The sequence below is a fragment of the Adhaeretor mobilis genome (assembly GCF_007741515.1).
Lineage (GTDB): Bacteria > Planctomycetota > Planctomycetia > Pirellulales > Lacipirellulaceae > Adhaeretor > Adhaeretor mobilis.
Genome location: NZ_CP036263.1, coordinates 57672 through 115342 on the forward strand (window position 1 = coordinate 57672; position 57671 = coordinate 115342).

General features: G+C 56.2%; 47 protein-coding genes (2 of these 47 cut by a window edge). 16 read left to right on the top strand and 31 right to left on the bottom strand.

Annotation, left to right across the window (positions count from 1 at the left end):
• The 5 genes from HG15A2_RS00225 to HG15A2_RS00245 form a co-directional block, all read right to left on the bottom strand.
• Positions 1–282 carry the start of a nucleoside monophosphate kinase gene (locus HG15A2_RS00225; RefSeq protein ID WP_145056680.1) on the bottom strand. It extends 765 nt beyond the left edge of the window, so only the first 282 of its 1047 coding nucleotides appear in the window; it begins with the start codon at positions 280–282; its stop codon lies beyond the left edge, outside the window.
• Positions 283–302: 20 nt separating this feature from the next.
• Complete coding sequence (locus HG15A2_RS00230; protein WP_145056682.1) at positions 303–677, bottom strand: hypothetical protein; 375 nt, start codon at positions 675–677, stop codon at positions 303–305.
• A gap of 394 nt (positions 678–1071) precedes the next feature.
• Complete coding sequence (locus tag HG15A2_RS00235; RefSeq protein ID WP_145056684.1) at positions 1072–3333, bottom strand: penicillin acylase family protein; 2262 nt, start codon at positions 3331–3333, stop codon at positions 1072–1074.
• Complete coding sequence (locus tag HG15A2_RS00240; protein ID WP_145056686.1) at positions 3330–4334, bottom strand: YhdH/YhfP family quinone oxidoreductase; 1005 nt, start codon at positions 4332–4334, stop codon at positions 3330–3332. The genes HG15A2_RS00235 and HG15A2_RS00240 overlap by 4 nt, the downstream gene beginning before the upstream one ends.
• A 99-nt stretch (positions 4335–4433) precedes the next feature.
• Positions 4434–4811, bottom strand: coding sequence for a 4a-hydroxytetrahydrobiopterin dehydratase (locus HG15A2_RS00245; RefSeq protein WP_145056688.1), 378 nt, complete (start codon positions 4809–4811; stop codon positions 4434–4436).
• Positions 4812–4963: 152 nt separating this feature from the next.
• Here HG15A2_RS00245 and HG15A2_RS00250 point away from each other — a divergent pair, with 152 nt between their 5' ends.
• A complete protein-coding gene (locus HG15A2_RS00250) occupies positions 4964–5179 on the top strand; it encodes a SlyX family protein (RefSeq protein ID WP_145056690.1) in 216 nt (71 codons plus the stop codon).
• 21 nt (positions 5180–5200) lie between these two features.
• On the opposite strand, the gene HG15A2_RS00255 is transcribed toward HG15A2_RS00250, so the two are convergent.
• The 7 genes from HG15A2_RS00255 to gluQRS all read right to left on the bottom strand — a co-directional run bounded on the left by HG15A2_RS00255 (position 5201) and on the right by gluQRS (position 14217).
• Positions 5201–5764 carry a hypothetical protein gene (locus HG15A2_RS00255; protein WP_145056692.1) on the bottom strand — a complete coding sequence of 188 codons (564 nt, stop codon included), beginning with the start codon at positions 5762–5764 and terminating at the stop codon, positions 5201–5203.
• A 112-nt stretch (positions 5765–5876) separates the two neighbouring features.
• Entirely contained in the window at positions 5877–6524 is a 648-nt protein-coding gene (locus HG15A2_RS00260) for a hypothetical protein (RefSeq protein WP_218932211.1), read from the bottom strand.
• A 134-nt stretch (positions 6525–6658) separates the two neighbouring features.
• Positions 6659–7207, bottom strand: coding sequence for a cysteine hydrolase family protein (locus tag HG15A2_RS00265; protein ID WP_145056696.1), 549 nt, complete (start codon positions 7205–7207; stop codon positions 6659–6661).
• Positions 7208–7255: 48 nt separating this feature from the next.
• The gene (locus HG15A2_RS00270; protein WP_145056698.1) at positions 7256–8281 is read right to left on the bottom strand and encodes a matrixin family metalloprotease; all 1026 of its coding nucleotides are present in this window, start codon (positions 8279–8281) and stop codon (positions 7256–7258) included.
• A 226-nt stretch (positions 8282–8507) separates the two neighbouring features.
• Positions 8508–10196, bottom strand: a complete 1689-nt coding sequence (locus HG15A2_RS00275; RefSeq protein WP_145056700.1) for a hypothetical protein — start codon at positions 10194–10196, stop codon at positions 8508–8510.
• A 435-nt stretch (positions 10197–10631) separates the two neighbouring features.
• Positions 10632–13157: a DUF2339 domain-containing protein gene (locus tag HG15A2_RS00280; protein WP_145056702.1), complete on the bottom strand. Its 2526-nt coding sequence runs from the start codon at positions 13155–13157 to the stop codon at positions 10632–10634.
• A gap of 115 nt (positions 13158–13272) precedes the next feature.
• Positions 13273–14217, bottom strand: coding sequence for a tRNA glutamyl-Q(34) synthetase GluQRS (gluQRS, locus tag HG15A2_RS00285; RefSeq protein ID WP_145056704.1), 945 nt, complete (start codon positions 14215–14217; stop codon positions 13273–13275).
• A gap of 497 nt (positions 14218–14714) precedes the next feature.
• Between gluQRS and HG15A2_RS00290 the strand changes: the two genes are divergently transcribed.
• The 6 genes from HG15A2_RS00290 to HG15A2_RS00315 all read left to right on the top strand — a co-directional run bounded on the left by HG15A2_RS00290 (position 14715) and on the right by HG15A2_RS00315 (position 21187).
• The gene (locus HG15A2_RS00290) at positions 14715–15569 is read left to right on the top strand and encodes a hypothetical protein (protein WP_145056706.1); all 855 of its coding nucleotides are present in this window, start codon (positions 14715–14717) and stop codon (positions 15567–15569) included.
• A gap of 133 nt (positions 15570–15702) precedes the next feature.
• Positions 15703–16431, top strand: a complete 729-nt coding sequence (locus tag HG15A2_RS00295; RefSeq protein ID WP_145056708.1) for a dioxygenase family protein — start codon at positions 15703–15705, stop codon at positions 16429–16431.
• A gap of 204 nt (positions 16432–16635) precedes the next feature.
• Positions 16636–17100 carry an RNA polymerase sigma factor gene (locus tag HG15A2_RS00300; protein ID WP_145056709.1) on the top strand — a complete coding sequence of 155 codons (465 nt, stop codon included), beginning with the start codon at positions 16636–16638 and terminating at the stop codon, positions 17098–17100.
• Between the two features lie 96 nt (positions 17101–17196).
• On the top strand, positions 17197–17916 hold the full coding sequence (locus tag HG15A2_RS00305) for a hypothetical protein (RefSeq protein WP_145056711.1): 720 nt from the start codon (positions 17197–17199) through the stop codon (positions 17914–17916).
• Positions 17917–18050: 134 nt separating this feature from the next.
• Complete coding sequence (locus tag HG15A2_RS00310; protein WP_145056713.1) at positions 18051–19487, top strand: hypothetical protein; 1437 nt, start codon at positions 18051–18053, stop codon at positions 19485–19487.
• An 89-nt stretch (positions 19488–19576) separates the two neighbouring features.
• Complete coding sequence (locus HG15A2_RS00315) at positions 19577–21187, top strand: DUF1559 family PulG-like putative transporter (protein ID WP_145056715.1); 1611 nt, start codon at positions 19577–19579, stop codon at positions 21185–21187.
• Positions 21188–21352: 165 nt separating this feature from the next.
• Here HG15A2_RS00315 and HG15A2_RS00320 read toward each other — a convergent pair whose 3' ends face one another.
• The 7 genes from HG15A2_RS00320 to HG15A2_RS24990 form a co-directional block, all read right to left on the bottom strand.
• Positions 21353–21838 carry a GNAT family N-acetyltransferase gene (locus HG15A2_RS00320; protein ID WP_145056716.1) on the bottom strand — a complete coding sequence of 162 codons (486 nt, stop codon included), beginning with the start codon at positions 21836–21838 and terminating at the stop codon, positions 21353–21355.
• Between the two features lie 9 nt (positions 21839–21847).
• Positions 21848–22618 carry an SHD1 domain-containing protein gene (locus HG15A2_RS00325; protein WP_145056718.1) on the bottom strand — a complete coding sequence of 257 codons (771 nt, stop codon included), beginning with the start codon at positions 22616–22618 and terminating at the stop codon, positions 21848–21850.
• Positions 22619–22667: 49 nt separating this feature from the next.
• Entirely contained in the window at positions 22668–24257 is a 1590-nt protein-coding gene (locus HG15A2_RS00330; protein ID WP_145056720.1) for a glutamate synthase subunit beta, read from the bottom strand.
• 182 nt (positions 24258–24439) lie between these two features.
• Complete coding sequence (gene tnpA / locus HG15A2_RS00335) at positions 24440–24892, bottom strand: IS200/IS605 family transposase (RefSeq protein WP_145056722.1); 453 nt, start codon at positions 24890–24892, stop codon at positions 24440–24442.
• A gap of 171 nt (positions 24893–25063) precedes the next feature.
• Positions 25064–29749 carry a glutamate synthase-related protein gene (locus tag HG15A2_RS00340; protein ID WP_145056724.1) on the bottom strand — a complete coding sequence of 1562 codons (4686 nt, stop codon included), beginning with the start codon at positions 29747–29749 and terminating at the stop codon, positions 25064–25066.
• 149 nt (positions 29750–29898) lie between these two features.
• The gene (locus HG15A2_RS00345) at positions 29899–30831 is read right to left on the bottom strand and encodes a LysR family transcriptional regulator (RefSeq protein ID WP_145056726.1); all 933 of its coding nucleotides are present in this window, start codon (positions 30829–30831) and stop codon (positions 29899–29901) included.
• Positions 30832–31322: 491 nt separating this feature from the next.
• Positions 31323–32606: a peptidylprolyl isomerase gene (locus tag HG15A2_RS24990; RefSeq protein ID WP_391483911.1), complete on the bottom strand. Its 1284-nt coding sequence runs from the start codon at positions 32604–32606 to the stop codon at positions 31323–31325.
• A 632-nt stretch (positions 32607–33238) separates the two neighbouring features.
• On the opposite strand from HG15A2_RS24990, the gene HG15A2_RS00355 reads away from it, so the two are divergent.
• Positions 33239–33928, top strand: a complete 690-nt coding sequence (locus tag HG15A2_RS00355) for an RsmD family RNA methyltransferase (protein WP_145056728.1) — start codon at positions 33239–33241, stop codon at positions 33926–33928.
• A gap of 99 nt (positions 33929–34027) precedes the next feature.
• Entirely contained in the window at positions 34028–34948 is a 921-nt protein-coding gene (locus tag HG15A2_RS00360; protein WP_145056730.1) for an alpha/beta hydrolase, read from the top strand.
• Positions 34949–35090: 142 nt separating this feature from the next.
• Here HG15A2_RS00360 and HG15A2_RS00365 read toward each other — a convergent pair whose 3' ends face one another.
• From HG15A2_RS00365 to HG15A2_RS00375, 3 genes are all read right to left on the bottom strand, one after another.
• Positions 35091–36875 (bottom strand): ABC-F family ATP-binding cassette domain-containing protein, encoded by a 1785-nt coding sequence (locus tag HG15A2_RS00365; RefSeq protein ID WP_145056732.1) that lies wholly within the window; start codon positions 36873–36875, stop codon positions 35091–35093.
• 112 nt (positions 36876–36987) lie between these two features.
• Positions 36988–38715, bottom strand: a complete 1728-nt coding sequence (gene lnt, locus HG15A2_RS00370; RefSeq protein WP_145056734.1) for an apolipoprotein N-acyltransferase — start codon at positions 38713–38715, stop codon at positions 36988–36990.
• On the bottom strand, positions 38712–39713 hold the full coding sequence (locus HG15A2_RS00375) for a metallophosphoesterase (RefSeq protein WP_145056736.1): 1002 nt from the start codon (positions 39711–39713) through the stop codon (positions 38712–38714). Before HG15A2_RS00375 ends, lnt begins: the two co-directional genes overlap by 4 nt.
• Before the next feature lie 118 nt (positions 39714–39831).
• Between HG15A2_RS00375 and HG15A2_RS00380 the strand changes: the two genes are divergently transcribed.
• The 6 genes from HG15A2_RS00380 to HG15A2_RS00400 all read left to right on the top strand — a co-directional run bounded on the left by HG15A2_RS00380 (position 39832) and on the right by HG15A2_RS00400 (position 44825).
• The gene (locus HG15A2_RS00380) at positions 39832–41598 is read left to right on the top strand and encodes a hypothetical protein (RefSeq protein WP_145056738.1); all 1767 of its coding nucleotides are present in this window, start codon (positions 39832–39834) and stop codon (positions 41596–41598) included.
• A gap of 42 nt (positions 41599–41640) precedes the next feature.
• Positions 41641–41781, top strand: a complete 141-nt coding sequence (locus tag HG15A2_RS23695) for a hypothetical protein (RefSeq protein WP_218932212.1) — start codon at positions 41641–41643, stop codon at positions 41779–41781.
• 261 nt (positions 41782–42042) lie between these two features.
• A complete protein-coding gene (locus tag HG15A2_RS00385; RefSeq protein ID WP_145056740.1) occupies positions 42043–42522 on the top strand; it encodes a hypothetical protein in 480 nt (159 codons plus the stop codon).
• Between the two features lie 87 nt (positions 42523–42609).
• The gene (locus HG15A2_RS00390) at positions 42610–43020 is read left to right on the top strand and encodes a TadE family protein (protein ID WP_145056742.1); all 411 of its coding nucleotides are present in this window, start codon (positions 42610–42612) and stop codon (positions 43018–43020) included.
• A gap of 99 nt (positions 43021–43119) precedes the next feature.
• On the top strand, positions 43120–44250 hold the full coding sequence (locus tag HG15A2_RS00395) for a vWA domain-containing protein (RefSeq protein ID WP_145056744.1): 1131 nt from the start codon (positions 43120–43122) through the stop codon (positions 44248–44250).
• 134 nt (positions 44251–44384) lie between these two features.
• Positions 44385–44825 carry a TadE/TadG family type IV pilus assembly protein gene (locus HG15A2_RS00400; protein WP_145056746.1) on the top strand — a complete coding sequence of 147 codons (441 nt, stop codon included), beginning with the start codon at positions 44385–44387 and terminating at the stop codon, positions 44823–44825.
• Between the two features lie 103 nt (positions 44826–44928).
• On the opposite strand, the gene HG15A2_RS00405 is transcribed toward HG15A2_RS00400, so the two are convergent.
• The 4 genes from HG15A2_RS00405 to HG15A2_RS00420 all read right to left on the bottom strand — a co-directional run bounded on the left by HG15A2_RS00405 (position 44929) and on the right by HG15A2_RS00420 (position 52238).
• Positions 44929–47118 (bottom strand): aspartyl protease family protein, encoded by a 2190-nt coding sequence (locus HG15A2_RS00405; RefSeq protein WP_145063862.1) that lies wholly within the window; start codon positions 47116–47118, stop codon positions 44929–44931.
• Between the two features lie 363 nt (positions 47119–47481).
• A complete protein-coding gene (locus tag HG15A2_RS00410; RefSeq protein WP_145056748.1) occupies positions 47482–48582 on the bottom strand; it encodes a hypothetical protein in 1101 nt (366 codons plus the stop codon).
• Between the two features lie 58 nt (positions 48583–48640).
• The gene (locus tag HG15A2_RS00415; protein ID WP_145056750.1) at positions 48641–49960 is read right to left on the bottom strand and encodes a UDP-glucose dehydrogenase family protein; all 1320 of its coding nucleotides are present in this window, start codon (positions 49958–49960) and stop codon (positions 48641–48643) included.
• 283 nt (positions 49961–50243) lie between these two features.
• Entirely contained in the window at positions 50244–52238 is a 1995-nt protein-coding gene (locus HG15A2_RS00420) for an ABC transporter ATP-binding protein (protein ID WP_145056752.1), read from the bottom strand.
• 485 nt (positions 52239–52723) lie between these two features.
• On the opposite strand from HG15A2_RS00420, the gene HG15A2_RS00425 reads away from it, so the two are divergent.
• A complete protein-coding gene (locus tag HG15A2_RS00425) occupies positions 52724–53302 on the top strand; it encodes a hypothetical protein (RefSeq protein WP_145056754.1) in 579 nt (192 codons plus the stop codon).
• Between the two features lie 301 nt (positions 53303–53603).
• Here the strand turns inward: HG15A2_RS00425 and HG15A2_RS00430 are convergent, their stop codons facing one another.
• The 5 genes from HG15A2_RS00430 to HG15A2_RS00450 all read right to left on the bottom strand — a co-directional run.
• The gene (locus tag HG15A2_RS00430; RefSeq protein ID WP_145056756.1) at positions 53604–54896 is read right to left on the bottom strand and encodes a beta-ketoacyl-[acyl-carrier-protein] synthase family protein; all 1293 of its coding nucleotides are present in this window, start codon (positions 54894–54896) and stop codon (positions 53604–53606) included.
• 216 nt (positions 54897–55112) lie between these two features.
• Complete coding sequence (locus HG15A2_RS00435; protein WP_145056758.1) at positions 55113–55631, bottom strand: 3-hydroxyacyl-ACP dehydratase FabZ family protein; 519 nt, start codon at positions 55629–55631, stop codon at positions 55113–55115.
• A gap of 170 nt (positions 55632–55801) precedes the next feature.
• Positions 55802–56191, bottom strand: coding sequence for an acyl carrier protein (locus tag HG15A2_RS00440; RefSeq protein ID WP_145056760.1), 390 nt, complete (start codon positions 56189–56191; stop codon positions 55802–55804).
• A 135-nt stretch (positions 56192–56326) separates the two neighbouring features.
• Positions 56327–56827 carry a 3-hydroxyacyl-ACP dehydratase FabZ family protein gene (locus tag HG15A2_RS00445; protein ID WP_145056762.1) on the bottom strand — a complete coding sequence of 167 codons (501 nt, stop codon included), beginning with the start codon at positions 56825–56827 and terminating at the stop codon, positions 56327–56329.
• Between the two features lie 474 nt (positions 56828–57301).
• Positions 57302–57671 carry the end of a serine/threonine-protein kinase gene (locus HG15A2_RS00450; protein ID WP_145056764.1) on the bottom strand. 1301 nt of this gene lie beyond the right edge of the window, so only the last 370 of its 1671 coding nucleotides appear in the window; the start codon falls outside the window, past its right edge — the gene reads right to left on this strand; its stop codon occupies positions 57302–57304.

Consider the following 57671-nt stretch of genomic DNA (forward strand, 5'->3'; position numbering starts at 1 on the left):
CTCATCACAGGTTGCGTCGTAGGCTAGGTGACCGTCAAGCCGACATATGCGCCACGACTTGTAGGTATTGGAGTAGGACAACGCGGGGCTGCGTGCAGACTTACCATCGGCCCGATCCCACGCCAGCTTGCCGTTCCAATAGCCAAGAGTCGAGACGGTCCCTGATTCCGATTCCGCGGGCGGGGCCGTGGAGGGAACGAATAGACCATCCACTTCGGGAAGGCCCGCGCCCGAGACTTCGATGTAGAGCGTGTTCGGCACGAGTTCGAATGATTCGGTCATAGGATCCTTAATTCATACTTTCATTCAGCGGAAGAAACGGTCCACTCCATTGTAAGGTCTTCAAGCCGGCTGAAGGTGGTGAACATCGCCCCAAGTCGATCAAAGTCGGCAAGAGGAGCCTTGATGCAAAACTCAACTATTTTTTGATCCGGCGGTTTCTGGTTGTTATTGAAGCGCAGTTCGATGGCGCAACAGCCCTTTGGCGACAACTGGAACACGCGTAGACGGAAATAAAACGCAAAACGGTCACGTGGATTCTCGGATCCAAGTTCCCATGTGAATGAATGATTGTCCGTCCCAGGGAACCCAGTAAGGGATACTGCAGCATGGTTTAAGTCAGTTGCGTTCGCGTAGATTTCGAATTCGACTTGTGTATTTGGTTTGCCGGCCGACACTACTAAATTGACATGGTGGGGCTCTTCGTATGGGAGTCGAGTGATATTCAAGAAGGATTGCATTTAGTATCCATCGGAAGAAACGAATAGCCCATCCACTTCGGGAAGGCCCGCGCCCGAGACTTCGATGTAGAGCGTGTTGGGCGGAAGCTGGTTGGTATCGGTCATGCTGTTTTCTAAAGGCTCGCTGGAGACACTTACAATAGACGCAATTCAATCGCTTTAATCAATGCGGTGGGGCTGACTAGTGGAGCGAGGCATACCTCGCACAGGGATTTGCGATCAAATTTTGGACCGCTAATGATCACTAAACTACGCTAATAAACATTAGCATACTTTAGCGTGAATTAGTGGTCCTTAAGTTTCACGTGCGCAGTAACGATGCACACCTATGTTACTCCCCCGGATGATAGCTTCGCACGGCACTGCTGCGCACATCTTTCAACGTAAAGCGCTCAGGTTTCATCTTCTGATCGGAAAGTAGCTTCGCCTGATCGAAATAGTGTGGCGAATTTGCTTTGCCGCTCGTGCCATAGTTTACAACGCTTGCTCCCCGAACGGGCTCTTGCGAGAAGTCGTAGGCCGCGAGATAGGAGCTGCCGACTAGCGAGTAGCGCCGTCGTTGCGAGATCACCAGCGGAATATCGACGCTTGGCGTGTAATATTGCGTCAGCGCAACGCCCATCGGCCCGTGCCCGCCGATGCAGGGCAGGCTGTCGGCCGTATCGTCGAAACGCGCGTCGGTCAGATCTGCAACATGAGACTCTCGCTGAGTCCGATAGAGCTCGCCGTAGGGAATCTGCCAGGTGCCGTGCATAGCTTGAAGTCGCTCAGCGGTGCGTACCAGCGCGAGCAGCTGCAGATCTGGGTGATCCTGGAACTTCTTGCGCAGCGTTTCGCCGGGGTACTTCTGGCCGTAGAGTTCCTCGTACCAGGCATGGCACAAAGTCGCAGCCGTCGAGTCGTGCGTGATGCGTGCATCCCAAGCGAGGAGATGTGCCAGATAGGGACGTACTTTCTGGGCTTGCTCTGGTTGGGTCTGTTTCAACGCTTCCAAATGGTCCGCATATTTCGGCAACTCATGCTTTGCCCAGTAAACCTGCGTGTCGAACGCAGCGGCTTGCCACTGGTCGAACGTGGTGGACTGCATGCCGCGCAGGATTTCCAGTGAGCGCAGCGCACGGCGATTGCGTACTCCGACATCGCGAATCATATAGGACGGGAAATCCTCGGCCGCGGGGTTGTCGCCATCGGTAGTGATTAGCGGCGATGAATTGCAGTTTTGCACAAATCCGGCCGCCGGATTGAGTACGGTGGGCAGTTCTTCCAGGGAGTGAATGCCTAGCCACGCGGTCGCCGGATTCGAGCCATCAACCGGCTTACTCCAATCGAAATCAGGGTTGCGCCGCGGAATGCGCCCGTTATAGAGCGCCATGATGTTACCATCCACATCGGCGTAGATGACATTCATATAGAGAATCTGCATGGGCGCAAGCGCCGTGCGAAACTCATCGAGGTTCTGCGCACGCATCATTTGCAGGCTTTGTCGCATCGGCACGGATTCATACAGCCCAGAGATCCGCGCTGCGAGACTACTGTTTCCGTCCTTGGCAACAATCGGCCCGTAGTGTGTCTTGCGAAAAGTGAACTCGCGGTCTTCCCATCCGCGCGATTTCCGTACGCGGATCGTTTCTTTCCACTCGGTTGCGTTTCGCACTCCCTGATCGTACAGGTATTCCAGCGGCTTGCTCTCACTGGGGAACTTGACCCGCCAAAGGTCGGCGATGTCTGGATTGTTGCTCACAAGTGTCCAACCGAGGCGTTCATTATGCCCCAGTGCCAAGACCGGGCTGCCGTAGAAATGGGCGCCGATAAAGTTCCAACGCTTGCCTTCTGGACCACCGAGGCTCGTGAGATGCGCCTCGGCCAGTTGAGCAAAACCGTGCCATGGCATGTGCGGGGCGGCCAGCAGCATCGGCTTGCCGCTGTCGGTGCGCTGGCCGGAAATCGCCCAGCCGTTGCTACCCGTGGCGGTCCAAATGTGGGGATTCCTCCGCGGCAGGTAGTCATTGCCTAAGCCGGTGAAGCGAAACGCCAACTCCAATGCCATCTGCCGGTGATGCGCCAGCGCGTGCCATGGTTCGAACTGCTTCAGCAATCGCAACTTCGCATCTGGGTGAGTCTGCACGTAGTGATTGATGCCCGCGGTGAATGCTGTGAGCAGTTGCCTCGTTTGTTCGTCGAGCGCTGCGAAGTCGCGTTGACTACGGGGCGCTATCTCGAAGGCCCGATTCAGCAGATCGGAATTCAAACCTTGCGGCCCATGCGCTTCGCAGTAGCGACCGAGCGCAAGCAAGTAGGAATCTTCTACTTGCCAGAGGAAGTCCTCTGCCTGGGCGTAACCAAAACCGAAGATGGTGCTCTCATCGGTTTTGCCGACGATATGAGGCACGCCGTACTCGTCGCGGTAGATAGTGACTTGCGGTGCGAGGCTTTCGGCAACTGATTGCGATAGAGCTTCCTTCGCTTGAGCCTGTGCGTGTGGCAGCACTGTTAGAAACGCAACTGCGGAGAGGCAAGCCAGGGGCAAGAGCAACCAGAACCCCAATAGCCCCCCCCGCAAGCGGTGAGGTCTTAGCATAGCGAGTTGCGTCATCCCTCTCCCATCCGCAGAATCACGCGACCGCGGGAATTACCGTCCAACATTGCTTCGACTTCCTTCTGCAAGTCCTCTAGCGTAATCTCTCTGGCGAGCGAGTCCAGTACGTCTAGTTTCCACTCCGTTGATAGTTTTTGCCAGATATCTAATCGCGGCTCTCGCGGGCACTTGGCGGAGTCGATGCCTGCGAGCGTGACGCCTCGCAGAATGAAAGGGTAGACCGTCAGTGGTAGCTGATCGCCGCCGACCAAACCACAAGCGGCCACACAACCACGGTGCTTGGTGCTGCGTAGCAAGGTTGCCAGGGTATTTCCGCCCACCGTGTCGACAGCTCCGGCCCACTTTGCAGGAAGCAGCGGACCTTTGGAGTCGTCATTCACATCATCTCGTCCCAAGATACGAGACGCGCCAAGACCCAGCAGTTCGTCGGCCAGTTCCTGTTTGCCAGTTACGGCGGCGACGTTGTACCCTAGTTTTGCGAGCAGCGCGACGGCAAGCGAACCCACGCCGCCACTAGCCCCGGTGACTACGATTTCGCTGTCGTCGGGCTTCACTCCTTGGTTGATGATTGCCATGACACACTGGGCGGCCGTGAATCCGGCTGTACCATAAGTCATCGCTTCGCGTGTTGAGAGTCCAGGTGACAGAGGGACGACCCATTCGCCGGGAACTCGCACATACTGAGCAAAGCCGCCCCAGTGAGAAGCTCCCAGACCATAGCCAGTCACCAGCACACGGTCGCCGGGGGAGAAGTCAGCCGCATCGCTGGCCGCGACTTCTCCTGCACAATCGATGCCCGGTACGTGGGGTAATTTCTCGACAATGCCCCTGGTGGCGCGTGTAGCGAGCGCATCCTTGTAGTTGAGCGAAGAGTACTCCACGCGGATCAAAACTTCGCCTGGTGGTAGATCGTCGACAGTGATGCTTTCGATCTTGCAACGCACCTCATCATCTTCGCGCCGCACCATCAAACAGGAAAAAGGTTCAGTAGGGATCATGATTCAAAATCGCCAAGTGAATGCCAAAAAAAGGAACACCAACACTAGCCTCCGGCGCATGCCGTAGGGTTTGTGGGGATTGCAAATAGGAAGTCGCACTCACTCTTTCGTTTCAATCGGCAGTTGGTCGATCTTCGCTGCGAGGATAAAGTCGTTCTCGCTAAGACCACCGATGGCGTGCGTCCACAGTTCGACCGACGCGTTGCGATAGCCTTCGATATGCAGGTCTGGATGGTGCCCATCTGCTTCGGCCACCTCCGCACACTTATTGAAAAAGTCCATGCCCGCCATGAAGTCTTTGACGGTCCACTGCTTGCGAATTCGCTGGCCGTCGTCGGTGAGTTTCCACCCCGGCAGATTCTTCAGCTGCGCTTCGGACTGTTCGCGCGTGTAAGGATCAACGCCCCCTTCGCAGGGCTCACACTTCTTCTTGGTTAATGTTTCCGGGGACTGGGGCTCAGGGGTTTGGGTTGCCATGCTAAACTCCTTTCGCTAGTTCTACCGCAATCTGCTGAACACGGTATGAGAAACTGCTATTATCAGGGTTTCGAGTCACTAGTCCAGCGAATAGTCTAGCGATTTTGCAGCCGATTCGGGTGAAGCCGATCCCAAGCCGAGAGCAATTATCGATGTCAAAGAACGACGCCGAGGCACGTTTAATCCTCGTAGAGGAGCGACTAGCGTTTCTCGAGCAGCAGGTCGAGCAACTCAACGAGGTGATCTTGAGTCAACAGCAAGATCTCACGAACTTGCGACGCAAGCTAGCCACCAGCGAGCAGACGGTCGAACGGCTAAGCAACTCGCTAGGCGAAGACCTACCGCACGAGCCTCCACCGCACTACTAGCTTTAAGGGTATCGGCTGCAGTTATTCGATGAGGTTCTGCGCGATCGTCTGAATAGCCATGGCGGATTCTTCGCCATCAGATGTAGAGAGACTCATGGTGCGACCGTCGGGTAGCTGTAGTGATGCCTCTACATGTTTCTGACCATCGTGCTGAGTATCGGTGAGCTGAAGCCGTTTCAAAACCCGCCAGGGCAGCGACACCTGTCGCATTCCTGTGTTGAGCGTGAAGAGCTGTCCGTAAGGCACCATGTAGAGCACTTTCTCATTGAGGTGCACGCCGCCCTCAAACACGAAAAGAGCATCTTTTTGTGCGTCCATGAGTGCCGTGCGTGCTGCGTACCAGAGGGCGATCGCTACGACGACGCAAATCGCACCGAATGCGATTTGAACATTGATATTCTCTGGAAACGCTTTGACACCTATTCGGATGCCAACCGATGTGCAAAGCAAAGCGACAAACCCGATCCCGCACTCAACCAAAGTACCGGCAGATTGGGGCAGTCGGGCAAAACAGCAAGTCACTTGGTTGCCGTATTGCGGCAAATCGGGGCATTCAATAAAGCGATCGTCGTTTGTATTTAACATAGTTCTACCGGCATTGCCGCGATATCGGTGGTTCGATCTCAACTTGATCGACGGTTGGGTACTTGGCAGTATTGCGGGATGCCTTGGAGCGAATCCCAGTCAGTTTGTACGACTATTGGTTTCGTTTGGTATACCCACTTGGGTTGCGAACGACGTAGTCGCAGCAAGTGGTTAGATAGTGAATCACTTTTTCAGGATCGCCACCGAAGTTTGTATCGAACTTGATTTCACGACCCTTGCTTGGCTCGACGCGAACCACCAGAACCATCCCAGCGTCGCGGTGCGGAAAGAACTCCAAGGTTAGTACCTTGTTGATTTCGTTCCAGAGTAGCGTTTGCGAGGAGTTTCTCCGGATAATCTCGATACCCTCAGCAAACACCGCGATTCCCCAGCGAGCCCCAAAAGTCTTGTGGAACAGGACATAGAGACCCCCCATCAGTAACAATCCACCGAAGGCACCCATCACAAGTCCGCCAGCGAGATGCGACCCTTCCGGCTTTAGTAGCAATAGCAACGACCAGAAGAGGGTCAGCGCTCCAAAGACAGCCATGCCGCCCCCCACAAGAGAATCGGACCCTGAAGGCGAGCTTTCTGCAACGCAGGCGGCCAACGGCTCGCCAGCAAAGGGATGGGCGTATGAAGGCTCGACCGGCGGAGTCACTTCGGTCGAGCAGTCGTCGAGGTCATCAGCGAGCGTAGAGTCGAGAATCGAAGGGCTAGCAGTCGTCATTCCGAAGGTCCCGCCTTGCGTGAGTGGCATATCCGCAAGACTAGGTCGTAGAGGCTCCCTGTCAAATTCTTCGGAAAATAAATGTCTAAGATATCTCCACTACCAGCGGCCACCACACTACTATTGCCGCTTGTGGCTTAGCCGTTCCCGCGAACCCGGACGAATCATGTAAGTCTCGCAAGCCAATCTTGCGTCCCGATCACTTCGCTGATGAACATCTGCTGTGCGACCAGTGTGGAGGTTTGCAACTGCTCGCCGGTGGCGGCGCCCGCCTCGTTCTCTACATCCAGAGTTCCCGTAGCATCGCTGAGGAACTCGACTTTCAAACCTCGATGAGCTCCCTGTCGGGCTGTCGTGTCGCAACAGATGTGCGTCATGTAACCGGCAATGCTAATCGTGTCCGCGCCGACGCTCTCCAGCCACTCAGCCAAGCTGGTATTGGTAAACGAGCCCGGTAGCTGTTTGTCGATGACGACATCCTTGGGGCGTTGCTCCACCTCGGGATGAAGCTGCCACATGTCGGAATTCAGTTGAAAGATTGGTGACTCAGGATCGGCTTGATGGTGTCGCACCACTGCCGTCGGCACGCCCGCCTTGGCGGCTTCGTCCATTACCCGCAGAATGGTCTCCAGATGCCCCGCTGGATGTGTGATTGGCAGCGCACCATCAAAATACTCGCGCTGTACGTCGATGACCAAGAGTGCTCGTGACATGTTGGGATTGCCTTCGTTCGATGAATTGTGATTGAAAGGGACTGGGAACTACGCTAGCCGGGAGAAACGATATACCGCCTGACGGCGCCGAGTAAGAGCAAAGCAGATCATCCATCCCAGGTGGCCAATGAGCCGCGCTGGTTCGGGTACTGCCAACACTCCTTTGAGAGCTGTACTGCTGAGGACACCCGACTCGCCTTGCCAGATCAAGAGGTCTTTCCCTGTAACTGCGCCGTCACCATTGGCGTCGCCATCTTGATCCATCGCGCCAGTGGCCGCTCCGTAGCCAGTTTGCCATAGCCCAAGGTCACTAACGTCAACCAAATTATTATGGTCGAAATCCGCTTGTAGAGCCGGCCCGTAGAGAAACTGAATTCCCGCGATGTCGTCGGGGTCCAACTCGCGATTCACAAATTGAAAGCAATCGAAATGAGCCGACATGACCGAGCAGACATCTGAGTGCGCCAACCCCAAGGCGTGTCCGACTTCATGCAGCAAGAGGCTCTCGAAGTCGTTAAAGATTTGAATCGGGTCGCCCTCTTCGCCGGGGTCGAAGAAGAACGTGTTGTTGGAATTCAGAAGCACGTCTCCCTCCAGCGATCCACCATTGGGAGGTGGCGCGTATCCGACGCCTCCGGCAGAGCCAGCGATTTCAAAAGCACCGATGCGAATGTGCCCGGTGTTTGACGGCTGGGCATCGATGCCGGCGAAAGGCTCGCCCGAGTCGGAAACGTGCTCGAAATAAATGTTTGCCGCCGACGACCACTTGTCAAAGACTTGCTCGATGGTTGCCAGGGCTGCGCTTTGTCCCAAACCATTGAGGATACTAGAGAGGTCGCTCGTTCCCGTAATGTTGGGATCAGTAAAGGAGGGATCAATCGTCGTGCCATCAGGCATAAGGCTCCAAGTAATGGTCCCGCCGGGCGAACCTGGCGCGAAGATGGCGCCCCACTTGAGGTAATACTCATCCTCTTCTCCCCAAGGGTAGGGGCCAAAGACGTTATAGGCTGACGATGCGTGAACAAGCAGCAACCATAAAGCCATTGAAAAGAAACCGACAAGCAAAGTACGCATTGCGAAGCTCCTTACAGAAATCACGCGTTCAAACAATCTTGGTTCGGGCCTCCGTCCGCAGGGCGGGAGGACGAAATTCTAGCGCATTGTAGACTGTACGCAGGCAGAACTCACCCTTCTACTTAGGGGGCTCCCAGCTGTGCAAGCGGGCCAAGGCGATGACTGCTAGGGGAATTTGGGCTGCTTGCAAAAAAGAGCATGGCAAGGACCCCAAAGCACTCGTTCACTAGAAGCGGTCACGATTCTTTTGCCACCATGCTTTTGCCTCGTCGGAAAAATTGCGCGGTTGGTGGTCGCTTCCTTCGGGAATCCATTGCTGGCCACTAATTCGCTGGGCGGCTAATATCGCTTCGTTGGCGATTGCGGCATAGTGATGGTCTAATCCTGCGGACATGAGCAGGTCCATGCCAGGCTTGCCCTCGAAGCGCTCAATCGCTCGGATGGCTGCCAAGCAGATGTGGTGCGAATCTAGCCCCAAGCTTTGCTTCTTTAAGTACGTGGGGTCACCCAGCAGTGCCAGGGCGACTTCCAAGGCGACTTGGTTCTGTTTCATGCTTGCCTCTGGCAAAGCCTGGGTGATTTCGTCGCGCACAGATTCAACTTCCCTCATTGCTAGAACGAGATACGTGGTCTCTCTCAATCCGGGTTCTTCATCTTTTTGCCATGGGTCCGACGGGTCAGGCAAGACTGGCTCCACACCTATTTCACCACGAGCGATTTTACGCAACAACGGTAGAGCACCAGGGTGCTTGGCGTTGGTGATGATCCTCACCACCCGTGCCTTGTTGTCGTCGGCCCCTTTCTCCAGGAGGACTTTCGCCAGAACGGGTGCCCAGCGTTCCCACATGGCAGCTTCAAGCTTGCTGCCATAACGATGATAGAAGAAGATTCTGCCGGCACCCAACATTGCCTGCTCGTTAGCGGCAATCTTCGTCAACGCTTCTAAGTACTGTTCGGGGGTTACGGTGAGCATCGCCTGGACAGCGATTCGGTCTCTCAGAATCGTGTGGGTCCAGTCCTCATTAAGCGTACCGAGTGCACGGCAAGAGATTTCGGCCAATTCGATGGGGTCCCCGACCGCTTCAGCTAGTCGCCTTCCCTGCTGGACGACGTCCTCGTCTTCTGAATTCGCGTTCGCACCTTCCGGCTCAACCTGAGCCCAGCCTTCTTTGGCAGCTAGTGTAAGCAGATCACGAGCCTGTTCCGGATAAAAGCTCTTGAAGAGTGTATCTGCATCCTTGGTGCGCTGCTCTTCGGCAAGTTGCTCGCGTCGATACGCATCATATTTTGAGTACCACTCCGGTATCACGGAATCTGCCTTATTGAGAATCGAGAAGTCAGATTTCGACTTCAGTCGCTGGTAGGCACCGAAGGCATTCTCCGTGATCCACTCCTTCTCCCCCCATTGTTCTACTTCCGACTTGTTAGAACGCTCACGCCAGAAGTGCTCAAGCGGCTCCCCCTGGTTCTGGTATTTCTTGCGTTGCTCGTCTGGAAGCGTTGATGTCAGGGCAGATTCTAAGGTGAGAACTACTTTGGTTGCTTCTTCCTTACTTTCCGGCAATCTTGCGCCAGCTACCCACGCATTTGTCGCATCCAGAAATAGCGTATCTCCAGGGACAAGGTATTCGAACCCATTCTCGCTCACACAAAGCATCAGTTCTTGCTTTGCAGCGTCCTTTAGATGAACGAACGTCGTACCTCCGTCACCGTACGTACCAGATTGAACGATTTCTACTGGCGGCGTTAGCGCGAGAGCCTGAGGAGTGCTCACAAGGACCGGCGGAGGGTTCTCCTCATCACCGTCTGCAATTGCAGAGTTCGGCTGCTGATTGGATTGATCTCCCGTGCAGGAACTCAGCAGCAGAATCGTTGAGATCGAACAAGCAGCACATGTGTATTGTTGTAACTTCATCTAAAGTCTCTCCTCGGAGGGAACAGGCTGGAGGAGATTATACTGTTTCTATTGAAGACCATCTGTCTTCTATTTCTGTGCCCGCTTTTGGCCACTCTCCATGATAGAATAGTGGCACGGCGTGTTCTGCTTCCGCACGCGAGCGTCGAGTATTCCTGAAGCTCAGCGCTCCGTCGGCGACTCTTGCTCTGAGTTATGCAAAGCAAAACTCGTCTGACGTTACAGGGTCGTTTTCGACGGAAAGCATTTACCGACAACATGTTAGGAGTAGGATTCTAGGAAACGCGACGGGACTTTTGCTCCTAAAAACACGCATTCTGTGCAAAAGTCGGAGCAAGTGTCCCAACCTGCCGCTTGCGGCTTAGCTGCTATTCTCAGAATGCGTTCTCAACCTGAATAATCTACCGATGGCACAGTCACTGTCGACACGGTTTCCTACGTATCTCCCCCGTCAATCCGCGCCGCGAATTTCTGATACCAGTACGAAGTCACCAGCAGTAAACCACCCAGTACGCCGAGCGCTAACACGCGCAGGATGAGTGGCAGGCTGCTCAGGTCGATCAGGAACACTTTCGCGGCAACAGCTAGTAGTCCAGCCAGACCCACTAGCCGAGCAAGACGATACCTCAACACGAAACCGGCTGCCACCACCGCGGCAGCGTAGACGGCCCACGCAACGGAGTACGCCACGTGTTCTTCGACCGTGCGCGAGCGAAAGTTAATGAGTTGGAACGAGCTGCCCGGGTTCCAGAAGCGATGTACTTCAAAGGTGATGAGAGAAAGCAGAGTGAAATGGCCGAGGATGTGTAGCAGCGAATCCATCTCGAAGCCTTGCTTAATGTCTCCATGGGCAGTCTCGTCGGTCGCTCGCAGCTTACGCTCCACCCAACCGGCCCCAAAGTACAAAGCGGCAACCAGCAGTAGCGACACGCAGCGCACGTTTGCGATCGACCCGGCAGCTTGGTCGAGCCTTGCTCCTTCGCGAATCGCATAACCGCCTACCATGAGCAGGCTCACCAGTAAGGCATAGTGGCGAACCGAATTAATGCGTGTGCGATAGGCTGCCACCCACAATAGCGCTGCGTCGAGAGTCCACAGAATAAGAATCGTGCGCCCGTCCCACTGGCAACACATCGAAAGCAGCGCGAGGATGTTGCCTACCGCCAACAGCAATCCGCCCGTTTCAGTGCCGACCGTCAGACCCAACAGGCTGCCTCCCACGACATCAGGGTCGGCATCATTAGGCCGGTCAGCAGAAAACTTCGGCACCCACCAGTAACAAGTTCCCGCAGCCATTGTGCCTAGTGCGACCACCAAACCGGTGAGGAAGCGGCGATCGAGATTCATGCCGTGGAGCATTTCCGCGGGAGCATTGAAGTCGAACATCACCACTCGGAATATCGCCAGGCCAAGCACTAGTGCGCCGGTCGCTTTCATCTGATCGTCGCGGAAGTACAAACCGATGGCTGTGAAGACGAGCCCCTCCGCAGCCCAGGCGTAGGCGAGATAGTTCGTCGCGTTCTCCAGTTGCAATGGAATCGCGAGCGTAAAGAACACAGCAGCCATCGCGAGCTGCACACGCGGCATGCGATCGGAATTGGTTAGGCGTCGGTAACTCACTGCAAACAAGGCGAAGTGCAGCGCAGACATGCCCCAACAAACGAGCGCCATTTGTTGGTCGGGCCGCTGACGGAATAACAGCCAGGTGGTTCCCACAAACCACAGGGAGTTGGCCGCGAGGGTTGCCAACTCGAAGCCTCTAGACCGATGCTTCCAAACTAGCGCTGGCAGTGTCGTGGCCAGTAAGAACAGCACCGCGTGAACGATCACCATTTGCTCAAACGGCCACACGGCAGACTGTGCAGTTCGAGACCAGAGTAGAAACATCAGCATCGTGGCGCCCAGTGCCAACGGTTTCAAGAACCGCCAGGGGCGAATCGTGGCCACAACCAGCAGCGCCAAATTCAAGAAGAATAGGTAGCTGAATGTGAGTTGAAAGTCTTCGACCGATTGAAGCCGCTTTTGTTGCAAGAGCGGAATTACATACCCGCCCAGCGCGCCCATCACAGCTACGGGCAAGCTGTTGTAGCGCACGGCAATCGCTACCGCGCCAGCGGTGATAAGCGTGCAGTCGAGCAGCGTCATTAGCCGACTCGAGTCGCCCCATAATTTGTAATGGTGTTCCATCGCGAACGCGCTGGCATAAAGAATGAAAATGCCCAGCCCGGCCACGCTGCGGGCGAGCAGCGGAAGATTTCGCTTTCGCAAGAACAACGCTGCACCCAACACAGCAAGGCCAGAGAGGTGGAACGTTAGCACTCGAATCCAAGCCGGCAACTCGAAGTGAATCCACGCCCACGGAATGAAGAACGCTACGGCCAAAGCCAGCGATGCCACACCCAACCAAGTCATACCTTGGCCACCGATGAACTTTTCCCAATAGTTCGCGTCGCTCTCGCGAACCCCAGCCGAGCTGAGTCCCAAGCCGTCGGCAACTTGCTGCTTGATCCGGGCAACTTCAATCTCAAACTTACTCGGCTTGTACGTGGTAGAAGTAGTTGAATATGGGGCACTACTGCCAACACTTGGCTGCTTGTCACCGAACATGGTCCATTGCGACTTCACCGCGTCGATCTTCTGCTGGAAAGGACTTTGCTCGGCGGTAGATGCGGGCTCGGCTTCATTCGATAGATCAGACACTTCCGTAAGTACAACAGGTACATTCGAAGGCTCAGCGCGTTCAGCCAGCGGAGGCGGGATGCTAATAATGGGCTGCTTGGGCACAGCGAAATCTGGCGCAGCAGGTTTCGAGGGGGGAGCCTCGCCCGATTGAGATGCGCCGGATGGCTGAGAACCTTGCTCCAACCGCCCCTGCTCCAAGAGCTCGACGCGGCTTTCTAGTTTTTCGAGAGCGGCTTGCAATTTGTGCCAAGGAGGCAACGGTTCCGGCGTTTCAGGCATCACACTTCCTGCCGCGTTGAACTAGTAAATTGGAATTGGCAAAATCAGAAATGGAAAAGTAAAAATAATCGAAGGACTCTCAAAGTTTAGCTCAGCAATCGGGCCGCGTGCCGGCTTAGCAATCACGCAGGTACTCGTCGTCCGTTGCCCTAAACACCGCAGACTCCCGTGGAAGTGATTGGAGCCGGAAACAGTCAGCGAATTCCGCAGCGATCATCTCTTGCTGTTCACCTACTCCGCACCATTTTGCGAGCAAGCCAACAACTCGTTCCGGCGAGACGCCTGCCTCACGGTAGTAGTCCAGGCGCGTATCGCCGTGGCGTTTGGCAAGCCTACGGCCATCTTCGCCAACGACCAAAGGCAAATGTGTATAGCGTGGCGTGTTATCTATTTCAAGCAGGCGCTGTACCAACAACTGACGATGCGTGGAACGCAATAGGTCGTCGCCGCGGACGACTTCGTCAATGCCCTGCCGCGAGTCATCGACCACAACGGCTAGCTGATACGCAGGGAGTCCTACTTTGGTCGCTACGAGGAAGTCACCCACGCTTTGCTCCACGCTGGCGACTTGTGTTCCTGCGAAGGCGTCCTCGAATTGTGTGTCGCCCGGTTCCACGCGCAGCCGCCACGCAGTTCCTTCGCTCTGGTTGGCAAGCCAACTCGTGGGAGTTGGTTCGGCAGGACGGCACGTGCCTGGGTAGCGTGTTTCATGTGAGCTGCCATGCGGCGCAGAGAGCGCGGCTGCTTCGATTTGCTTACGAGTACAACGACACGGATAGATATGCCCTGCTTGAGCGAGTTGCTCAAGCGCTTGCTCGTAAGGCGTATGAACAGCCAGTTGATAGAGCGGCCCTTCGTCCCAATCGAGTCCCAACCATTGCAAGTCATCAATTGCCTGCTGAGCGGCGCCCTCCTTCACACGCGGGCCGTCGAGATCTTCAATGCGTAGCACGATCTTCCAGCCTTGCTGTCGAGCGAGCGCCCAATTCACCAGGAACGTACGCGCATTGCCCAGGTGCAGAGCTCCAGTAGGCGACGGTGCAAGACGAGTACGAGACATGTGAGTGAGATTAAAAAATAGATCGTCTTCAAATCTGGTGTGGCGCTGCCCTTCCACATTAAGCCACGGTGCTTAGACCGCGATGTGATTGACTCGCCGCACCGGCTCCAAAGACGCACTGAGGTTTTATAGACAGGATCGACAAGGTTCACAGGATACGATTGTACCGCTAAAGACTCTGGGAATAGGGCCTCATTATCCCGTCTATCCTATAAATCCGGTCAAATACTGCTCACATGGAGCAAATTACTTGGTCCCGGAGTCCAGTCCGAGTAGACTGGAAAGCAGTGAAGACAATTTCACACTATTGGTAATTCTACACCCCTTATCTGAGTCGCTCGTGCCCCTGCTCTAGGACGGTCCTCTTCACCTTCCCCGGCATGAGTTAGCAGCGCCCAGCATGTATTGCAGTGGGCGACTTATCGCATAACGTCGACTCTAGTTGAGGACTCACCGCTCTCGAACAGGCACCTTGCGGCGTTATTCCGAGTTTCCGAATGCGTCTCCTTCGTAGTATGACTCTAGCCCTCTTCGCTCTTCTCGCGGGCGGAGCTTCCCAAGCTTTTGCGGTTTGGGATCTCCAGTTCACGATTACCAATCGCTCGTCGTTTAGCTCGAGTCAAATCAGCATACTCGATCAGGCACTCCTCGATGCCGAGGCGCTATGGGAGAACAATGTACTCGGCACGCACGACGATGCGGTCGAGACCTTCAGCGTTTCCGTCACTGGGACTTCGAGTGCTTCGGTATTCGCCAATGCGAACAGCACAGGAAATACCATCAGTGGCCCGTTTACGATCAGCACGGGCGGGAGTATGCGGATCAATTTCGGAGTCATCGACGAGTTCTCCGACTTCATGGGCGTCAACGTGATCGACGAGCTCGTCGCCCACGAAGTGGGCCACGCGATGGGCATTGGTACCCTGTGGGGTTCCAACGGTGTCTATGCACCTGGATCGGGAGAGTACACCGGCGAGCACGGCTTGCGTGCCTACAAGGAAGACTTCGATCAGGATGCCACCTTCATCCCTGTTGAGCTAGGCGGTGCCGGTGCCGGCACGAACAATGCCCATTGGGATCAACTGATGCGTTCCGGAGGTGAGGCGGGCACGTTCGACCCGAACAATCCGTTCGCACTTGATCCCACGATTGGCATTACCGACCAACAGGGGCGTGACCTGAGTTTCGAACTCATGACCGGGGCGATCGACCCCGACTACGGCGAACCCTTTCTCGCTAGATTCACTGTGCAATCGCTGCGCGACATCGGTTACCAAGTCGTGCCAGAGCCAACGGCTCTGTTGCTAGCCCTTAGCGGGCTGGCTTTGTTGGGTCGCCGCCGCGGTCTCTGAGCCGCAGTGTTGCAGTCACGTACTTGTGACATTGCTGTTACAATTTGCGGAAACATTTCCGGCTGTGCGGGGTGTAGAATACACCGACGGGTATTTCTACCGGCCTTGGCGACCCACCTCGGGAGACAAATCGATGAACCGCAACCAGTTAGACATTGCTCACTCGAATAGTCCCCGCTTGGATCACGCGACGACAGCCGGAGTGAGCCGTCGTCGCTTCCTGAACCTTTCTGCCGCGGGACTAGCAACATTGCCGGCCGGTGCGTTTGCGCAGCTTGTTGCCGATGGCCAGCAGCTTGCCACCACGCCTCGCGCGACTGAGGGGCCGTTTTACCCCGATCACTTGCCGCTGGACACAGACAACGATCTGCTCATCATCAACGACAAGCTCACCCCCGCTGTGGGAGAGATCACGCACCTGGGTGGACGAGTACTCGATCAGTCGGGTGCACCCATGCGGAATGTCGTCGTCGAAATCTGGCAAGTCGATGGCAACGGCGTGTATCTCCATAGTCGCAGTGGCGGACGTGCGAAACGCGACACCAATTTCCAAGGCTTCGGTCGTTTTCTCACCAACCGCAAGGGCGAATATTACTTTCGCACTGTCAAGCCGGTGACGTACCCGGGCCGCACGCCGCACATTCATTTTGCGATCAACCGTGGTGATCGTCGTTTACTCACCACGCAAATGTACGTGAAGGGCGCAAAGCAAAACGAGCGAGACGGAATACTTTCACGGATCCACGATGCCGGGCAGCGAAAGAACATTCTCGTCGATTTCAAGCCGCTCCCCGAGTCGAAAACGGGTGAACTGGTCGCCAACTTCGACATTGTGTTGGGGAAGACGCCTGAAGACGGATAGCTCCACTCGCCGATAGCCGGCGAGCTACGCCTCGCCCGGCCCCGTCCTAGTCCCCAGCCGAGCGGCACCGGTCGAGGCGTAGCTCGACGGCTATTACGTGAGCTTTCTGAATGAATTCTGGGTAAACTGCCACACAAGCGGTGTCTTATCTACAAACCGCCGGATTCTTCTGAACAAAGATCGCCTGACTAGGAACCTGCTCCCTTGGACGCCGCAACGCTGGCACAGCTGCTGGACCAACATGCCGCCGCGCTCGAGTTGTACGCTGCCCAGTGGGCACCTACGCCCGAAGATTGTGTGCAGGAAGCGTTCGTGGAACTTGCGCAGCAGAGGCAAGCACCGAAAAATCCTGCGGCATGGCTCTATCGCGTGGTGAGGAACCGAGCACTCAACGCGGCCCGCGCACAGCGCCGTCGAGTTGGTTACGAGCAAATTGCAGCGAGATTACGCAGCGAACAACAAGCAGGTGCGACTCACCAGGAATCAACAGTCGCCGAAGCGTTAGCTGAATTGGAAGAAGAGTCGCGCGAGATTGTTATGCTCCGTCTGTGGAGTGGACTCACGTGGCGCGAGATCGCTGAAGTGAGCGGCGTGCCCGCCAGTTCCGCCCAGCGCTGTTATGCAGAAGCCCTCTTACAACTACAAAAACTTTTTGAAGTAAAAGTGTAGCACGACACTCCGTGTCGTGGATTGTTGGCAGCCTACGACACGGAGTGTCGTGCCACACTGCTGCCGCATTAGACCGACTTTGGTTGGAGAAGAATCATGCCTGATGAACATCCACTACCCGCTGAACTTTCTGCGTTGGAAGCCCAGCTCGCAGCATTCACTCCTGCTGATAGTCGGCTTGATCGCGATGCGCTGATGTATGAGTTGGGTTATACCACGGCGCTGCGTGAAAGTGGCGCGAACCCCCAGCTTACGCTGGGGGCTAGGGGTTTGACTGACGACGTTTCCGATGCAACCCTGGCCCCTGGCGCAAGCCAGGGGTTCACCCCGCGAATCGCGATCTCCTCACTCGCCAGCGCCGCCGTGGCGGCTTGTGTTGCTGTGCTTGTGACGCGTGCCGTGATGACTCCCACGATTGTTGATCCGGCCCCTCAGATTGCCGACGTTGCCAACGAGTCAGGCGACATAGAGATTGTTGAGCTTGTTGAAGCTACCGAACCCCCAGCTCGCGCTGGGGGCTATGGTGGCGCAGGCTATCTTCCTGAGAGTTTTACTTCTGAGAGTTACGAAAGCCCCCGACGTTTCTCGCAACAATACAGGATGCTCGCCCTTCGAGATTCCATTCTCCGCGGCGAGGAGATCATACCTTCTCGAAACGAATCGCTAACCAACGTCAGTTACGATCCCCCCAAGACCGCCCGTGAGCTTCGCGCAGAGTTTCTACCAGCACGCGAGGTCGCGCCTACAAACATTGATTGGCGATCTAGCGGCTGGAAGTGGTTCAAGCAGTTCAGCCCTCAGGGAGAAACCATATGAGTATGAATGTAAGCAGTAGGCAGGCGGCAGTGGGCAGTGGGAAAAGTCGAAAAAGTTGGAGCACGTGCTTTACTGCCCCCTGCCGACTTCAGACTGCCCACTGTTTCCGCGTCTTAGCCGTGGCATTTTCAATAATGTCTGCCCCATCACAAGCGGAACTCATCGTCGTCGAAGAAGACACCGACGGGGGCCACCTCACCACCTTCAAAATGACCATCAGCCCCGCCGCGGAACCTGTCCCCGCGCTCAAGCATCGGTTGGTCGCTCGCGAGATTGATATGAAGCAGGGCAACGCGGTGCCGTACTATTACCGCGCACTCATGGGCGTTTCGCGTGATGACAAAGTCTTGCGGAAGAAATATGGCGATGCTTACGACGAATGGCGTCGCCCTGCTGATGTACCACTTAGTGACCTGCCACTCGATAAAGTTCGGCAAGCTGCCAATGCTTGGCAGGGCAGCGTGATGGAGAATCTACGCGAAGCCACACTCCGAAGAGAATGCAACTGGGAGTGGGATGTGCAAGCGATGCGTGGCCCTGATTTGATTGCATTCCTGCTCGAAGAGATTCAAGAAAGCCGCATCGTTTCGCGAGTTCTCAGCCTACGGACACGACTAGCCATGGCGGAGAGGGATTATCAACGTGCCATCGACGAGTTGCGGATGAACTACCGCCTCGGTCGTGACGTAGCCAAAGAGCCGCTCTTAATCTGTGACCTCGTTGGTATCGCGATTTGCAGTACCGGCAATCATTCACTGATCGAACTCATCGCCCAACCTAATTCCCCCAACCTTTACTGGGCGATCGCCGAACTCCCCAAACCAATGGTCAGCGTACGAGAATCGATGCGCACGGAGATGTCGCTCGGGCTGCGCACCTTTCCCTTCATCCTCGATGCGGAAACCGCCGAGCATTCGCCCGAAGAGTGGGCTCGGCTGTTGGCTAATGCAGTCATCGAGCAGCAGCAACTTACTACCGGCGGGCTGCGGGACGACGAGCAAGGCCGTCTGATGGCCCGTTTTGGAATGACCGCCATGTCTGCGGTTGCTTACCCTGCGGCAAAGCAGCGATTGATTGATAGCGGCATGGATCCGCAGCGCGTTGAAGGAATGCCGGTCGGTAAGGTCGTGTCCGTCGATGCTCTTCGCGTCTACCGCCGGATTGCTGACGATATCGAAAAATGGTCTTACGTTCCTTACCGTGAATCAAGGAAGCACAGTATGTCTGATGCATTCAAAAGCTCCTCAACGGTCGCTTCCTACAACGGGTTTGGGTACGTCCTAGCCAATTCGCTTTTGCCTGCCGTCCAAGCGGCTCGTCAAGCCGAGCAACGACTACTCTGGAACACCCTCGGAATTCAGACGGTCGAGGCCATTCGAATGCACGCCGCAGAGACAGGCAAGCTGCCGGAAAAGCTTTCCGAAATCGAAATCGTTCCCGTGCCGCGCAATCCTGTTACCGATGAGTTTTACGAATATGAACTACGAGGCGAGACCGCGACGGTTGACTTGCCCTTTAGCGATGGGTTCGCCGGCATCGCGTGGCGGTTTGAGATTACGTTGGCACCGTAGGGTCCGCTGCGCGGACCGAATAAACAGTATGAAGTTCCTTACCTCACTTTTGAACCTCTAACTTGGTCCGCACAGCGGACCCTACAATCATGAACCGCCGCATTGCAATATTCTCTTGCCTGTTTGTCGCGCTACTCACGCCTGCTGAAGCAGCCGAGCCGGGGTTGGAATCTCAGGGTTCCCACGCTGCGATTCACCCCTTCCTGGGTGACGACGTTGTTGCGATGGCATTCGTCGATGTGCGGGCCGTGGACATCGAAGCCGCGCTCCAGCTCTCCGAAAAGTCGGGCTGGCTCTACCCCGAGGATGTCAAAGAGTTTCGCCAGAGTAGCGACCATGTTGAGCAAGTGATGAAAAGCCTCACCGATGCTGGGCTGGAAAGAATTTATGCCGTCGCGCGCATGAGCGACGTGCAATACACCGCACCGCTGTTCATCATCCCAGTAGCCGAAGGGGGCGATCCGGAAGCATTGAGGAAACAGCTGCGCGATTTGCCTGACATGCCTTTTCAGTGGGAGCGCACAGAAACCGAGAATATTCTCCTAGGAGCACTGAGCGATAAGCAAGGAGCGCTCGCTCACTTAGCGGCTCTTTCCGACGAGCCACCTCGTCAAGCCGTTCTCGACGCCCTCACGGCACTCGGTAACGACAATGCGGGAGTAATGATTTTCGGCGACTCAGACACTCGTCGCGTCGTGCGCGAGATGTTGCCCGCCCTTCCCGCACCGTTTACGGACATCGATGGCAAGCTCATTGCCGATGGACTTGCCTGGGGTGGCGCGTCACTCAATCTGCCTCCTCACTTGAATGCCGCAGTCAGTATTCAAGCCAACACGTCTGAAGCTAGAACGAAGATCGAAGGGGCAATCAATCGCGCGCTGGCACTCGGCAATGGTTTTCTGCTCGCTCAATCCAAGCAAGCTGAGGACGGCGACGCGTTTAGAAAACTGGCCGACGCTGCAGGGAGGCTGAAAGCGGTAACTACTGACAACCGCGTGACGCTGTCGCTTGGTGATGACGATGCGGAGGTCGCCGCGCTAGTAGAGCTCCTGGGCAAACCAGTTCGCGAAGCCCGGAAGGCAGCGTATCACTCGCAACGCATGAACAACTTCAAACAGATGGCCTTGGCTATTCTCAACTACGAATCAGCCAACGGAATGTGCCCGCCCCGAGCGATCTACAGCGAAGAGGGCAAGCCGCTGTTGAGTTGGCGTGTAGCCGTCCTGCCGTACATGGACCAGCAAGCACTCTATAACCAGTTCCACCTCGACGAACCCTGGAATAGTGAGCACAATCTGAAATTCGCTGAGACCGTCGTGCCTGTCTATCGAGATCCTGACCCGTCGATTCGTCGGGAGCTCAAAGAACATTTCTATACGACTTACCTTGGCGTTGCCGGCCCAGGAACCGTTTTTCAAGGTGCCGAGGGCGTGAAATACAAAGAGATCACCGATGGCACTTCCAATACGGCGCTCATTGTCGAGGTCACGCCTGATCGTGCCGTACCCTGGACGAAGCCTGCCGATTGGGAGGTTGATAGGAAAAAGCCATTTCAGGGCGTTCAGCGCAAGGACCGCGACGGATTTGTCACCGTGTTTTGCGACGGCGCTGCATACTACTATTCGACGAAGGATGAAGTACAACGCAAGAACTGGCCAAAGATTCTCACGATTGCCGACGGCTCGGTATTGGAACGGTAGTCGCACCCTTCCAGATTTCGCCGCCTAGCTTGCTCCGCGCTGAGTGTCCAGGCCGGCAATTTTTTCTAACCACGAATCTGACGAATAACACGAATGGAATTTAGTTGGAATTAGCCAACGGAGATTCGTGAGATTCGTGCTATTCGTGGTTCAATAAGACTTCGGCTACAGTTGCTTGCTCATCCGTGTATGCTCAACCGGCCCAGTCGGCGAATCCTCGAACATCGCCACGCCCTGGGCGACGACGGTATAGCCCAATCGCTCATAAAAGCCAGTGACGGTGCTACGGGCATTGAGAATGATGGAAGTCGCGCCCTGCTCGCGAGCGATCTGTTCTAGCCGGCGGACAAGAGCCTGTCCCACGCCCTGGCGCTGGCAATCTTCCTCCACAGCCATGAAGCGGATCTGGGCTTCGCTGCGAGTATTCAACTGCAACCGCCCAACGCCAAGCAGCCTTCCCGACTCGTCCCACGCTGCCATGTGAGAAACATCGGCGTCATCTAGCTCATCCCGCTCGGAGCCCCGCGGCTGAGCCCACGGGGCACGCAACATACGCCAGCGGAGATCGTAGTAGGCGGTAAACTGCTCGGGGGTGGTGGGGGCGGCGAAGTGCAATGCGGCTGCAGGACTGACTAGTAAGTGAGTAAACATGTGATTCACTCACTTCTTAGCTGCCTTTTCCTTCTTAGCAAGTTCCTCTTGTAACTTCCTCTTTTTGAGTTCCTCTCGTATCCATTTCACGTCTTCCTTGGAGAGCTTCGTAGACCTAACTTTGACCAACTTCTTGTCTTTTTTCAACTCCAAGCTCACGTAGCCTTTCTCGAAATCGATGAATTTTGCCTCGAGCTTCGTCTTGCCAGTCTTAGACGTCCAGGTCCGAAACAGTGCAGCCTCCGTAGCGGCTTTCGCTTCCATTTCAAATTTCAGAGCTTCCTTCTCGCTTAGCAGTTTCACAACTCTCACTGTGACATTGGAGCCGGTTACGCTCTCATAAGATTCCGTACCCTCTACGCGAGCCAAGCCGATTAATCGAATCTTATCGCCATCAACAATCCCTTTGGTGGGATAGTCTTTTAGCCATAGCGATTGGGCATCGCCCTTGATCGGACTAATCAAGAGCTCGGTTTCGCTTAATACTTGAGTTACTTCAAGATGCCAACATTCTAAATAGCCCAAGGACCTTTCTTTGAGCTCTCGTATTGATAGGCAATCGTCATACTTGCGTGGTGATTTAGGAATAATTTTGGTGAGCGACAATTTTTTTGATTGCTCCCAATTTTCCCGTTCCTCATACTTTCGTAGGCTGGCGGCTCGTTCGGCGCGCGCCCGCGCCTTATATGATTCGGCAGTACCTGCCTCAATGCCGAAACAAGGCTGTGGCAATAAGGGCAATAGGAAACAGGCGGTAGCTAAAAACATGAGGTTTTTCATTGCTAACTCCAATGTGCGATATCAAAGTACTTTCCCAATCTCCGAGTCTCTACACCACTTGCTGAGGCAAATTCAGCCCCGGCGCAGGCATGCTTGTCACGCCCATCAGGTATTCATCTACAGCACGCGCAGCGCCGCGGCCTTCGTTGATGGCCCACACCACGAGGCTTTGCCCGCGTCGACAGTCGCCGGCGGCGAAGATGCCCTCCTGATTGGTGGTAAACTCACTGTGCTCCGCTTTGAAGGTTTGCCAATTGCCGCGCGGGTTCTGGGTCTCCAATTCCAGCATGTCGCCGATGCCCAGCTCGGGGCCGACGAATCCTGTGGCGAGTAACACTAGCTCGGCAGGCCACACTTTTTCGCTATCGTCGATCTCGGTGAATGGAGCTTGGCCCTGCGGTTTCGACCAATCGACTTGCACGGTTCGCACACCGACCACGTTGCCCTTACCATCGTCGACGAACTCTTTGGTGAGCAAGTTGTAATTGCGCGGGTCATTGCCTGTTTTGGCTTCGACTTCCGCGTGCGAGTAATCCACGCGGTACACGCGGGGCCATTCTGGCCAGGGGTTGCCTTCGGCGCGCTCTGCGGGCGGCTTGTTGAGCAGCTCGAAGTTCACAATGCTCGTTGCCCCGTGGCGTAGCGAAGTGCCGATGCAGTCGGCCCCGGTGTCGCCACCACCGATCACGACGACGTTTTTCCCGGCGGCGCTCAAGAACTTGTCGTCGACGTGCTTGGCAGCGTGCAAATCGCCATCCATCAGGCTCTTGGTATTGCGCGTGAGGAAGTCCATCGCAAAGTGAATTCCCGCCAAATCACGCCCCGCAGCCCGACCTGTAGGATCGAACGGCTTGGTGGCGCCTGTACACAGCAGTACTGCGTCGAATTCGTCAACGAGATGTTGCGGATCAACAAATTTAATCTTGATGCCGCGTTCGAGCATGATTTGCGTCATGTGACCGGGGGCAAAATTTTCCTCTTGGCCGATGTGCGTGTTCGTCACAAAGTTCACGCCCTCGTCACGCATTTGCTGCACACGGCGCTCGACCACGTACTTGTCCAGCTTCATGTTAGGAATGCCGTACATCAGTAACCCACCAATGCGGTCGGCCCGCTCGTACACGGTCACGTCGTGCCCTGCGCGACAAAGTTGCTGTGCGGCGGCGAGTCCCGATGGCCCACTGCCCACGATGGCCACTGTTTTGCCAGTTGGCTCCTCAGCTGGTTGGGGCAGGATCCAACCTTCTTCCCAGCCACGATCGACGATTGCGTTTTCGATGTTCTTGATTGTCACCGGCGGGTTGGTAATTCCGAGTACGCAGGCCCCTTCGCAAGGAGCGGGGCAGGTTCGACCCGTAAACTCCGGAAAGTTGTTCGTCTTGTGCAGCCGATTCAGCGCATCACGCCAACGTCCGCGGTAGACGAGATCGTTCCACTCGGGGATCAAGTTATCGATCGGGCAGCCGTTATTCGACTGGCAGAACGGTACGCCACAATCCATGCACCGCGCACCTTGGGTGGTCAACTGATCGACCGGTGCCTCGGTGAAGATTTCCAGGAAGTCATTCGCACGATCCAGCGGATCGCGATACGGCACGACCTCGCGTTGAAACTCTTTAAATCCGGTAGGTTTTCCCATCTTATGCCTGCATATCGTTTGAAAATGTTAAATCTGTTCGGTGGAATGACCAATGACCAAGTCTAAATGACCAACTGATTGTTGGTTTGTTTTGCCCCGGAGGGGCTTGTGATAATAGCCCAGCAATTTATTGCTGGGAAAGTTTGAAAAATAAATCTTCGTCCCGTAGGGACGATCGATACTCATCCCCAAACGTACCGCGGGTCGTACTCAATCTCGTGCTTCTTCAATATTGCTAAGAATTCGTCCTGAAATGTTGTCTTCTGATGGTGTGCCGCTTGCTTTGCAATGTATTTCCTTGTCGGCTCAATTTGCGAAATGCCAATCGTGAACGCCCCAAAACCTTCTTGCCAAGCGAAATCACGATGCTCGGGAAACTCGTCGTGAATCCACTTCGAGGAACCACCCTTCACTAATTGCATCGCTTTGGAAATCGTCATGGTAGTTGGGAGCGAAAGCAGTATGTGGACGTGATCTTCAACGCCTCCAACGGATAGTGCCTTGAATTTGTTATCTCTTGCTATTCCCCCCAGGTAGGGCCAGAGTCGTTCTTGTAGTTCGGGGGGGATTGTCTTGCGGCGATCTTTTGTGCTGAAAACGCAATGGTACAGAGCATTGCAGTACGTGTGTGCCATTGTTATCCCCAGGTTGTTTCGTTCAGTTGTCCCTCCGGGACTAGTTGCTGTTTTGTCCTACTTCCCAGCGATAAATCGCTGGGCTATTGTCAAAAGTCCCTCCGGGACATCTCCATTTGAGCCCCAGCTCTGCTGTTAGATCGCCGTGCGCCTTAGCGTCTTTGCGAGAACCTAGACCACAGCTGGTACCTCCCTTTCTGCGGCTTTTCTCTCTTCCAATACACGCTTGTAATCCGTTGGCATTACCTTTGTGAATTCGCCCAGGCACTCGTCCCAGCGGTCGAGTAGGCGAGCTGCTACGGGGCTTTCGGTTTCGTTTTGGTGGCGCTCGATCAGGCCGCGTAGTTCGGCGATGTCTTCCTCGTCGACCACGTCTTCGAGGGCAACTAATCCGAGATTGCAATTGATGCGGAATGCATCGCGATCAGGCGCGTGGACATAAGCCACGCCACCACTCATGCCGGCGGCAAAGTTGCGGCCTGTAGGGCCGAGGATCACTACGCGACCGCCGGTCATGTACTCGCAACCGTGGTCACCCACGCCTTCGATCACGGCATGCGCACCGGAATTCCGTACGCAGAATCGCTCGGCTGCGCGACCGCGGATGTAAGCTTCTCCACTGGTGGCACCGTACAGGCAGACGTTGCCGACGATGATTTGCTCTTCCGCCACGAAGGTTGCCGACTTGGGCGGGTAAATGACAACGCGCCCGCCGGAGAGACCCTTGCCGACATAATCATTAGCGTCCCCTTCGAGCTCAAGCGTGACGCCCTTCGCGAGAAAAGCGCCGAAGCTTTGCCCAGCCGGGCCGTTGAGTTTGAAATGGATCGTGCCGTCCGGTAGCAAGTCGCGACCGTACTTCTTGGCGATCTCGTTGCTGAGAATCGTACCCACGGTGCGATTCGTGTTGATGATCTCTAGCTCTTCGCGCACCTTCTCGCCACGCTGTAGTGCCGGTTCGGCGAGCTTCAGGAGTTTTGTCATGTCGAGCGATTTTTCCAAACCGTGATCCTGCCCTTGCGTGCAGTAGACGCCCGCTTCGGGGTACGGCTTCGCGGCAGGCGTCAATAGGCCAGTGAGGTCCAGTCCGTCTGCTTTCCAGTGTTGGATGGCGGCTTCCGGGTTCAAGCAATCCACGCGGCCGACCATTTCATCGATCGTGCGGAAGCCTAACTCTGCCATCAGCGTGCGCGCCTCCTCTGCGACCATGAACAGGTAGTTCACCACATGCTCGGGCTTGCCAGAGAACTTCTTGCGCAGCTCGGGGTCTTGAGTCGCGATGCCCACCGGGCAGGTGTTCAAGTGACACTTTCGCATCATGATGCAACCGAGCGTGATGAGCGGCGCAGTCGAGAAGCCAAACTCCTCGGCCCCCAGCATGGCAGCCATTACGACGTCGCGACCTGTTTTCAAGCCGCCATCGGTTTGCAGCACGACACGACTACGCAGGTCGTTCATCACCAGCGTCTGGTGCGTCTCGGCTATGCCCAATTCCCAGGGCAAACCAGCATGCTTGATGCTCGTCAACGGCGAAGCACCCGTGCCGCCTCCGTCGCCGGAGATTAGGATGTGATCTGCGTAGCCCTTGGCCACGCCTGAAGCGACGGTGCCCACGCCGACTTCGGAGACGAGCTTCACACTAATGCGTGCCGCGCGGTTGGCGTTCTTCAGATCGTGGATCAGTTGCTTGAGATCCTCGATGGAATAGATGTCGTGATGCGGCGGCGGACTGATGAGTCCCACGCCGGGCGTGCTGTAGCGGATGCGCGCGATCGTGTCGTCCACCTTGCGACCCGGCAACTCGCCCCCTTCGCCTGGCTTGGCACCTTGGCTGATCTTGATTTGCAGCTCTTCTGCATTGGCGAGGTAGTTGATCGTTACCCCGAAACGCCCTGACGCGACCTGCTTAATGGCCGAACGACGCGAATCGCCGTTTTCATCGGGCGTCCAGCGTTTGGGGTCCTCGCCACCCTCGCCAGTGTTGCTCTTGCCGCCGAGACGGTTCATGGCAATGGCCAGCGTTTCATGTGACTCGGCAGAGATCGAGCCGAACGACATGGCCCCGGTGCAGAATCGCTTGACGATTTCTTCAACCGGTTGGACCTCGCTGATGTCGATGGGACCGCCGTTCGCTTTTTCCTTGAAAGTAAGCAGTCCGCGCAGTTGGCATCGCGTGCGTGAGTCGGCGTTGATATGTTTGGAGAACCGTGCGTAGGCATCCTTGTTGCCTGCGCGAGCAGCAATCTGAATGTCGGCAATCGACTGCGGGTCCCACATGTGACGTTCCCCTTCGGCACGCCAGTGGAATTCGCCCGGGTTGGGCAGTACAGTTAGCTTGTGGTTCTTCTTCTCGGGATAGCCGAGTGCGTGCCGACGCATCGCTTCCTCGGCAAGTACGCTGAAGCTCACGCCCTGCACGCGGCTTGCAGTACCGGTGAAGCAGCGATCGACGATCTCGTCTTTCAGTCCGAGTGCCTCGAAAATCTGAGCGCCCTTGTAGCTTTGCAGCGTGCTGATGCCGATTTTTGCCATCACCTTGAGCATGCCTTTGGCTACGGCCTTGCGATACTTGGCGACCAGCTCGTGATCCGCAGCTGTGACGGGGTCGTGCGTCTCGCCATCAGCGGCCGCTTCGAGCGTTGGATGCTCGTCCCCTTCGCCGGTTTCTTCATCCGGGATATTGGCCTCACCAGCGTCGAGCAAACCTTCGCGTCGTCCAAACCACAGAGCTTCAAAAGCTAGGTAAGGATTGATCGCGTCGGCACCGTAACCAATCAGCAAGCAGTGATGATGCACCTCGCGCGCTTCGCCCGTTTCGACGAGAATGCCCACGCGTGTGCGCTTCGTCTCGCGGACCAAGTGATGATGCACGGCGCCGGTGGCGAGTAGCGCACTCAAAGGCACTCGATTGTGACCGGTTTCGCGATCCGAAAGCACAATCAGCGAGAAACCGTCGTCGACTGCCTGTTCTGCTTCCGCGCAGATACGCTCGATAGCCTTCTGCATGCCGAGCGTACCTTCTTCTCGGGGCCAGGTGGTATCAATCGTCTGCGTTCGCCAGCCGCGGCCCGTTTCTTTGTTTTGCTCGATATGCTTAAGCGCTGCGAGCTGTTCGTTCGAGAGAATTGGATGCGGCAGGCGCAAGCGGTGGGCGTGCACTTCGGTCGTTTCCAACAAGTTTTGTTCGGGACCGATGAAGCATTCCAGCGACATAATCACTTCTTCGCGGATCGAATCGATTGCCGGGTTGGTGACCTGCGCGAACAGTTGCTTGAAGTAGTCGTAGAGCAGTCGCGGCTTGTCGCTTAGTACCGCTAGGCAACTATCGTTGCCCATCGAGCCGATTGGGTCTTTGAGGACCTTGATCATCGGTAGCAGCATGAAGGTCATTGTTTCGATGGTGAACCCGAACGCCTGCATGCGTTCCAGCAGCGAGTCGCCATCGTAGCCGTGCGGTTCTTCCTCTGGGTGCAAGTCGTTGAGATCGATGCGCTGGTCCTTGAGCCATTTGCCGTAGGGGCGTTGCTCCGCGATGGCGCCTTTGAGCTCTTCATCAGGAATGAGACGTCCTTGCTCGAAGTCCACGAGGAACATTCTGCCTGGCTGTAGGCGGCCTTTGGCTTTCACGTTCTCCGGCGCCACATCCACTACGCCCACTTCGCTGGCCATAATGACGCGGTCGTCATGGGTGATGTAATATCGCGAAGGACGCAGACCGTTGCGATCGAGCGTGGCACCGATGTAGTGTCCGTCAGTGAACACAATCGAGGCGGGCCCATCCCACGGTTCCATGAGAGCCGAGTTGTATTCGTAGAACGCCCGTTTGCTCTCGGGCATCGTGGCATGGTTTTGCCACGCCTCGGGTACCATCATCATGACGGATTCTTGCAGCGTGCGGCCGTTCATGAGGAGGAACTCCAGCACGTTGTCGAATGTGCCTGAGTCGCTACAATCCGGCTCGACCACTGGGAACAGCTTCGGCAGTTCTTCTTTGAACAGCTCACTCTCGGCTACGCCCTGGCGAGCTCGCATCCAGTTGCTGTTGCCGCGCAGCGTGTTGATCTCGCCATTGTGACTCATGAAGCGCAAGGGTTGTGCGCGATCCCAGGAAGGGAACGTATTGGTCGCAAACCGCGAGTGGACCATTGCCAAGTGACTCTTGTAGTCCGGGTCTTTGAGATCCGGATAGTAGAGGTACAGCTGGTCGGTCGTGAGCATGCCCTTATAGATGATCACCTTGGTAGAAAGCGAACAGATATAGAACATCTTGCTTTGTGTAAGCGACACGTCGGTGCGCAGCTGATTGCTGGCCCGTTTGCGAATCATGTAAACCTGACGCTCGAAAGCTTCGCCTTCGATTCCCTTGGCTGAGGCGACCACGAGTTGCTCAACGACCGGCTCGGCAGCTTTCGCCGTGGGGCCGATGTCCGCTTTCTTCACCTCGGTGGGGACCTTCCTCCAGCCGAGGAAGCGTTGCCCCTCTTCGGCAACAATTTTCTCGACCGCCGCTTTGCACTTCTTGCGTTCTTCTTCAATTTGCGGCAGGAAGACATTGCCGACGGCAAATTTGCCCGGCTCGGGCAGCTCGACACCGAGGTCGGCTTTCACGACTTTCTGTAGAAACTCATGCGGCAACGCCGTCATGATGCCAGAGCCGTCGCCCGTGTTCTCTTCGCAGCCACACGCACCGCGATGATCCATGCGGCGCAGTAGGTCTTCCGAATCAACGACGATTTGGTGGCTGCGCTCGCCCTTGATGTGCGCAATGAAGCCCACGCCACAGGCGTCGTGCTCATTGGCCGGATCGTACAGGCCGTGCTTTTCGGGAAGCGAGGTGAGTCGTTTTCGTTTATCCATTGCTTTACTCGTTGCTAAAGGCTTACTTGCCATGACTTTCTAGATTCTGTTATTTCGGGTGCCACTGTTGGCTTGCCCAGCAGTGCATCTCGCTTACGGGCGCTCAGTGCTGGACAAGCCAGCGGTGGCACCGATCGGAGATCGTTTCCTTAGTCTTGTAGGCTCGCTTGAGGTTTTGTGCTGACATCAGTACTCAACCGCTGGACATTCTCTCTGAGAAGCGCCACAAATTGTCCGGCCAGTTCACTGCGCGGCCGATCGCGGCGGAATACAAAACCCAATGGCCGCACGAGCGGTTCACCCGCAATGCGCGCCATAGCGAGCGTGCCCATGGCGATCTCCGCCCGCACAGTCAGTTCGGGCAGCAGGCTCACACCGGCACCGTGCTCGATGTCCTTCTTTACGTTCTCAATATTGTCAAACTCGTGAGTAATCTCGACTTTCACGCCTTCCTGTTTTAGGCGGCGGTCTATCGAGCCTCGCAGCGCCAGTTTGCGATCGAAAGCGATGAACGGCTCGTCAGCAATGTCACTCAGCTGAATCTCCTCACGCCCTGCCAGAGGTGAATTCGGCGGCAATACGGCCACCATTGGCTCGTCGTACCAGAGTTCCACTCCAAGCGTGTCGCTCGACTTCGGGAAACTCATCAAGCCAAGTTCCGACTTTCCTGACTCGACACAGTCGTAAACTTCTTGCGGATGCAGCGGCTTGAGCCGCAGCGATGCTCGTGGGTTGGCCGCTGTGAACTGCGGCCACAGTTCGTTGAGGTGATGTAGACCCACTGAGTAAATCGCAGCAACTGTTAGGCTACGCGCCTTCGCGTCGGCCAGCGTGCGAACTTCCTCTTCCAGGTCCTCGTAGTGCTTCACCAGTTGCTGGCAGCCCTCGTAGTAGCATTCCCCCTCAGGTGTCAGCTCGAATGGCCGCCGCGAGCGATCCAGCAAGCGCACGCCCAGGCGCTCCTCAAGCTGTTGCACCATGTTGCTGGCAGTCGATTGCGAAATATGGTTGTCTTCGGCCGCTTGCGAGAAGCTACGCCGATCCACCACATCGCAGAAGACTTTGAGGTTTTTAATATGCATGTTGATTGGGCGTTTATTAGTCGTCGCCGGATGTTGGTGTTGGTCTCGTGATTGTTGCGCAGGGCGAACGCGGGGGTCTCGCTAGCGCACCTATACTATTGAGGCCGCGACTTGAAACCGTGGCCGAATATGTCGAATCGACGATCCAAGCGATCGGCGAGAATTCAAAAAGTCGTGTGACTATCGCCTGGCAGCAGAAAGCGATTGCGAGAAAACGAATTACGTCGCCCGGCTCAATCTGAAACCGTCGCCTCGCGTGAGCATCCTTGGCTCGGATCTGCAATCTTAATAGAAGAGTCCGCCAGCATCGAAAATCAGAATACCAGGATACGTTGGGAGAAGTCTGGGGTCAAGCGGGTGTAGAAACCCGCTATCTCGCCTGATTGAGGCAATATTGCCGGCGGGCTTCGTCTCGCCCGGAAATTTGGGGGAGAACCCAGAATCCCGGGCGAGGCGTAGCCCGCCGGCTAGAGGCAGAAGCCTAGTGGCCTCTAATCAGGCAATTTATCAAACTGATAGTCGTGCCCGCGATCTCGTAGCACTTCGGCCTTGATAATGCGATCTGGTTTTGGTGCGCTTCGGTCGCCCGGGTCGCGGCGTTTGAGGCTCGCGGCTACGTCCATGCCTTCGGCGACGCGGCCGAAGACCGTGTGGCGGCCATCCAAAAACGAAGTTGGTACAAACGTCAGAAAGAATTGTGAGCCGCCCGTGTTGGGTTGGCCCGTGTTGGCCATACTCAGGCTACCGCGGAAGTGCTTGCGGGCACCCGGTTTGTTGAACTCGCTACGAATGTTGTAGCCTGGGCCGCCCGTACCAGTGCCGTCCGGGTCGCCCCCCTGAGCCATGAAGCCGGGCAGCACGCGATGGAACGTCACCCCGTCGTAGTAGCCCTTCTTCACAAGCGTAATGATATTCGCCACGGCTTGCGGAGCTTCGTTTTCAAAGAGCTCGATCACGATATCCCCCCGATTGGTCGTGAACTTCACGCGCGGCAGGTCGTCCGCCTTGGCCTCTGCGGCGCGAATCTCCTGCTCTTTTTCCCAGGAATTGCGAAGCCCTGCGATTGCAGCCTGATTCTCGCGTGCCTTGCCCCACAGCACGGTGTTGGGATCGCGCGAATTACGATTGGGCGGCGTATTGCCCATGAGCCCCGCCTCGCCGGCGGCGGCAAAGTACTTCTCTGCTGCGTCGAACTCATTGATATGAAAAGCTGCCACGCCCCCCCACGCATTTAGTTGGGGCCAATCATCGGCGGCACCTGCGTCGAGCATCTTCTTTATCAACTCGTAAGCTTTCTCATACTGGTCGCCTCCATCGCCGTTCGCGTCGCCTAGCAGATAGAACTGGGCGATTGCCATTACGGTGGTGTTGACGCGCGGATAGGCCTGCGGATCAGCTTTGTAGACCGCAACTCCGGCGTCAACGATTTCGTCGATCAGCTTGGCGGCCTCCTTGCGAAGCGAAGCCAATTGGGCATCGAGTTCTTCTCGAGCTGCCCCGCGTGATCCCTCGCGTTTATCCTGGACAGCCTGGATCTCCGCAATCTTCGCTTCCCACTTCCTATGCAGCACATCGAACGCCTCTTTCGCGGCTTTTCCCTCGGGCGAAGGTTCCGTTGCCTGCGGCTTGGCCGCCCCCTCAGCAGATTCTTCAGCCGTTTCGTCCGAGGTCGCTGAAGCGGCCTGGCCCTCGGTGGCAGTTTCCTGAGCCTGGAGCGGTGCGGAAGAATGTAAAGTAAAGGTTGCCAATAGCAGAAGGTGTAGCATCCGTGACATGGTGTTTGGGTCCCCTGTAAGTTGAATTTCCGATATGAACCAGCGAACAAGTCGACGCGGCTAGCCGCGAATTGACGTGTCTCGCCGAACCATTAGCATACCAGAGCAACTATCAGTACGTCACGGGCTGGCGAAGGGATCTTTGGTGTTCGCCATCAGGCATCCCCAATGGCGATGGATCTTCTTAGTTAGCAGATAGGACGATCAATTGCTGGCAGGGATGACCTTGCTATTCCCCCACCCGTCAACCAGCATGAAGCGATAGTCGGTCTTCGTGGCAAAACACTACACGAAGTTGGTTGTCCGCAGGTCTCGAAGTCAGCCAGTTTACGATAGCAGCCATCTCGAAGTTGTAATCGCTCCATACTCACGGACATTTGGTTTACCCAGAAGAGAATTCGTCCTGCGGACCGTTCGAGAGAGCTGTAGGATTCGTCATCTGAATTGCCTCCTCCGGGAGGTGGAAGACACCTACTTTGTCATATCGAACCAACCAGAAAGTTCTGCCTGACAGTTTCTAGATTTGGTAAGATTTGAGGATCGCAATTTTTCGCTCAAACCCATTCTTTCATGTTTTTCGTACTCAGCCAGCCAATGTCGGCAAGGCCCATTCAGACCTGCAAGTAGCCCTGATGAATAAGAAGCGTCAATCAAAACGTCGTCCAGGCGCAGCAAAAGACAACGTCCCTGCCGACCTACACATCATCGGCGGCAGCTTTCGTGGGCGGAGGCTGAAGTATCATGGCGATCCGGTCACCCGGCCTATGAAGCACCGCGTCCGCGAGGCACTGTTCAATCTCGTGAGCATTGGCTGTAAAGGACGCCACGCTATCGACTTGTTCGCTGGCACCGGTGCGCTCGGTCTGGAGGCCATTGGTCGCGGTGCGGTTGGCGCGACATTTATCGAAAAACACATCCCCACGGCCCGAGTCGTGGAGGAAAATATTGCTGCTCTGGAGGTGCAGGACCGGTCAACCTTGTGCGTGACGAGCGCGTTCCTGTGGGGCAAGCGGGATCTCCCCCAGGAGGAAGACTCAGCCGCTCCGCCTTCCTCCTTCCCCCCTCCCCCTTCGGACGTTCCGTGGATTGTGTTTTGCAGCCCGCCGTATGCGTTTTTTGTTGATCGCCAGGAAGATATGCTTGAGCTCATCAACGCACTGGTCGAGCACGCCCCTGTCGGTAGCATTTTCCTCGTGGAAGCGGACGAGCGATTTGATTTCAACTTACTCCCCGGCGGCGTTGCCGAGCATCGTAAAGATCCCGGCTGGGACGTGCGCACGTACTCGCCCGCAGTGGTGGGAGTGTGGGAGAAGAACGGTTAAGATTTGCACTCAGTGATCAGTACAGTCATTTAACCGCCGAGCGCCGTGCAAGCTCGGCGGCTAAATGACTCTTCGCTTTCAAAATTAGGAGATTCAATCGTGTTCCGATTCATATTCTGTTTCCTAGCCATTTGTCAAACTGTTGCCCTAGCCGAGGACCCCTCCGTGTTCGTCCCTATCTGGCCTGAAGACCACGCGGCCAATCATCAAGAAGTGGATGACAACGAGGGTACCCCTGAGTGGCGGGAACGCATTGAGACTCGACCTGAGATGATGGCCTACTTGCCAGCCGAAGGAATAGGCAACGGCACGGCCGTGCTGGTGCTGCCAGGAGGTGCCTATGGAAACCTGGCCCTTGAGCACGAGGGGAGCTTTGTCGGAGAGTGGTTTCAAGAGCGTGGCGTGGCAGCTTTTGTACTGAAATACCGCTGCGGAGGCGGGCCCAACCAGCAACCGGTGCCACTGCAAGATGCCCAACGTGCGCTGCGCCTGATTGCTGCCGGGGCGGAAGAGACGGGCGTCAATCCGCAGAAAATCGGCGTCATCGGCTTTTCCGCAGGCGGGCACTTGGCTTCCTGCGTCGCCACGATGGGCGACGATGGTAACCCCGAAGCAATGGACCCCGTCGATCGCCTTCCCGCGCACGCCGCCTTCGCCGTGCTTGTATACCCAGTGATTTCAATGGACGATGGCTTAGCTCACCGTGGCTCGCGACGTAACCTGCTGGGCGAGAACCCCAACGACGCACTGATGGAGCGATACACCACATGGAAGCAAGTCGATAAGCAGACGCCTCCCACGCTGTTATTTCATTCTAGCGATGACAAGTCAGTCGTTCCCGCCAATTCGATTCGCTTCTACGAAGCGCTGCTAGCGAACAAGGTCCCGACTGCCATGCACATCTTCGCGCACGGCGGCCACGGCTACGGCATGCACCCCGGCAAGCGGAGTTTCCGCAAGTGGCCTGAGCTAATGGAGGGTTGGCTGACGGAGCGCACTTTGCTGAAGAAGAGGGAGTAAATGAAGAAGTCAGGCGTAACAATCAGGTCGCGTCAGCCGCCGAGCTTACTTGGCGCGGGCTTGGCGAAGAATCCGATCGCCGACCAGGGTCCGCGGCTAGCGGTTCTCTTTCCGCTCGTTCCCGCGTGGGAACGTGGAAAGCCTAACCCTCACTCTCGAGCGCGTTGAAAGTCTCTAACCACTCTTCTTCCAACTGCTCGACCTCGCCAGCCAGATCTACTAGCTCTTCACGTACGCGATCTGCGTCGCCTGTGGTCGTTACCGTGAGCAGCTCCGCTTCCAGCTCTTTCTTACGCTCGTCGCTTTTGGCAATCTTACGCTCGGTCGCCTTTAATTTCTTCTGCAAGTCGCGTTCTTCACGCCCCGATAGTCTTGCAGGCGTCGCTTGCCCATCAGGGATCGATGCGCCCCCGTAGCTCGCGTGTTCCGCCCGCAGCCCTGCTTCCAGCTCTTTGCGAATGCGGTAGAGATAATCGTCGTAACTGGATGGGAAGTTGACGACACGCTGCTCGCGTACTTCCACCACGGCGGTGGCGACACGGCGCATGAAGTGCCGGTCGTGACTTGTAAAGATGACTGTGCCGGGGTAACGCTCTAGCGCGTCGGCCAGGGCTTCGACGGTTTCGACATCCAAGTGGTTGCCCGGCTCGTCGAGGATCAACACATTGTGCTTCTCCAGCAGCAGGCCAGCCAACACCAGTCGGGCACGCTCGCCACCGCTAAGTACGCGGATCGGCTTCTCGACCGTCTCGCCGCTAAACAAAAAGCTGCCCGCCACGCCGCTGATTTGTTGTCGCGTGGTGCCGGGAGCAGCCTGGTATTCTAGATACTCCTGCACCGTGTCGTTATCACGAAGCGTCGTGTAAACGTGCTGGGCATACACTCCGATCTGGCACCCATAGCCCCATTTAAGTGTGCCAGCCTTCGGTTCGAGCGAACCACACACCGTGCGCAGAAATGTCGTTTTGCCTTGCCCGTTGTCACCAACGATGCCGATCCGCTCGCCGTGCTCCAGTTCCAACTGAATCTGCTCAGCCACTGTGTGATCGGGATAGCCGATTGCAAGTTGCTCGGTACGCAGCACGACTCCTTGGCGTGGCTCCACATTGGGGAAGCTAAACCGCACGGTCGCCTCTTGACCAGCAACCTCCAGCAGGTCTAGCTTCTCCAGTTGCTTTGCCTTGCTACGAGCCTGGCTGGCCGTGCTGGCGTTAGCGCGATTCTTGGCGATAAATGTTTCCAACTGCTTGCGCTTAGTGAGCGTTGCAGCGTTCTTGCGCTCGTCATGGAGGCGGCGCTCTTCGAGGTTCTCCAAGTAGGAGTCCACATTGCCGGGAAACATCGTGAGCTCGCCACGCGAGAGTTCCAGCGTGTGATTGCACGTGCGTTTGAGAAACGAGCGATCATGCGAGACGACCAACAATCCGCCTTTGAAGCCGTTGAGAAATTCTTCGAGCAGCATTTGCGTGCGTAGATCGAGGAAGTTGGTCGGTTCGTCAAGAATCAACAGATTCGGATCGTGCAGCAACAGCGCCGCCAATTTCACTCGGGTCTGCCAACCGCCGGAGAGCGAGCGAACCTCCTGATGCAACATGGCGTCTGGTAGTTGGAACTGCCACGCGATTTCTCCGCAACGCCAATCGGGCTGGCCGCTGTCGCGCATAAGAAAGCCGACGACCGTTTCGCCATCATGAAACGGATCGTGCTGGCGCAGGTAACCCAGGCGAAGCTTCTTGCTACACACGACTTCACCTGCGTCGAGCTCCTCGTCTTCGAGCAGCACGCGGCACAGCGTACTTTTGCCAGCCCCATTTCGCCCGATGAGGCCCACCTTCTGGTCATCAGTTAGCGCACAAGCGGCCCCGTCGAGCAGTTCTTGCTCGCCGTAGCGTTTGTGAGCATCAAGTAATTGTAGAACAACAGGCATATCAAAAGTCTAGAGTTAAGAGTCTAGGGTCGAGAGGCGGGGCGCCGGCCGACGACCGTCGTCGCCGTGAGAATGCTATTCTCAGAAGCGATATGAGCACCTAGCCCGCGAGCTACGCCTCGCCGGGACCCGTGCCACGCCTGCCCATCCAACCGACCACCGCAAAAACTACACAGCATACCAGACATGCCGCCGGGAGCCAGTCGCCCCAGCGCGTGTAGAGGGTGGGAGCTTTCGACAAACGCGTCGTTACATTTGCCAGCAGCACGGCAGTGCGGTTCCGCTCGGTGACGCCCAGTACCGCGCCAGAAGCGTCGATGTGAGCCGAGAGCCCCCGATTTCCTGCGATCAGCATTGGCGTGCGCAGCTCAACCGCACGCAGAATCCCGCAGGCGAGGTGCATCTCCAGCTCCGCGGAGCCCCAGTACCAGGCGTCGTTCGTGACGTTCACGAGGACGTCCGGCGTTTCGTCACGCTCGACTAGTGTGGCGAACTGCCGCCGCATCAAGTGCGGCACGGCCTTCTCGTAGCAAACGCTCGGCGAGTAGCGAATCCCCTCGAACTCGAACGACTTGGGGTCTTCCCCAGGCACCACAGCTCCCGTGAGCGGAGTGAAACCTTCGGGATAAGGGAACCAACTAGAAAAAGGAGTGTACTCTCCGTAGGGCACAAGATGCATCTTGTCGTACGTGCCCTGGAGTTCCCCTGCGCGATCAACAAATACCACGGAGTTAAACGAATCCACGTCAAATGGTGTCTCTCCGTTTGCGGTTTCACCGTTCAATGGATTCGATTCATGCACGTGTCGTCGATCGATCCCCAGCAGCAATCCTGCATTCCAGACCGTGGCATATTGCTTGAGCGCATTCGGGGTGATGGCCACAAAATCGTCCACGGGAATCTCAAGAAACTCCCGCGGCGGAGTGTAGCCGGGTTCCACACTCACCAGCGCATCGCGATAAGCGGTTTCCGGCCAAACGACTAAGTCGATGTCGCTCCCTCGTGTGGCTTCAGTGGTTAGGTCAACCAACTCGCGCATCATTCGTAACTTGCGATCGGGTTCGTGCTTCCAAACCGCCTTGGCGTCGTTCTGGATTAGCGCGACGGTTTGTTGAGGTTCGCGACTCATTGAGATTTCACCGACTTGCATTCGCCATGCGCCGTAGCCAAGTGCAAAAACAATCGCTAGCCCGCCAGGAATAAGTTTCTGCCAGCAAACTCGCGCTGCTTGCGGCTCAGCAGAATTGGGCACCGGGTTGGCATCTCCGGCTAAGTCACGAGCGACAGGTAGCGCATCAGTAATCGCTCCGGCAACCATCACGATCAAAAACGTGACACCGTACTCCCCAACGATGTCAGCAATTTGCAGCACCGCAGGAGCTCCTACCTGCGTATGTGCCAGCGAGCTCATCATAAACCCGGTCGCCAAGTGAGCGCGAACTAGTTCGAGCCCGGTCCAAACTATCGGTGCTGAGCACCACAATGGCATGCCCAACCTGTGATACGCGACCCGCGTGAGCCCCACAAACACCGGCAAATACAGGCCCAGATACGTTGCCAGCAGCACGAGCGCCAGATGATTCATGGGGTGCGACAGTCGCAACCACTGCACGGTCACGAGCCAAGTAAGAAATCCGCACAACCATAGCGTGCGGTAGGGCCTACGGCCCGGCAGCCTCGGCATTCGTGCGAGCAACAGCCAGGGAACTGGTGCGCCCCATGCGACGATCATCCAACTCAGTGGCGGTTGGGCGACGTAGAACAGCAGCCCGCCTAGCAGTCCCAGCGGGAATATGCTGCGATGCCAGAAACTTTCGTCGGTGGATTTGGCGTCACTCATGTCGCCAAGCTAAGCCGTCCGGAGCATTTTGGCCAGAGCGAATCGCGATGCCAGGAAACCAAACGAGAGTCGTTAGCCGCCTGCTCCAGTGTAAACACTGTGATCTCCGGTCGGCAATTGAATCGAACGCGATGCGTGTAACCTAGGCCGCGGTTGATGTAGAGCTGCCGATTCTCATCGACCACGATTTTGCCAGCCGTGTAGCGGTGGTTCTGCACCGGCAATATTGGCGGCTTAGCCCAAGGCGGTTTACACTGCCCGCCGTGTGTGTGCCCGGCGAGAATCCAACCCCGATAGTCCTGCATACTTGGCTTGTCGATGCCGTCGGGGTTGTGGCACAGCACAAGACTCGCGCGTTCGCGGTCTAACTGTTCAAAAGCCTGCTCGGGATTAAAACGCCGCGTCCACAGGTCGTCGATGCCCACGATCTGCAAGCCGCCCGTTTCCATCAGTTCGTTGCGTAGGACGGTGATACCCAGCTTTTCGATTTCGCGCTTCGCTCTTCGCGTGGTAAGATGCTGCTGCCAGTTGTCGCCGTAATCGTGGTTGCCAAAGATCGCAAAACGACCGAGCTTCGCCTTTGGTAGCGAACCGAGTACATCGGTCGCTTGCTCGATTTGCTCGTCGTAGTGGCAGGTCATCAAGTCGCCAGTAATGACAATCAAGTCAGGTTCCAAAGCCGCCACGCTCTTCATTGCTGAAGTGATGTAATCGTGGTCCACGATGTCACCAACGTGTAAATCGCTCAATTGCACGAGCCGTTTACCAACGAGTCCCGCTGGCAAGCGTTCGATGGGCAGCGTCTCGTGGACGACTTCCACCCAATGCGGCTCGAACCGCCACGCATATAAACCCGTTCCGATACCAGCAGTCACCAGCCCCGCGGCGGCACGCTTGAGAAACTTACGACGCGACGGGCGACACTTCGTGGGCGGTTCCGTACTGGTCTTGCCCGGCGAGTCTGTAGAATCGGTAGAGTTGTTCAGGCTTTTGGCCATGGTCAGCGGAGTACTTTGCTGGCAGCACGCTTTGCTAGATGCCAGGGGTGGATAGTCGGCTATAATTCATCGAGAGTGGGACCACTCAATACGGCAGGTACCTCTAAGATAACGCAAGATGATGCTTCACCGCACGAACTTCTTTCCACAAAACCGACTCAACGCTGCTCTTTTGTGGGCGGCGGGACTGCTATCGGTATGCTGCTTCACAGGCTGCTGGGAGGAAATCCGCTATCAAGGTGGCCAGCAAGAAGGCCAGACCGCGGCTTCGGGACATACGAAGACTGCAAGCATCGTTGAGCCAACTGCCCCTCCGCTGGTTGACCAGCAGGAACCTATACCAGAGTCTGCGCCGGAATCTCAATCGGTCGTTCTGCCCGAAGCGTTGCCTGCTGAGCCGGGTAATCGCACGCAGGACATTCGTGAGCAGGATAACCCGAATAGTGCCAGCCGGTTTGGGGGAGGAGAGAGCGAGCACGAAACGATATCTGAGGAAAACAGCCCTGGGGAGGAATACCCCAAGCAAGAAGATGCTGAGGCCGAAGTCGCTAGCCCACCTGTCGAAGATCGCTACGCAACGCGTGACGAGCCCACCGAGATACTCTCCCCTGAACCAATCGGCGAGCCGGAGCCGGAGCTGGAAACAGAGTTGGAGTCTGAGCCGGAACCAGAACCAGAGGCTGAGTCCGAACTTACGGTTGATGACTTGTTCCCGGTCGATCCGCCAGAGCCATCAGAGTTGCCCGCGCAAATCGTGAAGCAAGAAGTATCCGAGACTGAACCTGAACCTGAGGCTGAACCTGAGACTACCGAGGTCGAAGCACAGGACGATGTGCCTGAGGCGACGATGAAGACTGAGGATGACGACGATCCGTTTTCGTTGTTCGACGATAGCGAGCCCGCACAAGTGGAGACTCCGCAGCCAGTAGCCTCTGGAGAAGCGGCTCCCGAAGCGGAGTCCCTCAGCGAGCAGCGAGCGCTCACTTCTCTCAGTAAGGACGAAGAGATCGGTCTGCTTTTCGGTGGACAAGCAAAGCCCTCGGAAGAAACACCAACCGTGAAGACGGAACCGGCTCCCCCTGCGGCTTGGGAATTGCCAGCCCGAGATGAGCCGGCAGAAGCAAAGCAGCTTGAGGAGCTGGCCGTGCCACCCGAAGATATTGCTCTGCCACAAATTCCCTCACCCGAGCCGATGGTTGAAGAAATAGAGGTAGAAGAGACGACGACAGAAAACGAAGCAACGGTCGGAGTCGGCCAAGAGAGGAGCATCGTAAAGGGTGCGGAAGTGCCCGACCCCAATGCAGTTACCTCGCAAACGCCTGAAGTTGTAGTCCCAGAGATCGTGCAACCGAAGATCACCGACCGGCCGAGCGTTGTTCCATCCGTTGAGAAGCAGGCCGCGGTCTGGCAAGCGGCAAGCCGTTGGAGCATGGCGCTCGCTTTGCGGGCAAAGGGCATGAAACCGGCTACCTACAACTCCGCCTGGAATCGCGCCGCGGCAGCCTCCAAGCAACTCGCCATAACACTACCTCCAGTGCCGGTTGTGCCGAGCGAAGATCAGGCGGTTAGTGAGATCCAGACATCGATGATCGAACAGACCGGCCCACAACTATGGCAGGCTATCGAGCGCCAGCATGGAGTGCCGGCCGGTGACTTGGCACAGTTTGCGGTGCGCACGAACTGTCTACTATTGAACTACTCCCCCCGCCGTCCGCAATTCGCGGGCGAAGCGGTCGAGTTCACTCGCCTTGCAGAGGCGGCCGGGTTACCGCCCGAACTTTGGCAACCCTTAGTGCACTTGATCAAGGATCACGCCTCGTTTGCAGAAGTGAAGGGCGAGATCTTTGCGTTGCACAAACAAGTTGCGAAGCACTTCACTCGGTAGTTTTCCGACAAGGAACTTCCTCTCCAAGAATCTTTGTAAGCAATGCGCGACTCGCTCTACGAGGGCGCTACAAGAAATACGCCGAAGGTGTTGCATCCCATAGCCCAGGGCAAGATCGCCGCGAGCCTAAGCGAGCAAGATCGCCCCCCGGGTATTGAGCTGCCACCTTTCATTCTTACCTGAGAGGTCGGCTCGCAACGGTTGTGCCGGTCGTCATCCCGGTTCGAGTTCCCTGGATACTGTTGTTGTGGGAAGTCCCCAGCATCGTTCTTGGTGTGACCTACCTTTGATTTGAACCTATGCCTACTTGTAAGCGGTTTGTCGATTGCGAGCGTTTTCTCAATAGCGAGGCCTCGTTTACCAGTAGTCGAACACTAACCAGCGAAAAATTGAGAACCGTTACTCGCCAGAACCGAGAAACTGACTTCGAAAGGTAACTTCACAATGGCCCATCCCGAACGCAAGAAAACATTTGTCGATCCACAAGTTCAAGGCGCACTGGCTCGTCGGTTGTGCATGCACTGGGTCGCTTTCATCGCCGTAGCCGCTGCTGTAGCGTTTTGTTTGCAAGTGCTGAGTAACCCGTTCCGCCCTGTGAGCGAGCACGTTCAACAGTTGTGGTGGACCCAAGGCCCATTCATCTTGGTCATGATCTTCATGCTGCCCGTGTTCGTTGTGGACACCATCAAGATCAGCCATCGCTTTGCTGGCCCGATCTATCGCCTGCGTCAAACGGTGCGTTCGATGGCCGATAGCGGTGAAGTGAAAATATTGAAGTTCCGCGACTTCGACTTCTGGCAAGGTCTGGCCGACGACTTCAACCGCATGACTGCTCGCTTGGCTGGCACGGAGTACGACCCCAGCGTGGCAGAAGCCGACGACGACCAAGAAGCAAACGCCGAAGCAGAACTTGTGACGGTGTGAGCCATTGTGGCAGCTCGCGGGCTACCACCAAACCTAGAAAACAACTGCCTACCGCCCCCTGCCTACTGCCCACTTTTTTATATCCCCATGCGAATTCGCAATTCAAGAAACCCCAATCGGCGTCGCGGTGTCGCCGCCTCGGAGCTGGCCGTTTGTCTGCCCGTGATCGTGCTGCTCGTGCTGGCCATGATCGAAAGCTGCACGATGATCTTTCTCAAACAGTCACTCACCGTGGCCGCTTACGAAGGAGCTCGCACTGCCCTTTCGGTGAATGCGGTTGCTGCCGATGTCGAGGCTAGTGCCAACGGCATTCTGACTGATCGCCGCGTGCAAGGTGGCACGGTGACCATCAACCCGCGAAATTTCGATACGCTCGCCCCAGGTCAATTCATCGAAATCACAGTGCAGGCCCCTGCCTCCCGAAACTCTGTGATACCTGGGAGCTTCTTCACCGGTCGGACGCTCGAAGGGCGTGCGGAGATGATGAAGGAGTTTTAGCAATTCTGTAGAGAATGCCCTCCTTGGCATTCCTTGAACGGGATACACGGAACGCCACAAAGGGCGCTCCCTACATAACCAATCAACTTGAATCTAATCATGCTTCATTCCAATCAGAAAAACTCACGTCGCAATCGCCAGGGTGCCATGATGGTACTCGTGGCAGTTTGCTTGCCGCTCTTTTTGATCATGGCAGCTTTTGCGGTCGATGTGGCTTGGATGCAGTTGGTGCGGGCCGAGCTTCGCACCGCGACCGATGCTGCCTCGCGAGCTGGGGCGAAAACCTTGAGCCTGAGCCAAGACGAAATCGCCGCTCGAATCGCCGCTCGCGATGCGGCCCTGCGAAATACCGTAGCTGGCCAAGGGCTGATTGTTGATGATTCCCAAATCGAAGTGGGTACCAGTTCGCAGTCCACAAGCACCTCGCGATTTGCATTTACGCCCGGTGGCGCACAGCTCAACGCAATGCGGGTCACCGGGCAACGCACCGCTTCGTCCTCTGCGGGTCCCGTGGCATTGTTCCTGGGTCGCGTGATGGGCGTTCCTCAATTTCAACCGCAGCACATTGCTACTTCCACGCAGCTGGATCGCGATATTTGTCTCGTAGTCGACCGTTCCGGCTCTATGATGCGAGACGTCGATAGTCGCACCGTATCGGGCAGCAACTGTGGACCTCCAAATCCGACGCTCAGTCGTTGGGCCGGTTTGAACAACGCCGTCTTGGGCTTTTTGAATGAACTCGACACTACGCCGCAAACCGAAAAGTGCGGTCTGGTGAGCTACTCCGATGCGGGTAATCACTGCGGCTTCAATTACACGACATCTGACATCAACGCCCCGCTGGACTTCAGCTACGCACCTATCCGCAGTGAGATGGCTTTCCTAGGCAGTCGCGCCGTTCGTGGTAACACGAATATTCATGCCGGCATTCAAAATGGCCGCGCCGTTCTGACTTCCGGAGCTCAACGCCCGTTTGCCATCCGCACCATGGTGCTGATGACCGACGGCCGCCACAATACAGGCCCTGAGCCCGTACTAGCCGCACGTTTGGCTGCTGATGAGGACATCACGATTCACACCATTACGTTTAGTTTTGAAGCGGGTTTCTCACGCATGCAAGCCGTCGCGGCCGCTACCGGCGGAACTCACTTCCATGCACCTGACTCGGCGGCACTGGAACGCATCTTTCGCGAGATCGCTTCGACACTACCTGTGATGCTCACTGAGTAGACAAAAAACAACTGCAAAGTTCACAAAGAACACCAAGGCTTTTGGTCAACCAGAAACGACAATCGATGCGATTCCTTCGTGCTCTTTGTGTCCTTTGTGGTTAATGCTTTAGGCCTCCGACTCCCAACAACGCCATGAACAGCCAACTACGAAAACGCTACTTTTGCACCGACAAGCAGGGCAGGAATTCCGACCGCCGCGGTGCTGCCGCGGTGGAGTTTGCCGTCGTAGCGCCTATCTTCTTCGTGTTGGTCATCGCTGCGTTTGAATTCGGCCGGCTGAATGTCATGCGCCACACGGCCGACAATGCGGCCTACGAAGCGGCCCGGCATGCGATGGTCCCTGGGGCTACCGCAGCGGAAGCTGTGCAGCGTGCAACGAGCATCCTCAACATCGTTGGCACCCGCGGCGCGACGGTTACGATCAACCCGTCGGTGATCGACGAATCGGTCGAAGAAATCACGGTCACCATCGACGTGCCGATGAACCAGAATGGCTGGATCACCCCGCGGTTTAGCTCTGCGACCAACATCCAAGCGTCAAGCCGCCTGCGCACCGAACGCGCTGGGAATTAAGTGTTGTTCAAGAATAGCCGCGCGACATTATTCTGCCGGTGAACTCTCTTGGATGCAACGCTCGCTAGAAGGTAACTCCTCGGAGCAAATTCCCGGCGAGCTGTTAGCTCGCGGCTATTTGCCTTCTGCGAGCAATGGCAAAGAAACCTGCCAGTGTCAGCAGTACGATGCTCGAAGGCTCCGGTACGGCATTGCTCGTGATGCCCCCACTGCCGAAGTTGCGTTGCCAGGTGAGGAAGTCCCCGCCGTCGAAGTAGTTCGGCTGATCTCCGTAGCCATATTGCCAGACGGCTAGATCCAGCTGGTTGACCCCGCCATCGTTGTTGAAGTCACCAGGCAAGGTGGCGATCAATGTGAGGTCGTTGGTGCCATATTCAAGCAACCAACCGAAGTCGCTATCTTCAGGCAGTAGCAGCGTATCAAAGAAGCCGCCAATTCCCTCGGTGGTGGTGATAAGCACAAATTCTTCGCCTAGTGTCGGATCGGCTCCGCCGCCAAGATCTACTAGTTCGACCTCCAAGGTACCCCCAAGCTTCGCTTGACCGTCGACAACCAGTTGATCGTGTTCGGTCCCTGCCGTGGGTCCACCGATGTCGAATTGCATGGTGCCCTCATCAGCATTGCCGTAGTTTCCTTCGATGGTCAAGGTGCCGACTCCATTGCCGGGTGAGACGACGCCGTTGCGATTCTCGACTTGCCCAGGAATGGGGCCGCTACCGGTAGTGATCAGTCCGTTACCTTCCAGCATGCCGTCAAGGATCTCCACGAACTGCGTATCCAAAGTTCCGCCGCGCAGATCGAGTCGGCCGCCCTGTTCGATATTAGTGCCCGCGAAGGTAGTAAGTGTTTTGCCAGCTTGGATTTGAACGGTCATCTGAGTCGTGGTGTCGCTCGAAATGTTCACTCCCCAAGCCGTGGCATCGGCATCAACCAGGGCAGTTTGATTCCCACCAGCTACGTGTCGCACGTTGGCAACACCCAGCACATCTGGAGCGTTGGGTGTTGTCCAACTCGATCCGATGCTCCAACTAGCACTGCTTGAATTGCTGTTCCAATTGTGCTCGGTCGTTACCGGATCGCTGATGTAAAGACTCGGACTCGCCCCGCCGCCACCTAGTGCCGGGTTGGGGTCGATCACCAAGTTACGCCCCACAAGCAAATTTGTACCGATGATGCCATCGACAATATTGCCTGGGTTTCCCGGGTCGGTGATGTCGAGAATAATGACCGGCACATTGGTTGCCGTGACGTTGCCACCGATCGCCTGGATGGACAGCGAGTCGAGAAAGTAGCCCGGTAAGTCCTGTGTCAGCCCACCCGAGCCGACAATGTCGATCGAGAAATCAGGCGTATCGAGCTGTACGTCGATTCCTAGCTGTAGAGCTTTCAATTCGGAAAGCACACTCACACTCGCCCCTGAGTCAAAGAACAACTCTGAATTATTCAGCTGTATCCCGTCATTGACGAGGTTGGCGTTTAGGAAAAGGGCTCCACTTTGCGCTGCCAAAATAGTGGGCGTTTGCGGATTCTCTTGGGGGTTGTCGAAGAAATCGGGGTTGCCAAAATCAGGGACGTAGACAGGTGCTGACGAGAACGAAGCTGCGGGCTTAAGCGATAAGGGGGCTCTGCGACTAATGCTGCCTCCCCCACTTCCAAGAGTTTGAAAGTCGATTGCCGGTGTGCGGACCGTCCGCCCATCGAGGGTAAAGAGTTGGGGCTGATCGGCGTTGATGTGGGTCGCGTAGCGACTAGAGAATGTCAACCCGAGCACATTGGGAAGATCGGATTCCGCGGGAATCGTGACCAATGACACGTTGGTTTGACCTTCCAGGTGCGCGTGGTCGATCACCAGCGGCACAGACGCGGTGCGGTTCTGAAGTCCTGTGGCGTAGATTCCCAGAGGATCATTCACACTTGCTTCAAGCGTTCCTGTGGCTCCGCCCAAGGTAATAGGGAAAGTGCCGCGAAAGCCGTCTGACTCTCCCGGATAGGGGCCATCAATGTTGAAGTCCGTGTCGCTCTGTTCAGTAAGTAGCGAGAAGGATGCTCCGGTGTCTAGTAATGCAATATCGTAGTGCGCAGTACCACCGGCACCCAGCATAGTACCACTCGGAGAAGCGGACGGAATTGATGCGAAATCGAAGTTGTCTAGGAATTCGTCTGTGAGAGCGAACCCAACCTGAGGTAAGAAACCTTCAATCGGTACGCCAGTGGCGAGGCACTTCTCGACCGGCATCGTTAGACAGATAGCTAGCGAAGCGAGGAGGCTCACGCGGAGTCTGAGTAGTAACATCGGAGCAGGTCCACAGTTGGGCGCGCCTGCGGCGGGCACGCATGGTTTCCATTGCGCGCAGCCTTGCGGCAAAAGAGAGACGACGATTCATACTGCTGAACTAAGTGCGCGCTAGTCGAACAGCGGATAAGCGATCGGCTTGGGGTGGCTCTGACAAAGAAGGCCTCTTCTCGAAATCGCCACCAGCGATTTGTGCTGGGAACCTTGCGCACGTATTCCCAGGTAGCTTTAGCGTAAGCGTAGGCAGCGCAGGCGTCAAGAAAATCACTTTAAAACGAGAGTCTTACGGCGACTACTCAGGCCCCAATAGTCGCAGGATAACATCCCGCTGGACAACTTCGCCTGTGGCTTGCCGCAGTGAATCTATGAGCGGCGTCGCACAATCCCCAGGAGGCCCGTGGTAAGCAAGGCTAAGTACACTAGGTTAGCCGGCTCAGGGACGACCGCGAATGTGGCAGTAGCGCTTCCGCCATTGCCATAATTACTTTGAATTTCCATCAATCCGCTTGGCGAACCATCGGTACGCTGCCAGAGGAGAAAGTCCCCGCCATCTACGTCGCCGTCGGCGTCGATATCACCGGGGCCGGCTGGTGGGCTAATGGTCCGACCGGAATCGAATTCCACAGTAAATCCGTCCAGCGGATCGTCTGAGTCATCGGTAACAGCAACCAAGCTGATGTTATTGACATCGGTGGTTGCGGTGCCACCGCGGGTTCGTGCGTAAGCAGAAAACAGCACGGCCCAATCGTAGGTGCCTGGCGTCTCGTCGAGTTCTACGTCCAGCGAGAACGTGCCACTGAATGCGCCTGAACCGCCTGTCGAAAGAGTGTCCCAGTTCTGCGTTGTTGGTTCACTTGGAATGGGGTCCGTGTTGACGATGTAGCTAACCATCGTGTTGCCAAAGAAGTTTGTGTCCAGCGGGGCCTCAACGAAATGCGTTGTATCTAACGTCCCTTCGAAATCCGTTGGGTCGCTCGTGGCACGCGCAATAAACGAGTTCAAGGTACCCGCTTGGGGCTGGGCTATCTGCGTTGCACTGGCGGTGCCTTCGATAAGAAAGTGCAAGCGAATGGCTGCCGGTAGCGCGGAAGAACCGGTCAAGGTAACCGCATCTTGCCACAAGGCGGCTATGCTGGCCTTTCCAAAGGGTACGAATGTCCCCGCACGTTCGTTCTCCGCGTAGCCGTAGAGGTTCGTAAAAGCGTTGAAGGAACTACCGCCCACTACTTCCGCCGTTGTGTGAGCGAAGTGATAGCCGTTGCCATCCCCGCTGCCGGTTTCTTCCAGCATTCCAGAAACCGTACCGGTCTGGGTCTGGAGGTAAGCAAACCCCACGGTTCCGACATCCGGCGTTCCGCCTGAACCATCGCCGTGAATGGCGATCTCAAAAGCCCCGTGAGCGGCGCTAGGGTGGATGGCCAACGCAACGACCAGAAGCAGGAACAACAAAGCACGGCTGAACATCGCTGTCACTTCCGGGAAAAACAAGCGTCATGAGCTCAGCGTGCACTATACACTAATGTTAATCACTTGGCGAAACCGTGGGCCGCCCGATGCTGTGATAGGTGTAACCGCGCCGCTTCATGCGTTCCGGCTCGTAGAGATTCCGCCCGTCAAAGATCACAGGCGAGGCCATCAGTTGGTACATTTCCGCAAAGTCCGGCGAGTGGTAATCCTTCCATTCGGTCATGATCACCAGCGCGTCGGCGCCATCAACAGAGCCCATGCGACGCTCACAGTAAGTGAGCTTGTCGCCGTAGTCGGCCTTTACTTTCTCGAGCGCTTCCGGGTCTTGAACACGTACTGTGGCACCCTGTTCAAGCATCCAATCAATGAGCACTAGCGCTGGTGCTTCGCGAATGTCGTCGGTGCGCGGCTTGAACGCTAGGCCCCATACGGTGATCGTCTTGCCTTCGAGCTTCCCATCAAAATGAGTTTTGACCTTGTCGATCATCACGGTTTTCTGACGTTCGTTCACCTCGTCGACTGAGCGCAACATCTGCGGCACGGTGCCGTGTTCTTCCGCCATCGCGGCCAGGGCTCGCACGTCTTTTGGGAAACAGCTGCCGCCGTAGCCCACGCCAGGGAATAGAAAGGCAAATCCGATACGGCTATCGTGCCCAATGCCACGGCGTACATCATTGATGTCGCCGCCCATTTTCTCGCACAAGTTAGCCATCTCGTTAATGAAGCTGATCTTCGTGGAAAGCAGCGCGTTGGCTACGTATTTCGTCATCTCCGCACTTTGTGGAGACATCACTAGGAAAGGCTTTTCGGTGCGAAGGAACGGCTTGTAGAGCTGACGGAGTACTTCTGCATCTTCCTCGTCGCGTACACCTACTACCACGCGATCGGGCTTCATGAAGTCCTCGATTGCTGCTCCTTCTTTCAGAAACTCCGGATTACTAGCTACGTGACAATTGCGACCGGTGAAATCCTTGAGCATCGAATAAATGCGCTCATTGGTTCCCACCGGCACGGTGCTCTTCGTGACCACGACAGCATCGTCGCGTAAATGTGGCGAGATTGCTTCGACCACCGCCCACATGGCAGAGAGGTTGGCTGCCCCATCTTCGCCCTGGGGCGTGCCCACGGCCAGGTACACGACTTCCGCCGGTTTGATTGCCGCGGGCAGGTCGGTCGTAAAGTGCAAACGCTGTGCTTCGTAGTTGTGAAGCACCATCTCTGTGAGCCCGGGCTCGTAAATCGGGATGATGCCCTTGTTTAAGTTATCGATCTTCTTCTGATCTATATCGATGCACGTAACATCGTTGCCTGTATCGGCAAAACAAGTACCGGTCACGAGGCCCACGTAGCCGGTGCCAACAACTGCAATCTTCATGGGAGTAGGTCCTGAATTTCTTGAATCAATGGGGAGGAAGGACGCCTCATCCCGAAACTAGAGAGGTAGTCAGGGAGGCGGTGTTGTACGGTGGGAGTGATCGACCTAGGAGAACGAATGGGTTCCGACGAATTGCACAGCATAGTTGGCAGAGACCGAAACACAAACCCAGGGTGCCGATAACCGCAGAATCACCCAAGAAGTCACGCGTTAGCAGTTTGGTAGCAGTTCCAAACATGGCTTGGACGATTGCCAACGCCGGTCGACTCGGGAGAACCTTGTCTCAAGCACTCTCGCGCTGATTCAAGTGCGCCAGCCTGCGGAAAAGTTGACACTTAGCGGCCAATTCATCGAAGCTACCAACATTCACGATTTTGCCCTGCTCCATGACCACAATACGATTTGCTAGGGACAGGGTGCTGGGTCGATGGGTAATCATGAAAGCAGTACGGTCCTGGACGAATTCTTCGAGGACATCGTGAATGAGCCGTTCGCTCTCGACATCGATCTGGCTGGTGGCTTCGTCGAGGATCAGGATTTCTGGATCTCGCAAGATGGCCCGTGCCAAGGCAATTCGCTGCCGCTGACCTCCTGAGAGTCGCCCGCCTCGAGAGCCAACCATCGTGTTGTACCCGTCGGATAGTTTTTCCGTGATGAACTTGTGCGCGTGGGCTCGTTTGGCTGCGGCGACAACTTGCTCGTCGGTCGCCCCTGGCGAACCGTAACGGATGTTCTCCGCTAAGGTGTCGTCGAACAGCAGGGTCTCCTGCGTGACGACACCGATGCGGGCACGCAAATCTCGGATGCGCACGTTCCGCACATCCACCCCTTCGATAGAGACCGACCCTTGCTGCGGGTCGTAAAACCGTGGCAGCAGATTCATCAGCGTGCTCTTGCCACAACCATTCGGGCCGATCAGCGCAATGGTTTCTCCCGGCTTGACAGTCAGGTCGATCCCCCGCAAGACTGGCTCTTCCGGTTTGTAATAGAACGAGACGTCGCGGAATTGAATGCGGCCTACCGGCGAAGGAAGCGCTACTGGGACGGATGGATCAACGACTTCGGATTCGCGATCAAACAGTTCGTACAAGTGATCCGACGCTGCAAGCGATTTTTGCAGCCCGTTGAAAATGCCAGAGAGTCGTCGAATAGGATCGCTCGCCCCGGCCAAGAATCCGTAGAACAGCGTAAGCCACCCATGCGTGAGCGGGTCTTGGCTGATTCGAATGCCCAGCAAATGGGTTTGCTGATTGAGCACCAAGTAACCGCCGGCTACCACCGCCGCCACGATCATACCGATGCCCATCATCTCGGTCAGCGGACTTACGAGCGAATCGTAGAAGGCAATTCGCATGGATTTACGATAAAACTGCTTCGATTGCTGGTGGAAACGGCTACGTTCTCGCGACTCGCTGGTAAAAGCTTTTACGACCTTCAGGCCGCCAAAAGTTTCTTCTAGGCGGTCGTAAACCAGCGAAAGTTCTTCCAGTGCTTTACGATTAGATCGCTTGAGTGCCTTCGCCAGCCAGTGAATCGCGTAGCCGCTTAACGGAGCAGAGATCATTGTAAGCAGCAACAACTGCCAGCTAATCCAAGCGGCACCTGCCAAGCAAACCACGATCATCAAAGGCGCTCGCAGTGCAGTACCAAACACCTCTTGGGTGCCGTTAGAGGCTAGGTTAACGTCCCCGGTAAAGCGATTCATCAAGTCGCCCGGCGACGTTTCGCCAAACGTACTGAGATCCAACCGCATCGTCCGGCGGTAGAATTGTTTGCGTAGTTCGAAAGCGGTCAAATGCCGCAATCGCGTAGTGCAGTAGGCTCCCGCAATTCGGAAAATGCTCTTCAGAATAGTGCCTAAAAAGAGGCCTAAACACACGAGGGTAAGCGTCTCGAATGCCGTGTTCGGCAAGTACTGGTGTGCCCAAGGTGCCCAACGCTTCAATTGGGCCAGCTTCGTTTGCTTGTCTTCAATCTCGCTGGTTTGATAATCCAGATTCAGGCGAACAGAACTTTGCCCAGCTCCCTCGGCCCTCAATGTTTCTCGTAAACGTGCTACGGATTCATCGAGCTCGGAAATCTGGGTTTCGGTCTCGGCGATGTGCTCGTCGACATACTGCGGAATCGACTTGCCCGCCATCACGATGTCGACAATCGGGTAAATCGCTGTGATGTTGCCACCCCACAGCAGGGCTATCGCCAGCGAGCAGCCAACTGATGCAATCACCGTCAGGCGATGTCGCAGGGCAATTCTTAAAACGCGAAAAAAGTTATGCATTGAAGTACGGGAGTCGCGAAAATGCAAAAGGGTCTAGAGTCTTGGAACTGGGTTCATCCACTGCTAGCAGCGCAAGCTGAAGCCACACTTTGAACGTCACATGATGGACAGCGCCGGGTAAGCAGTGCTGCGTAGGCGGGGTTTGTAGCAAAGGCCCCCAGGAAGCCCAACCCCAGCAGCACAGCAGTTGGCCATTGACCTTGGTCCTTGGTCAGTGGGATGTCCGAAGCTTGAACTGGGGGTACCGCGCCAAGCAGGCTCGACGGCCAATTGCGACCAAACACCCATTTCTCATCGACTTGCCCATTTTTGCTGAAATCTAACGATTCTTCCGCCGATATCAGTTCTACCAGCTGTGCCGGCCAGCGTTCCCTATGGAGCGAAAGTGCTATCACAAAGCCACGAAATTAAGAAACCAAGAAGCTCAAAAAACAAGAAACGGCTCCGCACGACGCGGGCGCCGAATATCCTGGGGGGGATCAACGATGAAGAATTTGACTCTATTGGTGGGCGCTATGTGTCTACTCGCCACCGGCTGTGCTCAGTCGGGACTTCTCGGCGGAGGCGGAGGTTGTGGCTGCGACCCGTGCCACGTGTCGCGTTCCAACAGCGCACCACGACCGCTTATTTGCCGCGATGCTTGCTTGCCTTGCAACGGCGGGCTCGGCCTGTTCAAACGCAAGAAAGATGCAGGTTGCGATGTCGATTGTGGTTGCGTAGGCGATTGTGGTGATTACTGCGACGTATGCTGTGACGACGGTGGCTGTGCTGGCGACGCTGGCTGCGACGTTTGCGGTGCCGGCTGTGGAAAGAATCGCACATGCCGAAATTGCTTGGAGCGACTTCGCGGCGCTCGTGATCAAATTTCCTGTGGTTGGGATGATAGGTGTCGTAGTCATGTTGGGAATATCGCCTCGGGCCTGTGCCCCAATGGTGGCGGCTACCCTGCTTCCTACAATCACAACCCGGGCCCGCCGACCGGGCAAGTCGCTTACCCGTACTACACGGTCCGCGGCCCCAGAGACTTTCTGCAAGCCAACCCGACGCGCATTGGGCCTAACTAGTCCGATCACGCGGTGGAAGCACCGCGTCGAACTGTAAGAACACGTGCAAGGAAGCACGAATACGCCAACCGCCAATAGCATGCAAGGAAGCATGTTAGGCGGTTGGCTTTTTTTGTGGAATGAAGTGAGTGAGTGAGAGAGAGCTTCTGAGAATAAAGTTTCGTTAGTCGTCGAGCTTGCTCGCCGCCCGGTCTGGACGAGATCGACAGTCCAAAAAGCGGGTAGTGCTAATTCGCAATCGAGAGTTCGCGGCGACGAAGGTCGTCGGCTAACAACTAACCAATTGCGAACTACTGACAGCTCACACTTCACTCACCACAAGCGTAATGTTCTGCCCACCAAACCCAAAGCTATTGGTAGCGACCGTACTGCACTTGTGGTCCCGTGGAGCGTTGGGTACGTAGTCTAAGTCGCAGTTGGGGTCGGGCGTTTCGTAGTTAATCGTGGGTGGCACGATGTTGTTGGCTAGAGCGTTCAGGCAGATGATTAGCTCCGTAGCTCCGGCCGCGGCAATCAGGTGCCCAGTCATGCTCTTGGTGCTACTGACCGGCACTTTGTAGGCGTGGTCGCCCATCGACAGCTTGATCGCCAGGGTTTCCACTTTGTCGTTCACGGATGTCGAAGTGCCGTGGGCGTTCACATAGTCAATTTCCTCAGGGTTCTTGCCCGCATCGGCCATCGCCATTTTCATGCAGGCAGTGCCGCCGCGGCCTTCGGGGTGCGTGTCGGTAATACGAAACGCATCGGCCGTGGTGCCATAGCCGGCGATTTCTCCAAGAATCTGCGCGCCGCGTGCCTTGGCGTGCTCGTACTCTTCCAGCACCACCATCGAACCACCTTCGCCCAACACGAAGCCATCGCGGTTGAGGTCAAACGGGCGACTGGCCTTCTCGGGCTCGTCGTTGCTTTCGCTCAAAGCGGTTAATAAATTAAAACCGGTGACACCAAACGGATGAATCATGCTGTGCGCGCCGCCGGAGAGCATGGCATCCGCCTCGCCGCGCCGGATGATCTCCGTGGCTTCGCCAATCGCTTGGCTGCTAGCGGCGCAGGCGGTGAGGCAGTTTACGTTGGGCCCTTGCGCATCGAACATACCGGCAAGATACGCGGCTGGCATGTTCGGTTCCTGTTCGAGTTCCGCGACCGGATCGAGAATTTCCAAACCCGTTTCGATAAACCTTTTCAGCGAAAACTCACCCGGCTCCGTGCCGTTGCCACCGGCCGTGGCGTTGACCACCATTTGTGCGAAGCGGAGAAAGTCTTGCTGTCCTTCGCCCGCACCCAGATAGACGCCCAGGCGTGTCGGTTCGAGCGTGCCCGCAATGCCAGAAGCTTCCATCGCCTGCTTAGCCGCCCCGGCAGCGAACCGTGTGTGCCTACCACGGTTTTGCCAGGCTGCTGGGTCTTCACCCACCGAAGCGATCGACCAGTCGCGCACTTCGGCCGCAATTTGGGTAGGGAAATTTGCCTTGGCCAACTGCTCCGAACGGGCCACGCCCGACTTGCAGGCAAGCAAGTTGTTCCAGAGCTCCTCAGGCGAAGTGCCTAATGGCGTGACACAACCAGTACCAGTAACAACAACACGACGACGCATAGGAGAGGCCTGCTTAGGGAAACGCTTGAAAGTAAGGGGGGACTCGCTCTACGTAAGAATAAGCGATTGCCCGTAGGCTGTCAGCTATGGGCACTTGGCATCTTGCTGTTACCAATAAGAATTTCGCGGCCGAGCTTGCTCCGCAATTGGCCCACTCAACAGGCTTTTCGTGCGGAGCAAGCTCAGCCGCGAAACGGGGACTTCTGGCCAGTTACCCTAATTCAGCGGGTAATTCTCGCGTTTCAGTCGATTTCCCTCGCCATCAACTCCGATCTCGAACACGCGTACCAAGTTCAACCAGTGCCGCAAGTCGGTCGGCTTGAACAGCGCTGCCCCAATCTTTGCCTCGATTTCTTCCCCAAGTCGAGCGTACATCAGCTGCACCTCAGCGTGCAATCGTTCGCCCACGTGGGCGGTTGCCGTAACTTGGGCACTATCGGCACGAATCCAGTCGGCATTCACGCGATAGGTAAGCGTTTCGCCTGGGCGGACGCGGCTGTGGAACTTCGCCTTGGCCAGCTTCGCGAGCACCACTAACTCAGCAAATTTGTAGTGTTCGCTCACCAGCAACCCGCCTGCCTGGGCGATGCCCTCGGTCACCAGCGAGTTAGGCATCAGCGGATAGCCGACGAAGTGATCGTGCAAGTGATCTTCAGCCAGCGATACGCCCTTACACGCTACAGCGTGCGATCCGCTGACGAACTCCGTAAATCGGTCAATCCAAAACCAACGCATAGAGAAAAGTCTCTGAAAGGGAACGGACTATCGGTATGTGATTCAGAGAGGAGGTTCGCCGACTGAGGGACTCGCTCTCCCAAGTTGTTGACTCAACACTAGGGCAAACCGGATTCCTCGTTCGTAACACTCTCTTCGGAATGACATGAACACCTACAAGAAGGACAAAACTAAGCAGCCTTCAGCTTGTGATCCACAAAGTTGCACAGGTCTTGTACGGTCAGCTGCTCTGCCAAGTTTTGTACGGCCGGGTTCGCTTCAAACTTGCTCAGGTCAGCAAACGGCATGCGCTCCTTGAGCGCCGCGATACCCGCCGGGTTCATTTTTCCGTCATCGACATATTGCGTGTCATTGAACAGGTCTTCGGGGAACAGCTCACCTCGTTCGATTTTGATGTCGAACGACTTTTCCAGGCGGAACACGATGTCCAGGAAGTCAATCGACTCCGCATCGAGATCGCCGCGTAACGTGGCGGTCGGCGTAACTTCGTCGTCATCAACCCCAAGGGCATCGACGAGGGCTTCTTGGACTTTTTCAAAGATTTCTTCTTGAGACGGCATCGTACTGATTAACCTCCAGCGGTGTCTGAGCCCCCAACAGTTGCGAAACTAGATTAGGAATGCTCGTGATATTGCTTGATGACTCGGGCTTTATGACTCTGGGCTACTTGTTGAATTAGTTTAGGGACGGCACGTCTAAACGGTGGCAACCGCTTCCGCGGCATTCATCACTCGGGTAAGCACCTCGCATTGTCCGCGTTGCACTTCGATCATCCGTCCGTCCAACTCTGCTTGCAATGGATCATCGTCAGCCAAATTGGCGCACTCGACCGAGAGTCGCCCGCTCACGCACAGCCGATCATCGACCGTGCCACGGAACTTCATGCCAATAATGTTTCCTTCTCGTTTGGATTGCTGCACGCTGATGGTAAGCGTCTTGCCCGGCGTTACGAAATCGACAAATCGCAGCGACTTGGCTTCTTGCAGGGTAATTATGCTATGGGCGAAGTCCTCGCTTAGGCGCACCAGCCAAGCCGAAGCTTGGGTAGCCGCTTCCAGCATGAACACGCCCGGCAAAACGGGGAACTCGGGGAAGTGATCCGCCAAGTACTCTTCGCTGAGCGTTACGTTCTTCACGGCGGTGAGTTCGGTATCTGGCTCGAAAGAGCAAATTCGATCGAGCAAAGAAAACTTCATAACAACGAATCCAAGCTATCTATTCCAGGTGCCGAGAGTTCGACAAGCCCACCACAGGGGTGCGTCAGCTCTCGGGTGGCGATCTAGGCACTATTCACAAGCAGGGCGAGCCCCGCAGCGAGCCTAACAATATAGCCGGGTCGCCAAAGGCCCACAACGGGCAGAGGCGAGGGCGGAAGGAGGAGGGCGGAACGAAGAATAGTGCAAAGGGGGGTGTGTCGAAAGGCGATTTCTGGGGCAGTCTGAGGATTATGCCGAATCAGCCGCCCGCAATCCTCCCGTCTTCTGCTACTCCAGCGGGGCACGACAGCACTCATGAAAAGACAGCAGGCGTGCTGCGGGAGAAGTCGCCCGCCGAGCAACTTTCGACTGCGAACGTAATGTGGATCTATGCTCGCAGCCTTATCTCACGAGCCTTGCGTAGCGAGTACCCTGATTGGGCTCAGGGGCAGATTGACAACAACGAGTCGCCAATCAACTACCTGCATCTAGGTCACGTAGCCGCTCTCGGGCCAACTCGACCAGCGCAACCTGCTCGCGGTTCTCCCCGTACAAAGATTCAATCCCACTAAGTAAGCGGCGCGCTTCGAGTCGTTTGCCCTCGTCGATCAGTCTTGCCGCCTCCGCGATCTTGCCTTCGATCAATGTCGTCAGGTCGCTCTGGCTATCGCGATCAGCAGCAATGGCACGCGCGTGCTCCTCCGCCAGCTTCGCAAACGCCCGGTCTTCCAATTCCTCGCTCTTGCTAAACAGCTTGCTCACCGCTTCAAACTTTTGCCACGCGGAGAGCCGATCGCCGAACTCCTCGTAGCGCAAAGCGTCGGCAAAGCGTCGCTGCGCTTCG

Bases quoted from the DNA above. Each gene is read 5' to 3' on its own strand.
- HG15A2_RS24990 (WP_391483911.1), bottom strand. From the start codon at position 32,606: ATGTCACGGATGCTACACCTTCTGCTATTGGCAACCTTTACTTTACAT.
- HG15A2_RS00275 (WP_145056700.1), bottom strand. From the start codon at position 10,196: ATGAAGTTACAACAATACACATGTGCTGCTTGTTCGATCTCAACGATT.
- HG15A2_RS00385 (WP_145056740.1), top strand. From the start codon at position 42,043: ATGGCCCATCCCGAACGCAAGAAAACATTTGTCGATCCACAAGTTCAA.
- HG15A2_RS00415 (WP_145056750.1), bottom strand. From the start codon at position 49,960: ATGAAGATTGCAGTTGTTGGCACCGGCTACGTGGGCCTCGTGACCGGT.
- HG15A2_RS00440 (WP_145056760.1), bottom strand. From the start codon at position 56,191: ATGCCGTCTCAAGAAGAAATCTTTGAAAAAGTCCAAGAAGCCCTCGTC.
- HG15A2_RS00345 (WP_145056726.1), bottom strand. From the start codon at position 30,831: ATGCATATTAAAAACCTCAAAGTCTTCTGCGATGTGGTGGATCGGCGT.
- HG15A2_RS00390 (WP_145056742.1), top strand. From the start codon at position 42,610: ATGCGAATTCGCAATTCAAGAAACCCCAATCGGCGTCGCGGTGTCGCC.
- HG15A2_RS00315 (WP_145056715.1), top strand. From the start codon at position 19,577: ATGAACCGCCGCATTGCAATATTCTCTTGCCTGTTTGTCGCGCTACTC.
- lnt (WP_145056734.1), bottom strand. From the start codon at position 38,715: ATGAGTGACGCCAAATCCACCGACGAAAGTTTCTGGCATCGCAGCATA.
- HG15A2_RS00290 (WP_145056706.1), top strand. From the start codon at position 14,715: ATGCGTCTCCTTCGTAGTATGACTCTAGCCCTCTTCGCTCTTCTCGCG.
- HG15A2_RS00405 (WP_145063862.1), bottom strand. From the start codon at position 47,118: ATGTTACTACTCAGACTCCGCGTGAGCCTCCTCGCTTCGCTAGCTATC.
- HG15A2_RS00305 (WP_145056711.1), top strand. From the start codon at position 17,197: ATGCCTGATGAACATCCACTACCCGCTGAACTTTCTGCGTTGGAAGCC.
- HG15A2_RS00310 (WP_145056713.1), top strand. From the start codon at position 18,051: ATGTCTGCCCCATCACAAGCGGAACTCATCGTCGTCGAAGAAGACACC.
- HG15A2_RS00365 (WP_145056732.1), bottom strand. From the start codon at position 36,875: ATGCCTGTTGTTCTACAATTACTTGATGCTCACAAACGCTACGGCGAG.
- HG15A2_RS00425 (WP_145056754.1), top strand. From the start codon at position 52,724: ATGAAGAATTTGACTCTATTGGTGGGCGCTATGTGTCTACTCGCCACC.
- HG15A2_RS00435 (WP_145056758.1), bottom strand. From the start codon at position 55,631: ATGCGTTGGTTTTGGATTGACCGATTTACGGAGTTCGTCAGCGGATCG.
- HG15A2_RS00255 (WP_145056692.1), bottom strand. From the start codon at position 5,764: ATGTTAAATACAAACGACGATCGCTTTATTGAATGCCCCGATTTGCCG.
- HG15A2_RS00320 (WP_145056716.1), bottom strand. From the start codon at position 21,838: ATGTTTACTCACTTACTAGTCAGTCCTGCAGCCGCATTGCACTTCGCC.
- HG15A2_RS00330 (WP_145056720.1), bottom strand. From the start codon at position 24,257: ATGGGAAAACCTACCGGATTTAAAGAGTTTCAACGCGAGGTCGTGCCG.
- HG15A2_RS00375 (WP_145056736.1), bottom strand. From the start codon at position 39,713: ATGGCCAAAAGCCTGAACAACTCTACCGATTCTACAGACTCGCCGGGC.
- HG15A2_RS00240 (WP_145056686.1), bottom strand. From the start codon at position 4,334: ATGATCCCTACTGAACCTTTTTCCTGTTTGATGGTGCGGCGCGAAGAT.
- HG15A2_RS00410 (WP_145056748.1), bottom strand. From the start codon at position 48,582: ATGTTCAGCCGTGCTTTGTTGTTCCTGCTTCTGGTCGTTGCGTTGGCC.
- HG15A2_RS00260 (WP_218932211.1), bottom strand. From the start codon at position 6,524: ATGCCACTCACGCAAGGCGGGACCTTCGGAATGACGACTGCTAGCCCT.
- HG15A2_RS23695 (WP_218932212.1), top strand. From the start codon at position 41,641: ATGCGCGACTCGCTCTACGAGGGCGCTACAAGAAATACGCCGAAGGTG.
- HG15A2_RS00270 (WP_145056698.1), bottom strand. From the start codon at position 8,281: ATGCGTACTTTGCTTGTCGGTTTCTTTTCAATGGCTTTATGGTTGCTG.
- HG15A2_RS00380 (WP_145056738.1), top strand. From the start codon at position 39,832: ATGATGCTTCACCGCACGAACTTCTTTCCACAAAACCGACTCAACGCT.
- HG15A2_RS00355 (WP_145056728.1), top strand. From the start codon at position 33,239: ATGAATAAGAAGCGTCAATCAAAACGTCGTCCAGGCGCAGCAAAAGAC.
- HG15A2_RS00325 (WP_145056718.1), bottom strand. From the start codon at position 22,618: ATGAAAAACCTCATGTTTTTAGCTACCGCCTGTTTCCTATTGCCCTTA.
- HG15A2_RS00295 (WP_145056708.1), top strand. From the start codon at position 15,703: ATGAACCGCAACCAGTTAGACATTGCTCACTCGAATAGTCCCCGCTTG.
- HG15A2_RS00265 (WP_145056696.1), bottom strand. From the start codon at position 7,207: ATGTCACGAGCACTCTTGGTCATCGACGTACAGCGCGAGTATTTTGAT.
- HG15A2_RS00395 (WP_145056744.1), top strand. From the start codon at position 43,120: ATGCTTCATTCCAATCAGAAAAACTCACGTCGCAATCGCCAGGGTGCC.
- tnpA (WP_145056722.1), bottom strand. From the start codon at position 24,892: ATGGCACACACGTACTGCAATGCTCTGTACCATTGCGTTTTCAGCACA.
- HG15A2_RS00400 (WP_145056746.1), top strand. From the start codon at position 44,385: ATGAACAGCCAACTACGAAAACGCTACTTTTGCACCGACAAGCAGGGC.
- HG15A2_RS00250 (WP_145056690.1), top strand. From the start codon at position 4,964: ATGTCAAAGAACGACGCCGAGGCACGTTTAATCCTCGTAGAGGAGCGA.
- HG15A2_RS00445 (WP_145056762.1), bottom strand. From the start codon at position 56,827: ATGAAGTTTTCTTTGCTCGATCGAATTTGCTCTTTCGAGCCAGATACC.
- HG15A2_RS00280 (WP_145056702.1), bottom strand. From the start codon at position 13,157: ATGCCTGAAACGCCGGAACCGTTGCCTCCTTGGCACAAATTGCAAGCC.
- HG15A2_RS00420 (WP_145056752.1), bottom strand. From the start codon at position 52,238: ATGCATAACTTTTTTCGCGTTTTAAGAATTGCCCTGCGACATCGCCTG.
- HG15A2_RS00340 (WP_145056724.1), bottom strand. From the start codon at position 29,749: ATGGATAAACGAAAACGACTCACCTCGCTTCCCGAAAAGCACGGCCTG.
- gluQRS (WP_145056704.1), bottom strand. From the start codon at position 14,217: ATGTCTCGTACTCGTCTTGCACCGTCGCCTACTGGAGCTCTGCACCTG.
- HG15A2_RS00235 (WP_145056684.1), bottom strand. From the start codon at position 3,333: ATGACGCAACTCGCTATGCTAAGACCTCACCGCTTGCGGGGGGGGCTA.
- HG15A2_RS00245 (WP_145056688.1), bottom strand. From the start codon at position 4,811: ATGGCAACCCAAACCCCTGAGCCCCAGTCCCCGGAAACATTAACCAAG.
- HG15A2_RS00430 (WP_145056756.1), bottom strand. From the start codon at position 54,896: ATGCGTCGTCGTGTTGTTGTTACTGGTACTGGTTGTGTCACGCCATTA.